We start from the raw sequence: 55893 nt of genomic DNA on the forward strand, positions 1-55893 counted from the left end.
CCTCAGGGACGCGGTGTTCGGCGCCGTCGACGGTGCCGTGACGACATTTGCAATCGTGGCCGGAGCTGCCGGCGCGGGCCTGGCCACCCACATCGTGGTGGTCATCGGCATTGTCAGCGTGCTTGCCGACGGAATTTCGATGGCGGCCGCCGATTGGTTGGGGGTGCGAACTGACGCCGACGACAAGCTCCATCGCGGAAGGGGCAGCCGAGCGGGCAACACTCAGGCGGTCAGGCGGACATTACTCGAGGCCGGAGTACCCCCCGAGCGACTGGAAACCTGCCTCCACCGGGTCGCCACGGACTTGGGAGCCACACAAGCCGTCACTTTGAAGAGCGCAGTTCACCCTGGGCGGGCAGCCCTTACGACCTTCCTTGCTTTCGTGACGGCAGGCATGATGCCCTTGTGGCCGTTCATCCTGAATCTTCCGAGGCCTTTCGCAACATCTGCCTTCGCTACCGCGGCGGCTTTCGTGATTATCGGATACCTTCGCGGCGTCTGGACGAGCCGAAAGAGCCTCCATACGATGGTGGAAACGACCCTGATTGGGGGAGGGGCTGCAATAGTGGCATATGCTGCCGGCATCGTGTTATCCGGCTGACGCATGACGAAAGGTCAAGGTTGTTTCAGCTGCATACGGATCAAAGTCCGTGCGATGCGGTCCAGTTCAAGAACCGCGTACAGAGCAACGGCCAGACCTGTAGCGATCAGCCATTCCTGCGTCCCTAGGCCCGCCGTTCCGAAGACCAGCTGCAGCGGAGATAAATATGTAAGCAGGAGCTGCGCAATCGCGGCGGTAAACAACCCGATTGCAACCGCCCAGGTAAGAGGAAGGACCTGCAAACCTCTTCCGGAGACGCGCCGGATGAACAGAAGGTATGCGCCCTCGATAAGTACGATGGTATTCACGGCGAGCGCTTGCGTCCGGCCAGTTTCGTATCCTTGCGAGTCCGACCATGCGACTGCCCAGAACACAGCAAGTGCTGCGTAGCCGGATACAAGGGCAATCCTCCAGATCATTTCCCGGTCAACCAAGGATGTCGCGGGATGTCGCGGGGGTCTGCTCAGGACGTCTGCCTGCGGCGGGTCAAAGGCCAAGCTCAGTCCCAGTGCGGTTGAGGTAACCATGTTTATCCAGAGAATCTGGGTAGGACTTATCGGCAGCGTCACACCGAAGAGAATCGCGATGATGACGATGAGTGCTTCGGCCCCGTTCGTGGGCAGGGTCCAGGCAATCACCTTGCGGATATTATCGTAAGCGACCCTGCCTTCCCGGATGGCAGCTACAATCGTCGAGAAGTTATCATCGGTGAGGACGATATCGGATGCGGCCTTCGCCACATCGGTACCCCGCCGCCCCATCGCTACCCCGATATCGGCGCGCTTGAGGGCAGGGGCATCGTTCACCCCATCCCCCGTCATGGCAACGATCTTGCCCCTTGCCTTCAGCGCCTCGACCAAGCGGAACTTGTGTTCCGGTGTGGCACGGGCAAACACGTCGACCGAACCGATCCGATCCTGAAGTTCATCGTCCGTCAGCTGGTCGATATCCGCTCCTGTAAGAACCTCCGCGCCGGGCCGTATCCCGACCATCTCGGCGATGGCTGCCGCGGTAGCGGCGTAATCCCCGGTAATCATCTTTACTCGCACCCCGGCATCCTGACAGGCCGCGACCGCGTGTTGCGCCTGCTCTGACGGAGGATCGAAAAACGCGACGACGCCAAGAAGCGTAAGCTCGCGGATGTCTTCAACTTCCAGCCGGTCGACGGAGTTTGCCTCTTTACGGGCAAAGGCCAGAAGTCTTAATCCCTCGGCCGCCAACTCCTTGATCCTGTGCTCCCACTCCAGCGGCGAAAATGTCGCGACGCCGGTTGCTCCGATCATCTTCGAGCAACGCGCGAAAACAGCTTCTGGCGCTCCCTTCACATGGATTGTTCGACCGTCGCCCTCCTGTACAAGCACGGCCATGAACCTCGCAGAAGTGTCGAACGGGATCTCGCCCAGCCGCGAGCTATGCTCAATGAGGTGATCCGCGTCGAGCTCGATACGGCGCGCCAGGGACAACAGGGCGACATCAATCGGGTCCCCGAGGAAATCCGATGAGCCGTTGTCACCTTGTGCGCGGGCGTCGTTTGCCAAGGCGCCTGTTGCGCAGAGCTCCGCAAGCCCGGGCGGATAGCCTTCACTGGGTTCCTGCTCTTGTGCGTCCGGCAGAGCCAGTGCGGGTGAAGAGGCATCGAGCACGACATACCTGGCGACCATCTGGTTGATTGTCAGCGTGCCCGTCTTGTCGGTGCAGATGACAGACACCGCGCCAAGGGTTTCGACCGCCGGCAGCTGGCGCACGATTGCACCCCGCGTGGACATTCTCTGCACCCCGATTGACAGGGCAATGGTAATGACGGCCGGGAGACCTTCCGGAACCGCGGAGACCGCCAGGCTGATCATCGCCAGGAAGGCGTAATCCACCGGCATCTTCGAGATCACCAACGCTGCGGCAAACAGGACGCCACAGGTCACGACAATCGTGACACTCAAGACGCGGGCAAATCGTTCGATCTGGTTCAGCAGAGGAGTTCGAACATCTTCGACCGAAGTAAGCGAGCTCCCGATCTTCCCGAGTTCAGTCGTCACTCCCGTGGCCACGACCACTCCCAGGCCCCGGCCGCCGGCCACCTGGGTGCCCGTATATGCCATTCCCTCCCGGTCGCCCAACATCGCTTCGGCGGGGACCGGCTCCACGCTCTTGGAGACGGCCACGGATTCACCGGTCAATGCTGCTTCCTGAACCGAAAGCCCCTCGGCCTCGATCAGGCGCATGTCCGCGGGAACCGCGTCGCCCGGCTCCAGGTGAACGATATCGCCAGGTACCAGGTCTCGTGTCTTTACCCGCAGGCTCTGTCCGCCCCTTCGGACGGAGGCCTGTGTTTGCAGCAAGTTGCGAACGGCGGCGAGGGCATTCGCCGCGCGCCCTTCCTGCATCAGGCCCACCACTGCGTTTATCGAGACCACGGCAAAGATCACCACGGCATCGAGCATATGCCCCAGCAGCAGGGTTACCCCGGTCGCCAATAGAAGAACCTGAATGAGGTGATTGGATAACTGGCCCCGAAGCCGCTCAAGTAGACCCGGCGGCTTCACCTCCGGAAGAGCATTGAAGCCAAATTGCTTTCGCCTTCTTTCCACTTCGTCTGTCGGGAGGCCCGTCCGCCCGGACGACCAGGCCTGCAACACGTCGTCGCTGGACATCGAATGCCACGAACCGTGGGTATCCCGCGCGGTCGGCTCTGCAGCCGGAACCTCCCCGGCCTTCGAGTGTATGCCCCTGGGCCGTGCGGCCTGGGTCACCATGACGCTGACCACGGCGGGATTAACCTCCGCATGCCCTCGCGCTTCCGGGGATCGGGGAGGAAGTAGCTCCCCAGGGCGGCATCGAGGCCCGATGCCTCCCCTCCGACTGGTCGGTCCTGCAGCTTCATCCGGGGCCCCCTTTTTTGTACCATCTCGCACAGGCAGGCCGGGCGCCTTGACGGAGATCAAGGCAGGGCCGGGATGGATGGCTTACCGCTGGGCGCGACTCCAATCTCACCCACTGAGGAGGGAAGCACATGACACGCGCAAAACAGGCAGGCACGACTGCCCCGGAAATCAGCCGTATGGCTCCCGACGACTACCCCTACTTCCAGTTCGTGGAACGCTGGAACGGACTCTTGTCCGAATGCTGCAGCTTTGCGGCAGACCGCGTGCGCGCAAACGTGGAGGCGCAGACAAGAATCCTTCACTGCACCAACCCGGGCGATGTACAGGTTGAACTCTTGCGCTACGCGCACCGAATGGTGAGCGAGTACCAGGAGGAGGCGGCCCGGATTTCCCGAGTGTTCGAAACCACGTCGGCGTTCACGGCACCGAATGCAGTGAAGGCCTCGGAGGGCAAATCTTCGACTGCCGTTTGACCCCGGTCGGCCACGTGACGGCCGACCGGCTGTACGGTGCAGGCGCTTGACGGGCCGACGGCGCAGTCCTGCGACAGCGCCTCTTCAAGAAATCAATCTTCGCGCCCGTGGCGGCCCTGCAGCTTCTTGAACCGCGCTTCGCGGTCGACGCCGCCGGCACGGCTGTGCTCAGCTCGATTGTCGCGACGACGCTCGCCCATGCCCGGCCGACCATTTTCAGAATGTTCGCGCCGGCGCTCGCCAAAAGCAGACTTCCGATCCTCGAGTCTGTCGGCCATCTCGCCATGACGCTCCTGCCACTCACCGTGCTTGGCCTGCATGTGCTCACGCCGCTCCCCGAAGCGAGCCTTCATGTCGTCGTGCCGCCCCTGGTGCTCGGAACGCTTGCCCCGGAACTGCTCGCGTCGGTCGTGGCCGGCGGACCGGCGCTCTTCCATCTTGGCCCTCATCTCTTCGTGCCGGCCCTGGAACTCGCTGCGTTTCTGGCCCATCGCGGCCTTGCGCTCCTCCATCTTCGCCCGGAACTCGGCCTCGCGCATGGCGCGGCGCTTCTGCATTTCGAGCATCTTCTCGCGCCGTTCAGCGTTCGCGTGCCCACCCTCGGCCATCCGGAACGACCGGTCGAAGGCTGGCCCGTCGGCTGCAGGTCCCTCGGCAAGGGCAGGGGAAGACGCCAGGGCCATGCCCAGCGCCACGATTAGAATACGCTTCATGAAATCTGTCCTTTGCTGATCTCGAAGATCATATAGGAAAGGCGAGATCCGAAATACAAATGCCCGCAGGCTACATCATGAACGCGGATGGCACCTGCTCACGGGCACGGTGGATTTCATGGAACGCTTCATCGAGGGCAAGCTCGGCCTCGAAGATCGAGCTCCCCTCCGCCACCAGCTCGTCGTCCTCGTCTCGAACCTCGAACTTGTAGACCTCGCCGGCGAGGTAGGTGTTCATCAGCATGATCTCGTCGCCGAGCCGCATCAGCGCCTCTTCGTACAGGGTCTCGCTGAGTTCCTCCCGCCGGAAGTAGCGCAGCACGGCACCATGGGATGCATGTATGAAGCCCACGAGGTAGCCCTGCTTCGCCCCGAGGAACGGGCGACTGTGGAGCTGGAAGTAGGGTTCCTGGCCATGCGGATTCACCGGGATCGCGTAGAGGGGCAGGGCGATGACATCTGTGGCCTCGGCCATGCGGTCCTTCAGCGTCTCCATGGTCGTCGTGTCAGAGGGGTCGTCGGAGGTCATCTTCCCGAACCGGCGGTCGGGGGCAATCACCATCCGGCCCAGGTTCTCGAACCCCTCATCGCGCGGGGAAACGGCATCGGGGTCCGGCTGCACGAGAACCGAGTAGCCGTCCTTCATGGCGGTGAATGATCTCTGTTTGCGCGGCATGGGCATTCGTCCTTTGCCGAAGCAGGTGCAGCCGGTCACGCAAGGGACGGCCGCACCAGACGTCAGGCGGAAGCCTTTCGCCCCGGCGTTGTTTCCCTGGCGGTAGTGCATTCCAGGAATTCCCCACCGTCAATCAGGGATCGCATCTCGGCCGCGGTGTCGAGAACTTCGTAGCTGCTGCTTTGCGCGTGGAAGCCATCCCGCGCCATGGTGGCGACCGGTTCCTGTGTCTCGCCGTCAACCAATATCCACGCCAGTTCCACCTGGTACTCTTCATCGGGGGTCCGCCTCGCCGCGATCAGGCTGCCGACTGTGTAGGTCTCCGTGAGGCTTCCACCCGCAATCGGCGCGTAGCTTCCATCCTCACGCCTCTCGACGCCCAGCATCTGGCGATCCCAGGCGTCCAAGCCGAGTTCCGCGGCATTTACAACCTCGACGATGAAGTCACGCAATGTATCGCTGACGAACATGCCGGCACTGAAGGTGACCATCGCACGGCTCTTCCCATCGACTTTCGCCTCATCCGGACCTCCAGCCCGGACCCGGGCGGAGCGCGACGTTCCAGCAGCCTCGATCCACCAATCGCGCTCGTCCGATCCGCCGGCTTCCTTGTTTCGCGACACCCAGAAGGTATCGTTCTTGAGCTCGGTCACTTGCGCATACCCCGCCTGGAGGACCGCGCCATTGGCGATGTAGAAGCCGTCCTCCTCCAGGGTCTCGGCGACGCCTCGCCCGAGGTTCGATGCCACGCGCCAGATCCGGTCCTCGAGCGTCCGGGCAAGATGGGCAGAGCCACCTGGAAGCAGGTTCTGAAGGGTGATCTCGCCGCGGGGGCGTTTGCCGGCCACCCAGGCCACCCGACCGCCCTCAAGGCTTCCATCCTCGCCGCGCTCTATCCCCACGTACCGGGTGGGGCCGTCCAGCTTGACGATGGGTGTTTCCTCCGTCCCGAGATTTTTCAGAGTTTTCGGCACGAGCCTTCCGCCGCGCACCATGTTCTGCGGGAAGATGTCGTTTTGGTACGAATCCGTGGCCTCCCTGAAAGGTTGGAAGCCCCCTCCATCGCGCATCCGGTCCAGCATCCGAAGTATCGGGAGGGATGCCGCAGCAGCCTGGAATTTACGCGGCATCTCGTTCACGTAGTCCACATCCGAAGCTTTCCGGAAGGTATCGAAGCCGTAGCTGACGTGTACCTCCTTTGGCTTGGCATTGCGGAGGGATGCGAGGATTACCAACTCGCCGTCGGGAAGACGCATCTGCACGAAGTTCCCGTCATAGCCTACTTCGCGGACGAGAAGCTCTGCCTGGGCCTCCTCGATTTCCGTCGAAGCCGACCTGAGCGCGATGTATTCTGAAAAGGAGCTGTCCTTGCTGACTACGTCGAAGCCCACCGGCGAGATGGGATCGTATCCCTGCATGGTGAGACTGGCCATCTCGCCGCTCGCGTCCAACCGCTCGAGTGATCTGAAGGTATCCAGATCGAGGCGCTCCCGGCTGCCGACCGCCCTGAGGGACGTCGGCTCCACGTCCGGGCAATCGATCAGGCGGCGCCATGCTGCCCGGGATACAGGGGCCTCGGGATCGCACTGGGAGGCGGCAGCGGTGATGCGCGCGGCCCCGTAGAGGACGTGCTCACCAGCGAGCTCCGCGCCCTCGATCCGGTGGTCCCTGACGAGAACGACACCGTCCTTCGAGATCGATATATCCACGTTCGCGTCGCCATCCTCGTGGACGAACGTGTCCATGAAGTTCCGGGCTTCGCCCTCGGGGGAGAAAATCATCAGCGAAGTGGGGTCGACGCGGACGGCTTCCGGGGGCTTTCGCACCATATCGCGGGCAGAGGGGCCGCCAAGGATGCGCGCCGTGGACCCGCTGAAGGTGCCTTCCTTGAGAACCTCCTTCATGCCTTCCACGAGGGCGGCGAGACGGTCGTAGATGACGCCCTCGGTGTTGGAGAACAGGCACACCGGGCTCACATCAAGCGCGATGTGCCCGGTCTCGAGGTTCTTGAACAGTGCCCCCGCCGGGGTGACTTCGGCCCGGCCTTTCTGTGCGGTCTTCGTCACGATCAGCGCCCAGCTGTCGACCTTCTGCGCATCGACCGCGTGCGGAATCTTCTCATCGGGCATCTTGGCGATGCGAACCGTGTACTCGCCCACGCGCACAAGCTCCCGGTGCGTGATTGTCAGGGTGTCCTCATGGAGCACCTGACGCCCGGAGCGTTGGACCTGCCGCGGCTCCAGACCCTTGGCATCGACCAGAGCGTCGAGATCGAGCCCGTATTCTGGCAAGGAACGATTTCCCGGCCCTTTGGCCTCCTTGATGGCCATTTTCTTGAGGTCGATCTGAGCCGCCATCAGGATGTCCCGCTGGGCGTCGAACTCCCCGTCCGGGACGTCGTTCACCAGGCACCACACCTCGCTGTGCCCGTTCTTCACCGAGTTCGCGTAGCCGCGGCCACCGAGGCAGTTGCGCAGCGCGACCGCAACGGTCTTCAGCCCCCGGGGGACGACTTGCCGCCATACCAGGTCGTCGGCTGCGGCCTCGATCCGGACGGGCTCTCCGTCCTCGCGGGAGACGGCAAAGACGCTGTTCCGGCTGGTGCCGGCGTGGCGGATGTTGTGCCGCGCCATGCTCTCGAAGAGGTCGTCCGCGAGTTCGTACGCTCCGCGGACATCGTAATGAGCAAGCGAATTCAGAATCTTTTGCGCGCTCTCTTTGCGGGCGCCCGATTGGGTGTCTTCTTCATCGAGAAGTGTGTCGAGCATGTCCCGGACATGGCTCAGCTGGTCCTCGGAGGCGTGACTGAGTGCGAACCTGAAGACCGGCTCGCCCGCTTCAAGTTTCCGCTCGGCCCATTCTGGGAGCTCACGGGCAAGAGGTGATCCGGAGCGGACTTCCACCAGGTCGCTGAGGCGGGATTTCAGAAAGTTTCGCGCGTGCTTCTTCAGCCATTTCGCGATGCGGTCATCCTTCGTTTGACCGCGGAAAATGCGACCCAGCTCTTGGTTGATCCGGTTTTCGTTGATGACGTCGAACATGCCTGCACCTCTCTTCCGGGAGGAGATGCAGGCAGGGGTGAAAGGGAGGTGTGGGAGGCGACCGGAAGCCAGCCACCCCGTTGATCCACATCAATGATGGAAAGCCGCGTTCCCGGTACATTGGTGGAAAGGGAAGCGAGTATAAAAATGCGACAAGCAAAATTGACAATTATGGGCGCGGCCGACACGGTCACCGGTTCCCGGTATCTGCTGGAAGCCGAAGGACGGCGGGTCCTCATCGACTGCGGCCTCTTTCAAGGGTACAAGAAACTGCGGAGCCGTAACTGGCAGCCATTCCCGGCATCTCCCTCAACAATCCATGACGTGCTTTTGACGCATGCTCACCTGGATCATTGTGGATACATTCCTCGCCTGGTGGCGGAGGGATACTCGAGGCAGATACATTGTACACATGCAACGAGGGATTTGAGCGAGCTCATTCTCAAGGACAGCGCCTTTCTTAATGAACAGGACGCCGAGCGCAGCAATCGCTACGGGTACACGAAACACAAACCGGCCAAGCCTCTCTATACCGTACGCGAAGCAGAGGATTCCATCTCAATGTTTCATCCGACCACATTTGGTGACGTCCACAGGATGGGACCATTGGAGTTCCAGTTCATACGCGCGGGCCATATTCTGGGAGCCGCATCGCTGAAAATCTGGTACGGGGACCGCAGCATCGTCTTTTCCGGGGACATCGGACGGCGTGATGATTACACGCTTGCTGATCCGGAAACATTCGACAACGCCGATTACGTGGTGATCGAATCCACGTATGGGAACCGGCATCATGGACCACCAAACGCGCTGGAAACATTGGAGGCCGTCATTCAACGCACGACGGCTAGAGGAGGCAGCGTCATCATCCCTTCCTTCGCTGTGGGCAGAACGCAGCAGCTGTTGTACCTCCTGAGTGAGCTAGATCGAAAGGGCCGTTTGCCGCGGGTTCCAGTCTACCTCGACAGTCCGATGGCGATAAACGCCTCGGACATCTACTGTGCACATCCTGATGACCACCGTCTGGGGAAACACGGATGCAGAGAAGCGTTTGGCATCGCTCGGTACGTCCACACGACAACTGAGTCAAAAGGCATCACGGAAACCAAGTTCCCGAAGATAATTATCGCAGGGTCCGGCATGGCAACCGGCGGTCGGGTACTTCACCACCTAAAGGCTTGTTTGCCAGACCACAGGTGCACTGTGATCCTCGCCGGATTCCAGGCTGGAGGGACGCGTGGCGCCAAGCTGGCTGCGGGGGCCGACCAGATCAAAATTCACGGTATGAGCTTCGATGTGAATGCCGAGATCGTTCAATTGGATCAGTTGTCTGCACATGCCGACCAATTCGGTCTTCTCGATTGGTTCTCCCAATTCAAGGAACGCCCTCGAGAGGTCTTTGTAACCCACGGCGAGGCTGATGCCGCAGACGCGCTACGATTGGCCCTCGCTGAAAAATTCGACGTGAAGGCGACGGTATCTGACCACATGGAAACCCACAATATATGAAGCTTCCGTGCCTTCTAGGAAGTTTCGAGGATTCCATCATCCGAACTCCAGCCTCCCGCCGGATTGTAGAGGCGGGAATGCAGGGATGGTTTCGGTTTGCAAAAAATTCCGGTCCCATTGTCTTCTTCCGAGTTTGACCTCGATCAATGTACCCATCATGCAAATCTGCCAAAATGACTGCATCGCATTGGGAGAAAGCAGATGAGCCTTAGAACACTGGTGGCAGTCTTTACCAAGGACAACCCTAACGTTTTGGTCCGGCAGGCGGCGACGATTGCGCGGCAATGCGATGCCCACCTTATCGGCCTATACGTCATAGAAGACCCGTCATACTACCCGATGATTTCCGGCTACATGACCGAAGAGTTCGTCGCTGAGATCGCATCGCGACAACAGAAAGAGGCCGGTACCGTAAAGAACGTCTTCGACCGGATCACCGCGGCGGAAGGCATTCGAGCCGAATGGCGCGGCATTCACCAAGGACCGAAGACGGTTCTCGAACACATTCATGACACTGGCAGGGGCGCTGACATGGTGCTGATGGCCCGTGGCTACGATACTTCGATGCGGGTAGAGACCATCCGTGAAGAGGTAGTTCGTACGCTTGGTCGGCCTGTGCTCCTGTGCCCTGAACGGGCCGATCTGCCCGCGCTCCCGAAACGCGCCCTGGTGGGCTGGAGTCCGACCCGGGAAGCCGCTCGGGCGGCTTTCGACGCCTTGCTCTTGCTTGCCCCCAAAGCTGAAATCACCCTGCTGCACGTGGGCCCCCTGAACTCGCACGAACTGGCGGATGGAGCGATGAATGACCTGGCCGCGGCGCTGTCGCGACACGGGGTATCTGTAACGGTCTCGCATCGGGAGGCAAAACGAGCATCGGTTGCAGAAATCCTGGAAGATGAAGCTCGCGAAGTAGGCGCGGGGTTCATTGCTACCGGCGCATTCGGCCACTCAAAGGCATACGACTTCGTCATCGGAGCCGTTTCGCATGAACTTCTCCAAACGTGCAAGCTTCCGGTCCTGATGTCGAAGTAAAAATACGCTCGTTTTGAGCCAAGTACGACTGAATGGAGAAAAGAAAATGAGACTTCTCATCACCTTTTTGGCACTCGCAGCCACCGCCGCAAGTGCCACGGAAACGAATGCCCCGCCGAACGCAAGCGACGGCGGGGAGGTATACCAAAGGCTCTGCAGCGCATGCCACGGTGCATCCGCCAAGGGTGACGGGTACTTTGCTGAGCTGCTGACAAAACGCCCTCCCGACCTCACTGCGATTTCAGAAAGAAACGGCGGAGCCTTTCCGACATTTGAGGTCATGCGAAAAATAGATGGCCGATCTCTCGTTCTCGCGCACGGGCTCCTCATGCCTGCTTTTGGTCCCGAACTGGATGCAGAGCCCGCTTTCGGCCGAACCTGGACCGGCCAAACGGTTCTCACTTCGAGGGGAATTGCGGATGTGACAGCATACCTGGAGAGTATTCAGAACCAAAGGTAGAGGCGCTACCGCTCAGTTCTTGTCGCAGGAGCCGTTCTCTGCCCTGCTACTTCAATGAATGCTCCGGCGAGAGCCGCCTCAGGGAGAACGTACCAAACGCTGATGCCGGCAAACGGGGAGGGGACGCTGAGTTCCCACAAGGCTTCCAACGCGCTTCCACACAGCAACAGAAGCATGACGCCCATCCAAAGACCAATCCAGCCTCCGAGTGCGCCCGCCGGCAAGCTTTTCAGGATCGGAACAGGCTGCGCCAACAAAGCCAGGCCGATGGTTGCCCCAAGAATGACCCCCCAAAGAACGATCCCCCACACCAGCAAAGCGTTGGTGACGTTTGCCGGGCTCGGCGTCAGCGGTGCGATCAAGCCGACGAGAAGCCCGATTGTCTTGCACACCGCCAGCGTTTTCAGCCGTGGGTTCAGAGTCACCGGCTTCCTCCCTGTTGGATAGAAGCCAGGTATTCCGAGATGGCTACCAAGGGCCGCGGCGTCGGTGTTTTGATGCCGTCTCCACTGTCGTAGTAGATTGTCGGTCCATCCAGAACCTCCGCGAACTCGGGCATCGAGGGGTGCGTTGTGTTTCTGCGGAAGTACCCGTGGACCTGGGACCTCACCTGCGCATGCGGGAACTTGTCGTCTGGTCCGGAGATGCGGGTGAGGTCGGCGGGCCTGGGACGGAAATTTCCCGCCATTGGCCCATCCCCAAGTCCGGTTGATCCGTGACAAACGGAGCAATGCTCTGCGTACAACTCAGCTCCCGTCATCTCGGCATTACCTCGCGCGACGGTATCCTCGCTGCCTGTTACGGTGCACGCCCCGAGTACCAGCGCCCCTGCCATACATACGAATTTTCTGCTCATCTGCTTGCCTCATGTCTTCACACATGACTTTACGAACATGACCGATGCCAGACATTGACTTGGATCAAATCGGGTGGGCGTGTAAGGTTCCGTTGCTTTGGGGGGCGATGACGATGGCCGTTGAACTCTTGCGCAGCACGAAGTGTATGGACTGCCCCATACGGCATCGAGCGGTGTGTGCGCGTTGCGACACGGAGGAGTTCGCGCGCCTCGAGGCAATGAAGTACTACCGGACCTTCGAACCCGGGCAGATGATCGTTTGGCGCGGTGATCGTCTCAAAAGCGTGGCATCCGTCGTCCAGGGTGTCGCTTCGGTCAGCCAGACGCTCGAGGATGGCAGGACCCAAACTGTCGGTCTGCTGCTCCCTTCCGACTTTATTGGGCGGCCGGGCAGGGACATCGCAGTGTTCGATGTCACCTCAGTGACCCAGGTTACGCTCTGCTGCTTCGCCAAGGACCCTTTCGAAAAACTGGTGGAAACCTCGCCGCACATCAGCGGAAGGCTTCTGGAGATGACACTGGATGAACTTGATGCGGCGCGCGAATGGATGGTGCTGTTGGGCCGCAAAACTGCAGGCGAAAAGATCGCGACATTCATTACCATGCTCGCGCGCCGCAGTATGGTCAGTGGTATCGAGGATGGTGGGGCCATTCTGGAGCTGCCCCTGTCGCTGGGCGCCATCGCGAACTTCATTGGGCTTACGTTGGAGACCGCCAGCCGACAGATGTCGCTGCTCAAGAGGCACGGTATCATCCGTTTGCATGGAAGCAAAACAATCGAAATTTTAGACTACCAGCGCTTGGCTGCTGCGGCGGGCGAAGACGCGCTTTCGGCCTGATCTCCGGGTGTGTGCTGCGTCCGTCGAGCCGGCTAGAGCACTTCGGACTACCGGCACATTGACCGAGATCAATGATGAGCGTGATCTCATCGGGCATCCTGAGTAAGAAATCAGGAGGAACGCCCAAATGGCACATCATGGAACGGTAGCTGTCCTTGTCAGTGACGTGGACGTCGATAGAGCGGCATTACAGGCCGCTTTGGGCATGACGGAAGCAGATGACGCTCATCTTGACGTCTACTGCTTGGGCATAGAAACGACATCGGCGGAAAGCTACTTGGCCGGCACGGCCGTTCTGGTTGCTCTTCCGGACCGGCGAGCGGCGCAAGAAAAGGCGCTCCAGCTCGCCGACGACGTTCGGGAGGTAATTCCCGATTGGCGTGGGGATGTTCAAGTTCACAGAGAAACGGTTCCAGGCGGCCAGTTGCGCCGGCGGATCGGTCGGCTGGTGGGCTTCGCCGACAAGATCGTCATCGCCACGCCGTACGACAGCAATCAACGTGAGCGGCCGTTGGCTCTCGCTGCCCTCGATGCCGCACTCTACGAAAGCGGGGTTCCTGTAATCGTGGTCCCCGATGCGGGGGCAACGATACCCGTCGCACCGAAGTTGGTATCGGTTGCCTGGGATGGGAGTAGAGCGGCGATGGTCGCGGTCAGAAACTCATTGCCATTCCTCCGCAGAGCCGGGCAGGTCGATATCATCGTTGTTGGCCCCGAGATGGATTGGGAGCACCGGTCCGATCCCGGCGGGGAACTTGCACTTTTTCTGGCCCGGCACAACATCAATGCTCAGGTCACGGTCCTGGCGAACAACCGCCCGCGCGTCGCGGAAACCCTGATCCGGCGGTTGCGGGAAAGCGGCACGGAAGCCGCGATCATGGGGGCTTACGGGCATTCTCGCATCATTGAATCCCTCTTTGGTGGTACGACGCGAGACATGCTTGAAGCGGTTCCTGTGCCTCTGATCCTGTCGCGATGACACGCTTCGCTGCTTGTGGCTGATCGCTGTCCCACCAGAAGCTTTTTCCAGTAGTTCCCCCCGGTTGGCGACATACGCTCCGCATCCTGGGGGAACTTCAGTGCGTGGTTCGACCCGCCGCGCAGAATGTCTCATAGAGGGCGGCCATCATCGCCTCCACCTCTGCATCTGCGAGCCGGTAGTAGATGGTCTGTGCCTCCCTGCGGGTGGCAACCATTTCGGCATTCCGGAGCCGGGCGAGGTGCTGACTGAGCAGCGACTGGCTGATCCCGATGCGCGGTTGCAGGTTGCCAACCGAGATTTCCCCCTCAGCCAGCACACACATGATGAGAAGACGGCTCGGGTGCGCCATCGCCGCAAGCCGTTTCGAGACGTATTCAGCTTTTTCTCGCAGCTCCGGGAACCCGTCCGGGTGCTCGTGCCTTGCCATATGAGAACGCCGTAATAAACCTTTGTCGCATATAGGGCGACACTCAGGGTTTGCAAAGACAACCGAAGGTGCCTCATGGAGCTTGATACCGCAACCGCCTACACACCATGGGCCTCGCTCTTCGGGGGCATCCTGATCGGGCTCAGTTCGGTGATGGTGATGGTCCTTCTCGGCAAGATCGCCGGCATTTCGGGGATCACCAAGGGACTTATCGCCGCCGTCGTACCGCAAGCCGGAGGACCGAAGGATCAAGGGTGGCGCATTGCCTTCATTTGCGGGCTGCTGGGCGCGCCCTTGGTATACGCGGTTTTCGCCGGACAGCTGCCCCAGCAAACCGTTTCCGACAACTTGCTCGGTATGATGGTAGCCGGTCTTCTGGTCGGCCTCGGGACCGCAATCGGTTCTGGCTGTACGTCCGGCCACGGCGTCTCGGGTCTTGCGCGGCTGTCGAAGCGTTCGCTGGCAGCTGTTCTGACCTTCGTAGCGGCCGCGGCGCTGGCGGTCTTCGTTCTGCGCCACGTGATCTGAGGGGAGTGCCATGCGTCTTGTTGCAGGATTCATCTCGGGCTTGGTCTTCGGTCTCGGCCTCATCATTTCGGGTATGTCTAACCCGGCGAAGGTGCTGAACTTCCTCGACGTCTTCGGAACCTGGGATCCGAGCCTCGCCTTCGTCATGGGCGGTGCATCTCTGACCGCCTTCCTGGGTTACCGATGGGCCTGGAAGCGCCCGGCGCCGATCTATGGAGACAAGTTCGACGTACCGACCAACAACAAGATCGACGGCAAGCTACTCACGGGTGCGGCGATCTTCGGTCTCGGCTGGGGCATCGGCGGGTTCTGCCCAGGCCCGGCATGGACTGCTCAGCCGATGCTTGCCCCGGGCGCCCTTGTCTTCATGCCCGCCATGCTGATCGGGCTGTGGCTCGGGCAGGGCGGTGCCAAACCCCTGATGCAACCGAAAGGAGCCTAAAATGGCCAAGGACTACAGCGACGGCGACAAAAAGGTCCGCTTCTCGCCTTCCACCGGAGCAGGTAGCCCCGAGGTCTGGGGCATCTACGAGCCGGATACCGGATCAATTCAGTATATCTGCGTCGACCCCGCGACCCGAAAGGCAGCGCTTATCGATGTCGTGCTGAACTACGACCCGGGCGAGTCCATGACGTCCGAGGAAAGCCTCGAGCAGGTCATGCAGATTGTCGATGGCGAGGGGCTCGAGGTCGAGTGGGTGCTCGACACGCATCCCCATGCCGACCACGTCATGGCTTCGGCCCGGCTCAAGAAGCGCACCGGCGCGCCCAACGCCATCGGTGGCATGGTGCCCGAGATCGCCGACATCTGGCGCGACATCTACAACATGCCAGAGGCCTTCGATCCGGAGAAGGATTTCGACCGTCTGTTCGCCGCCGGCGACACGTTCAAGATCGGCGAACTCGAGGTGCAGGTCATGTTGTCGCCTGGGCATACGCTGGGCTCGATTTCCTACCTTTGCGGAGATGCTGCGTTCGTGCACGACACGTTCATGCATGTCGATGTCGGCACGTCGCGCGCCGATTTCCCGGGCGGCACCACCGAAGAATTGTGGGACTCGATCCAAGATATTCTCTCGCTGCCTGAGAACACCCGCCTCTTCGTGGGCCACGACTACGGGACCGAAGAGCGTAAGGAGCCTGCTTGGGAGGCCACTGTGGCAGAGCACAAGGCGCGCAACCCGCACGTCAAGGAAGGCACCCATAAGGAGGATTTCATCAAACTTCGCGACGAGCGCGATGCCACCTTACCGCTGCCGGACCGGATGCTCGCCGCTCTGCAAATCAACCTTCGCGGCGGGCGCTTGCCTGAGCCTGAGGGTGATGGCCATTCCTACCTGAAGATCCCGGTCGACAAAAAACTCTGAAATCACGGAGAGGAGAACAGCCATGCCGATGACCATGAAAGACCTGGTTGCGGAAGCGAAAGCGAACATCACGTCGATCAGCCCGGAAGAAGCCCAGAAGGCGCAAGAAGCCGGAGACCTGATCCTTGACGTCCGTGAGCCCGCCGAACTGGACAGCGACGGCCGCATCGATGGAGCGCTGCACGTGCCACGCGGGGTGATGGAAGCGAAGGCAGATCCCGAGAGCGGGGCGACCGAGACGCGGCTGGCAGAAACCCGTGAAAAGGGGAAAGTGCACGTTCTGTGCGCCTCCGGCGCCCGGGCTGCCGTGGCAGCCCATACCCTGACCCGCATGGGATACCGCGCCAGTGTGATCGAGGGCGGGTTGAAGGGTTGGAAAGAGGCCGGACTGCCCGTCTCCTGATACGCACCCGGCGAGGGGTCCGTCATGCTGAAACGGTATCTTCCCATCCTCGATTGGGGCCGACGCTACGACCGCGCTTGCCTCTTCGGCGACCTCCTTGCCGCGGGGATCGTGACGATCATGCTGGTGCCGCAATCGCTGGCATACGCGATGCTGGCGGGCCTGCCGCCGGAGGCGGGGATCTACGCCTCCATCCTGCCAATAATCCTCTATGCCGTTTTCGGCACCAGCCGCAGCCTCGCGGTCGGGCCGGTGGCAGTTCTGTCCCTGATGACCGCGGCGGCCATCGGCAAGCTGGGTGGCGAGGGGATCGATCCGGTAACCGCCGCACTATCGCTGGCGCTTCTCTCGGGCGCGATCCTCTTGGCGCTTGGATTGCTCAAACTCGGCTTCCTTGCCAATTTCCTGTCTCACCCGGTGATCGCGGGCTTCATCGCCGCGTCCGGCATCCTGATCGCAGCCAGCCAGCTGCGCCACATTCTGGGCATAGAGGGCGGCGGGCACGACTTAATCGAGATCGGCGCGAGCCTTACTGAGGGGCTGGGCGACATCCACCTCATCACCGTCGTAATCGGCGTCGCTGCCCTGGCCTTCCTGTTTTGGGTGCGTCGTGGCATGAAGCACGCGTTGCGTCGGATCGGGCTCGGGGAGCGCGCGGCCGATGCCGGTGCGAAGGCCGGGCCGATTGCCGCCGTGGTCGTCACGACGATGGCGGTCTGGGCTTTGGGCCTGGACGCCAAGGGCGTGGCCATCGTCGGCTCGGTGCCAGGCCAGCTGCCACCCCTGACCATGCCGGATCTCTCGCCCTCGACGCTGGGGGCGCTGGCCCTCCCGGCGTTCCTGATCTCGATCATCGGCTTCGTCGAGTCGATCTCGGTGGCACAAACGCTGGCCGCCAAAAAGCGCCAGCGCATCGACCCTGATCAGGAGCTGATCGGTCTCGGTACCGCCAATCTCGGGGCTGCCTTCACCGGGGGTTTCCCGGTCACCGGCGGGTTCGCACGATCAGTGGTGAACCACGATGCCGGGGCGGAGACCCAAGCGGCGGGCGCATTCACCGCAGTTGGACTTGCGCTCGCGCTGTTCCTCACGCCACTGCTTTATTTCCTACCCACCGCCACGCTGGCGGCGACAATCATCGTCGCAGTGCTTAGCCTCGTCGACCTGTCGGTGCTGCACCATGCGTGGCGGATCTCGCGCACCGATTTCGCCGCGGTCAGCCTCACCATTTTGCTGACGCTCCTGATCGGCGTGGAGGCCGGAGTGGCCGCCGGCGTCGCGACCTCGATCCTGCTGCATCTATACAAGACCTCCCGCCCGCACATCGCGGTGGTGGGCCGGGTGCCCGGGACCGAGCACTTTCGCAACGTGCTGCGCCACCGCGTCGAAACCCAGCCCCACATGCTGATGCTGCGGATGGATGAAAGCCTCTACTTCCCCAATGCCCGGTATCTCGAGGACCAGCTTTCCGAGTACATCGCCGACCGGCCCGAGCTCAGCGAGGTGGTGCTGCAATTCTCCGCGGTCAACGAGATCGACCTCTCGGCGCTGCATTCGCTGGAGGCGGTAAACGCGCGGCTCAAAGATGCCGGCATCCGCCTTCATCTAAGCGAGGTGAAAGGCCCGGTTATGGACCGACTGCGGCGCAGCCACATTCTTGAGAACCTCACCGGACGGGTCTTCCTGTCGCAGCAAGAAGCTTGGGAAGCGCTGCGCGACGGTGACCGGGTGAACTTCTCGACGCCAACCGTGGGACCGCATGCCGATCCCGACAAGGGAGCTGCCCCGGAAGAGACATCGGATACACGCCGGAGCAGCGGCGCCTGATCACTACGTGCCCTCAAAAAGGAGACCCACATGACCCTCCGCTTTGAACAGATCCTCGCCGACGGGGTGGCGGAATGCTCCTACTTGGTCGGAGACGACTCCGCCCATGTCTGCGCAATCATCGACCCGCGGCCCGATGTCGACATCTATATCGACCTCGCCCGGCGTTACGGGCTGGCGATCACCCATGTCTTCGAGACCCATATTCACGCCGATTTCCTTTCCGGCGCGCGCGAGCTGGTGGCCCGGCTTGGCGGCCGTCCCAAGCTCTCTGTCAGTGTCGAGGGTGGTGCGGAATACGGCTTCGACCACGTCCCGGTCCGGGACGGCGACGAATACCGCTTCGGCGGCATGCGGATGCGCGCGGTCTTCACACCGGGTCATACGCCCGAGCACATTTCCTACATGCTCTACGACGGCGATACGGAGACGCCCTGGGGCGTCTTGTCGGGCGATGCCTTTTTCGTGGATTCGGTCGGCCGGCCCGACCTTCTCGGCGAGGACGAAACCGAGGAACTGGCGGAAAAGCTCTTCCACACCGTGCGGGACGTCTTCATGGCGCTCGACGACGACGTCATCATCTATCCTTGCCACGGCGCGGGCTCGGCCTGCGGCCCGGATATCGGAGACCGCATGGCCTCAACTATCGGTTACGAGCGTCGCTTCAATCAGTATGCCCGCATCACGGAACTTGATGAATTCAAGGAAGCGATCCTCGGCGATGCGCCGCCGGTGCCGACGCATTATCCGCGGATGAAGAAGGTCAACGCCGCCGGTCCCGAGGTCCAGGGCAACCTGCCGCGCATCCCGCCGCTGAAGGTTGAAGAGTTCGCCGAATGCGCTGAGGCTGGGGCGCAGATCCTCGATACCCGCGACATGATGGCCTTCGGTGCCGGCCACGTTCCTGGTAGTCTCAATATCGGCGCCCGGCCGGAGCTTTCGGTCTGGGCCGGTTGGCTGCTCGATCCGGAGAGGCCGATCTACATCGTCGCCGAGGACGACCGCGAAATCGACGGCATACTGCGGCTGCTGTGGCGCACTGGTTTTACTAAGTTCGGTGGCTACCTCGCCGGTGGCATGGAGGCCTGGCGCGAGACTGGCCGCAGCTTTGCCCAAATTCCCCAAATCTCGGTGCATGACCTTTCCAGCTCCGACACCGTCACCCCGCTCGACGTGCGCAAGCCGGACGAGTGGGACCAGGGCCACGTTCCTGGGGCTGTCCATGCCTTCCTGGGGGAGCTGCGCGACAAATTGAGCGAGCTCGACAAGGACAAGACTTACGCCACTTATTGCGCCAGCGGTTTCCGCGCCAGCATCGCTTCAAGCATCCTGCTGCGCCACGGCTTTCAGAATCTTCGCAACGTCCCCGGTAGCTGGAAAGCCTGGACCGCCGCCGATCTTCCGGTGGAAGGCGGTGAGTAGGGCGTCATCGGCCTCGTCACCTCCGTTGTGGGCGTCGGCTTCCTGTTTCTCGCCGTCGGGGGCATCTGGGTGCTCATTGATGCGTTCCTGATCCCGGGCATGATCCGCCAGGACAAGGACGCGATCCGTGCGCGGTTGACCGAGGCCGCCTGATCCTGCCTGCCCGAACTGCAATCAGCCTGCATCAATTCCGGCCGCTGGATGTCACCCCTTCGGCCGGAATCCGTGGCCTTTAAACGCCCTCTAACTCTGTCGTGTTCTTTTCCGGTTTGGACGTCAGCGCGCCAGCGCCCTGGCTGAAGAACATCGCAGGAGAAGACATGAAGTTCATCACGAAGACCGCCCTGGTTCTGGCCTTGCTGGGAACCTCGGCATGCGGCGCCCTGGATTTCGGCGCCGGCGGCCGCAATCACCCCGATGCGGATGGCAAGTGGGATTCCAAGGCCGCGAAGCAGATCGACGAGACCCTGGCCAAGGCCGCAGAGCGCTCGGCGAACGCCAACGAGACCCTGGCGCAGATCGAACGCACTCGCACGGCCCCGACCGAGCCGTCCCTCGCGGGTGCAGACCTCGAGAACCTGCCGCCGGAGCTGCGCCGCCCGACCACCATCGAGTGGGTCGGCCCGGGCGTCGACCTGGTGGGCGAGCTGGCCCGCAACATCGGCTACACCTATGCCGTCGCCGGCCAAGAGCCCGCGGTCGACATCATGGTCTCTGTCTCGGCAGTCGACGAGCCGGCCATCAAGGTGTTCGAGGACATCGGCTACCAGGTTGCCCAGTACGCCGAGGTGTTCGTCGACCCGAACGCCAAACGCATCGAGTTCCGCTACCACAGCGACCAGGTGGCCGAGGCGTCCGCTCCGCGGATGTCGGCGCCGTCCTTCAACGCGCCGGGCAAGGCCCCGACCGCGGTGCGCAAGCACAAAGAGAAGCTCGGCAAGTAAGGGGCTTCGCATGACACCGACCAGAATGGCGGCATTTGTGGTAGGGGGTCTCCTCCTGTCCGGATGCGCGCAAACCACTCCCTTCGAGACGGCACCGATGATCTCGTCGGCCCACCACATGGGTCGCGACAGCACGGCGCCGATGCCGGGGCCGCGGGCGGACGTCAATGAAGGGCTCCGGCATCTCGAGGACATTACCAAGGTGGAAACCCGGTCCCTGTCCGAGCTCCAGGCCCTGGAGCCCGTGGGCGACGAGCTCGACGAGGACGCCTCTGAGGAGGACAAGCTTCGACGCCCTGCGCTGAAGGAGACCGCACGTGCCTACGGCGCGCGTGGTGGCCTCGCACACGCCACTCGGCAGACGAACGTGATGCTGCGCGAGCGGGCCGACAAGCTCGATCAGATCTACGACTTCAAGAAGATCATGATCCGGGGGCCCGACAGTTCGGTGGTTCTGCCGCCGGTCATCTCGGAAGCGGAGGATACCTACGAGGTCGCCGACGCCGGGAAGACGATCCGCGTGGCGGACACGGTCTACGAGATCATCGCGCAGGCGCGGTTCTCGCCCGTCCCGCCGTTGTGGCACTCCTACCTGATCCGGGAATACGGGGCTCCGAACCGGCCGCCGGACGAAATCCTGCCGCGCACGCCGGCCGAAAGGGAGTTGTGGGAGCACCACGTTGCCGAGGGCTGGGAGGCTGGCCTGAAGCAGGCCAACGACATCTTCCAGACCGACCTCAATCGTCTGGACCGCGACTACGGCGGCATGCTGAAGTTCAAGGAGCTCCTCGCGGAGGGCAAGGTCAGCGCACCGGTGGTGTCGAAGGCACCGATGGGTGTGACGGGCTCGGGATCGGGGATGCGGGTGAACGACCGCGCCATCCGCATCACGCGCGACCCGCAGCTGCAGACCGACACGTCTCTCTGGACGCCGACGATCACGAACGGCTCTCCCGGCGAGTATGCCCGGCCACGCAACGAAGAGGCCGGCATTCACGACTACCCGAGCGCCGCGGATCGGCAGTACTGATCGTTCCAGCGACATCCCGAGATCATTAAGGGCGCCCGGATCACGGGCGCCCTTCCCGTTTTCGTGACTGGGTCGTCACAGCGTGGAATCCAGTTGCAGGAAGCCGATACCGGGCATTACGAAAGCTCGTTTGCCATCGTGGCAGGCGGTAACTGGCGGTCGTTGGTGATGCTGTTCGATCTCGGTACGTTCGCGCCTTTTGGAGCGATGGCGCTTGTGCTCCTCGTATTCGTGCTGTTCCTCACAGAGCGACTGGCAGCGGAAGTCGTCGCTCTTTGCGGAGTGGCCGTGGCACTTCTGTTTGGAATGGTCGGGGTGGATGACGTTCTCAAAGCCCTGAGCAACCCCGCGCCGGCGACCATCGGCGCCATGTTCATTATCAGCGCGGCCCTCGTGCGGACTGGGGTAGTGGATTCCGTTGCCGACCGGGTGAGCCGGGGGATGACAACTCGACCGGCAACGACAATTCTCGGCTTCTTCCTGGTAGCGGGCATCGCCTCAGCCTTCATGAACAACACGCCGGTTGTAATGGTGCTGATACCGGTGGTCTTTGGCATCGCTCGAGACCTCGGCGCGAGTGCGTCCCGCTTCCTCATACCCCTGAGCTACATCGTAATTCTGGGCGGGACGACAACCCTGATCGGCACGTCGACGAACCTGCTCGTGGACGGGGTGGCCCGGGACATCGGACTGGAACCCTTCGCATTATTTGAAATCGCTCCCCTCGGGCTCGCGCTGGCCATAATCGGGGGTCTGTTCCTTGGCTATGCGGCTCCCCGATGGCTGCCTCATCGGCAGGCGCTCTCCGCGGCGTCCGCGCTGGGCAACAGGAAGTCCTGGACGGTCGAACTTTTCGTTCCTCAGTCCTCCTCCCTGGTGGGTCGAACGCCAACACAGATTCCCGAATTCCGGCGCCGCGCTACACGTGTGATCGACCTCATTCGCGCCGATGTCTCGCTACGGCACGCGCTTGAAAGCACTGCGCTCGAAGCGGGCGACAGGATTGTGCTGCGGACATCGGACGCCGAGGTCATGGGCTTTCGACAGCAGACGGGGGAGACGCTCGCGATCTCGGGCGCGGAGGTCGCGGGGGCTCAAAAGCACCAGGTGGTCGAGGCGCTTGTCCATGCGGACAAAGGGCCGATCACGAAGCTGGGTTGGAGACGAAGCTACGGTGTGTATCCCATAGCTGTCCACCGTCGCGGCCAGGCCGTCGATCTGCATGACGAGGCGCTCCACCTTCAACCTGGAGACACCGTTCTCTTGGACGGGCCGGCCGAGAGCATCTCTCGCCTCGCTCGGGAAGAAAGCCTTACTCTTCTTGCGCCGACGTCCGCGCGCGCCTTCCTCAGGCGCCGCGCCCCAATTGCCATCCTGGTACTCGCCGCGGTGGTAGTCGGTGCAGCCTTCAATGTTGCTCCGATCCTTCCCCTCGCGATCATCGGGGCAGCAATCGTACTCGCTACTCGATGCGTCGAACCTGACGAGGGGCTCGGCGCAATCGACGGTCGCTTGCTGCTGCTCATCGTGGGCATGATCGTGATCGGGACGTCACTGGAAAAAACCGGCGCCATGGCAATGATTGTCGACTTTGCCGCGGCTCCCCTCGTCGGTGCGCATCCCCTGGTGGCCCTGGCCCTCATCTACGTCATCACCTCGATCCTGACGGAGGTCGTCACAAACAATGCGGTCGCCGTGATCATGACGCCCCTTGCGGCCGGCGTCGCCGCCACGCTCGGTCTTGATCCCCGGGCGTTCGTGGTAGCCGTCATGTTTGCAGCCAGCGCCAGCTTCGCGACACCCATCGGCTACCAAACCAATACGATGGTTTACAATGCCGGTGGGTACCGCTTCATGGATTTCCTGCGCCTTGGCCTTCCGATGAACATTCTCGCCGGCATCGTGACAATTCTGCTCGCCCCGGTGTTCTGGCCCCTGCAGCATTGAGCTAGTTAGAGAATGCCTAGACTTTCTGGCTGGCACGCCTCCTTCGCCCGAGTGGCCGGACTTACCCTTGTCAGCCGAGCCACCGGCTTTACCCGTGACGTTCTACTTGCCGCGGTACTGGGGGCGACGCCCGTGGCCGTGGCATTCGTCTTGGCCCTTCGCTTGACGAGCCAGATGCGCAGCCTCCTGGCCGAGGGGGCCTTCACTGTAGCTTTCCAACCTCTGGAAGCGGGGTTCACCGAGGGCGACCCTGCGGGAGACAGATTTCGGTCCGAGATCCTGGGGTGGCTCATATTTGCTAACGCCTTCCTTCTCGCCATCGTTCTTCTTTTCCCCGAAGCCGTACTCTCAACCCTGGCTCCGGGCTACGAAGCCGGCGGTCCGATCTACCCCGTCGCCCGCGATCTTCTGCGAGTGACGTTTCCCTTCCTTTTCTGCGTATCGCTGATGGCCTACCTCGCCGCCCGGCTGGGGGCACAGGGCCGCTTCACTGCATTCGCGATCACGCCGGTACTGATGAACATTTCGATCATCGCCGGACTTGGGATGGAGAACTCGACCGGGCCGACCGGGTTTCCTTCCGCGTGGGCGGTAACCTTGGGAGGTGCCGGCCAGGTGGCGTTCATGATGTGGGCAAGCAAGCGGGCCGGGCTTCGGTTCGCCCGACCTCGGCTTGGCCTTACCAAGCCAACGGTGAAGTTTTTCCGCCGTCTCGGCCCCGCCATTCTGTCGGCCGGGGCCCTGCAAGTATCCGTGCTGATCGACACCATTCTGGTCTCGATGCTTGCGACCAATGCGCTGGCTCACCTCTACTTCGCAGATCGTTTGTACCAATTGCCAGTGGGCCTTGTTTCCGTGGCGCTCGGGACCGTCCTGCTACCGGAGATTTCACGGCGTTTACGCCCGGGTGGGGAAGGTGGCTGGGGTTGGCCTCTCCTTCAAGCTCTAGGCGTATGTTTCGCAGTCGGGCTTCCTCTGGCAGTCATTCTGGGCATGTACGGCAACGGACTCGTGCGGCTACTGTTCGAACACGGAACGTTCACCCCTCAGGACACCGTGATGACGGCCCATCTACTGACAGCTTATGCCGTCGGGCTCGTTCCCGCGCTTATGTCCAGGCCCCTCGCGGTGGTGTTCCAGGCCAGGGGAGACACCCTCACTCCGCTCAAGGCCCTCGTTGCTTCCTTGATCGTCAACCTTGCTTGCAAGTTCGCCCTCGTGGACCCTTTTGGCGCACCAGCCTTGGCGTTCGGAACATCTGCCGGGATGATCGTATATGCCGGCACCTTGGGGTGGGCGAACATCAAGGCTGCGCGCAAGGATACTTCGGCAACTTGATGCGTTTCCGGACGCTTAATCCCTGAAGGTCACATCGTCGAAAAAGCAAAAGGCTGACGATGACCGAAGAATCCACCTTCTCCCGCGGCTTCGAGGGCGGCACGTTCGACTACGACGGGCGCCTGGGTGAGGACGAGTTCGACGACCTGCTTTTGTGGTGCGTCTCCAAGAAAGCGTCGGACATCACGTTTCAGTCGAACCTGCCGGTCATCGCGGAGATCGGCGGCAAGAACGCCAAGGTCACGGAGCGCCCCCTGAGCCACCCCGAAGTGGAGGGCATCGTCCGCTACATCTACGGCGAGAACGGGCCTGCGGAAATCAAGTCGGGCTTCGACTTGGACCCGTCCCACGAGATTAAGGTCCCCGGCAAAGGGCGGCGCCGTTTCCGGGTCAACATCACCGGTGGGCGCACCATCGGCACCGACGGCATTCAGGTGACGATCCGGACGCTGCCCGAGATCCCCATCGACATTCGGGAACTGGGCATCGAGCAGGACATCATCGACAACTTCCGTCCGGCGCAGGGCATGGTCCTGATCACCGGGCCCACCGGTTCGGGCAAGTCCACGCTCCTGTCATCGGGTATCCGCATGATCCTCGAGCAGGATGACGCCAACGAGAAGCTCCTCGAGTACTCGAAGCCCGTGGAATACGTCTACGACAAGGTCGAGATGCCGAGCTCCCTGGTCTTCCAGACCGAGGTGGGAACGCATCTGCGCCCCAAGGGCGGGAAGGGCGCCAGCGAGGAGGGCATGTTCGCGCATTGCGTCCGGAACGCCCTTCGCCGGAAGCCCAAAATGATCCTGATCGGTGAAAGCCGCGACAAGGCGACCATCCAGGCGTCGGTCGAGGCCGCGCTGACGGGCCATGTCCTCTACTCGACGATGCACACCATCGGGGTCGCCGAGACGCTGCGCCGCGCGGTGATGCCGTTCCCGGGCGACGAGCGCCGCGCCATGGCCATCGACATCCTGGAAACCCTACGCATGATCGTGACCCAGCTCCTGCTCCCGCGCGTCGGGGGCGGCATGGTCGGCTGCCGGGAATTCATGATCTTCGACGATTACGTGCGGGCGCGACTGCTGGACACGGACGTCGACGACTGGCCCCAGGAGAGCCGGGCAATCCTGCGCGAAGGCAAGTGCACGGGCCGCAGCATGAAGGACTCCGCCCAGCGCCTCCTCGACGAGGGCGCCATCACGGAGGAGACCTTCCGCCACATCGCCGCACGCAGCTCGGAGGACTGACCCATGGCTCACTGGAGAAACACGTTCAAGGCACCCCGCTTTTTCTTCTTCGACGCCCGCCTCGCGGTCTTCCTCGTAGGCTTCCTCCTGCATATTCGGCTGTGGACGCTCCTCCTGCTGATCGCCGTGTTCGCGGCGTTCTACTGGGTCGAGAGGTACGGCTACGACTTTGCCTCTGCGCTGAGGGCCATCCGCCTCTATTTCGCGGGCCCGGTGCGGAATCCCGTTCCGGACGAGCGGATGCCCCAGCCGCGGGACTATGACCGCCGGCCGCTCTTCTGAGTGCAACACGGCCTTAAGAGTTCGCCTCTACTTGCCGCCCAAAGGCAGGTGGAACGATGACCGACAGCTCCAAGAAAGCACACATCCTGAACGTGGCCGTCGATGACGGCTATGCCCAGACCAAGCTCGTGGGCGAACATCCTGAAACCGGCGAGATCGTGAAGAAGCTGATCCGGTCCTCAGTCCGGCAGGGGCGCTCGGGCCTCAGCTCGTTCAACGGCGGGGGTATCGACCAGTACGAGACGGAGGAGGGCGACTTCTTCACCGTCTCGAACGAGATCGAGTCCGAGAACACCCAGTTCGACGGCTTCCATACCTCGCAGTTGAACCGGGTGCTGGTGCACCACGCGATGATGAAGAGCGGCTACGGCGGCCGGAAGGTCAATTTGGTGACCGGCCTGCCGGTGGCGGATTACTTCCTCGACGACGAGCGGGACCTCGAGCACATCGAGGCGAAGACCACGAACCTGAAGCTCGGGGTGTCGGGCCCGGACGGTCGCCCCATGCCGATGGTGGAGAACGTCCGCGTCGGGTGCCAGGCCGTGGCAGCGTGGTTCGACTACGTGCTCGACGACAACCTCGACCAGCGGAACGACACCGAAGGGGCCATCGCCATCGTCGACATCGGCGGGCGGACCACTGACGTCGCCGTCGTCGTGGGCGGCCGGGCCATCGATCACTCCCGGTCGGGGACCGAGAACATCGGCGTGCTGGACGTCTACACGGAGGTCCGGAAGGCGATCCGCCGGGAGTTCAAGATCAAGGAGAAGTTCCCGCTCGAGCAGCTGGACGCGGCCGTGCGCACAGGCGAAATCCGTCTCTGGAACAAGCAACACGACGTCTCTCGCCTGGTCGAGAACGTCGTCGGCGAGCACGAGCGCAAGATCGCCCGTGAAGTGGAACGCCGGCTGGGGTCCGCCGCAAGCCTGAGCGCCGTCGTCTTCGTCGGCGGGGGATCGGCCCTCTTCAGCACGATTGCCGGGCACTTCCCGAACGGGCACATGCCCGAGGATCCTGAATTCGCCAACGCGATGGGCCTCTACAAGTTCATCCGGGCGAAGGGCTGAGCGGTGACGCATGCCGCGTGCCAGGGGTGTCCAGATATACCTGAAACCGGGTCTCGAGGAGGATGACCGCCTCCTCGCGTTCTGGCACGCCTGCCAGCGCCATGGCCGGCCCCAGGAGGCGTTCCGGAGGCTCCTTCAGGTCGGTCTCGACGAACTGATGGCCCGGGGCGAGATCGGCGCCCGCATCCTGCAGGAGATGTCGGACGAGATCGCGTTGCGGCCGCCGACGGTGGAGGAGTTGAAGGATACTTCCAAGCCACGGCGCAAGCCTGCCGCTTCGCCTTCGCCGGAACCCGATGCCCCGGCCACCGGCGAGATCGAAGACTCTGAAAATGGGGATGACTGGCAGTCCGACGACGACGAGCCGGAGGCAATCGAGGAGGAACGGGAGAGCGGAAACCTCGACCCGGATCGGGGCTCACAGCTGTGGGAAGCCGAGGCCTCTGAAAATGAGGCGCCGGAGGTGATGTCCACGCATCCTTCGGAAAACCCTGAAAACGCCACCGACGCGGAAGAGGGCGACCAGGACGCTTCGTCGACCCTGCCACCGGAACCCGAGCCAAAACCAGACACCCCGCCGCGGAAGTTCGACTTCATCGGCGACATCATGTGAGGCCCATGAAAGCGAACGAACTCAGAAAGCTTGCCGTCGACTGGCTCGCGAAAAGCCATCCAGACTCTGTCATCGTGACGGAGCTCAGCGTCGCGGACTGGGGCGGGGCCTCGCTCGATGTGGCGGCAATCACTCCGAGCCACATCGTCGGGGTTGAGATCAAGGGCGATGGCGATAGCCCGGCGCGCCTGGAACGGCAGGCCCTGACGTACCCCATGGCGGCGCGGGAGATGTGGCTGCTCTGCGCTCCATCCATCAAGGAGAAGTGCTTCGCCAAGCGCCCCGCGGGATGGGGTCGCCTCGAGCTTTGGGACGGGGCCGTCCGTCCCGACAACCGGGCCACGAAGCTTGGCGCCGAGATCCGCACCGCCCGGGGCCGGCGCTGTCCGCGCGTACGGGACGACTCCCGGTATGTGCCCGACCGTGCGCGCCTGCTCCTGCAGTTGGCGCCGCACGCGCTCTGCGGGGCCCTCTGGCGTGACGAACTCATCGCCATCGCGAGGAAGTACGACCTCCTGCCACCGCGCCAGAAGCCGTATGTCCACGTCTTGACCGAGCTGATCTGCGAGAGCCTCCCGGTCATCGCGATCCACGACGAGATGATCGCCGCCCTGCGCGCGCGCCAGTGGAAGAAGACGGTCCTCGATCTGCGCCCCGTGAGCGGGGGCGCCTGATCCATGCTGTCCCTGGTCACCGCTGCGTGCATCAGCCAGGCTGCCCTGGCGTATGACATCAACCCGGTGATCATCGCGGCGATCATGCGCACCGAGGGCGGCCGTGTCGGACAGTACACCACGAACACGAACGGGACGCGGGATCTCGGTCCGATGCAGATCAATGACGGCGTCTGGCTGGGAGAAGTGGCAGACCAGTTCTTCCGCGGCGACGAGACCCCCGCCAAGCGGAAACTCCTGAACAACGGCTGCTTCAACGTCCCGGAGGGGGCCTGGATTCTTCGCCAGAACATCGACCTCTCGGATGGTGATACCCCTGGAAGAACAAATCCAGCGACACATCGCGGTAGAACTCAACATCCGGTGCAGACAGTCCGCGCCCATCCGGCATAAGATTACCTGTTCTTAATGCCGACACCCCTATTCTTGAGTGTTTACAATGAGGTTAATGGATAGTCTGCGCGCACCTTCTCTCGATCATGGAGATGGCGACTAGGGCCGTCACGCAGTCAGAAAGCTTCGCGCCTGTGCAGCGGCCGACCCGGCTAGGCTGGCGACCTCGCCGTTACGGCCCCAAAGCGGTAACGGCTAACTAGATGCCTAGCTGAGCAGGCAAACGAATGCGGACAGTTCAGGAGGCAAAGGGCACGTTCAACGCGGTCAATGATGCGGCGCTCGCGTCCGGCCGTGGCTTGTGGCACCCTGTCGCAAACTAGGAACGAGGCCCGCTTTGACGACCAAGTTACTTCGGCCCGGCGAGACTTGCTGGCGCATAGAAACTGCCGACAAGATGGCGGTCATCATCGACGCGGCTGAGTACTTCAAGGTTGTCCGGCAGGCGGTCCTCGGCGCCAGGCACAGCGTGATCCTGATTGCATGGGATTTCGACACAAGAATCCTGCTCGACCCGCGTGAAGACGAGGATCGGGACGTTCCCAACGAGCTGGGCGAACTCATGAAGCATGTCGTGCAGTCGCGCCCGGACATACACGTGCACATTCTGAAATGGAACCTGGGTGCCTTACAGAGCCTCGCGCGAGGGGACACGTCCTGGTTCATGATGAAGTGGGTGATGAGTTCGCGCGTGCATTTCCGTCTCGACCACGCGCATCCGGCGGGCTCGGCGCATCATCAGAAGATCGTGGTCATCGACGATGCGGTGGCCTTCTGCGGCGGCATCGACATCACCGCGGACCGCTGGGACACCCGGGAGCACAAAGATCATGACCCCCACCGCATCCGGCCCTGGTCAAAGACGTCCTATGGCCCATGGCACGATGCCACCACCGCGGTCAGCGGCCCGGCTGCAAAGGCATTGGCCAACCTTGCCAGGGATCGCTGGTACCGCGCGACAGGGCAGGAACTGGCTCCGCCGCCGTCCGTCACTCCTGCATGGCCGGACAACCTCGAGCCTCTGTTCGAGGGCGTCCCCGTGGCGATTGCCCGGACCTTGCCGAAGTACAACGACTGGGATGCCGCGTACGAGATCGAGGCGCTTTACCTGGAGATCATCGCGGCTGCTCGGCGCACGCTCTACATCGAAAGCCAGTACTTTGCGTCACCAAAACTCGGGGCGGCGATTGCCGAGCGCCTCCAAGAGCCCGAGGGCCCGGAAATCGTGATCGTGAACCCGATGAGCGCGGACGGTTGGCTCGAGGAGGAGGTGATGGGATCGGCGCGCGCGAAGCTCCTGCGGATGGTCCACCGTGCTGACACATACGACCGCTTTCGCCTCTACACGCCCGTCTCGGAGGGCGGGACGGACATCTACGTTCACGCGAAGGTCCTTGTGCTCGACGACAAGCTCCTTCGGGTCGGGTCATCGAACTTGAACAACCGCTCTCTTGGCTACGACACAGAATGCGACCTGGCGATTGAAGCGGGTGAGGACGACAGCGATCTCAAGGCGCGGATCGCGCGTGTTCGCGACGATCTTCTCGCCGAGCATCTGAACGCGAAGCGCGAGGAGGTGGAGCAGGCCTTCCTACGCACGGGGGGATCGCTCATCCAGACCATCGAAAGCCTCACACGGCCGGGGAGAAGCCTGAAGCGCTTCAGTCCACCCGACCTAAACCAAGTTGAGGAGGAGGTCCTCGCGGACAACGAGCTTCTCGATCCCGAGCGGCCGCGGAAGGGGCCGAACTTCAGGGGCCTGGTGCACCGTATCACCGGAGCGCTGCAGAACAGGTGAACGGGCTTGGAACTCGAAGCCCTGCCGTGTCATCTGTCATGGAAGAACGAGGTGATCAGCATGGACTACCTGGCAGCTCTGGCTACCGACCCGACGGCATGGGCAGCACTTCTGACGCTCATCACGATGGAAGTTGTTCTTGGCATCGACAACTTGATCTTCATCTCGATCCTCACGAACAAGCTTCCTGAAAACCAACGTGAGCGGGCCCGCAGGATCGGGATCGCGGGGGCCATGCTTCTTCGGCTCGGCCTCCTCGGCCTGGTAGCCGTCATCGTCCAGCTGACTCAGCCGGTCTTCACGGCTTTCGGGCACGGATTTTCCTGGCGCGACTTGATCCTCATCGCAGGCGGCCTGTTCCTCGTCTGGAAGGCGACGAAAGAGATTCACCATCACGTCGACCCCGACCATGCGCCGGACATGTTTGAAGGCAAAGCCGCCATTGCCAGCGTCGGAGCAGTCATCGGGCAGATCTTGCTGCTCGACCTAGTGTTCTCCATCGACAGCATCATCACTGCGGTGGGTATGACCGACGACATTCCCATCATGGTCGTCGCTGTGCTCGTGACTGTGGCCGCGATGTTGATCGCTGCGAACCCTCTGGCAAACTTTATCCAAGCGAACCCGACGGTCGTCATGCTAGCGCTGGGTTTCCTACTTCTCATCGGGACTACGCTCATCGCCGAAGGGTTCGGAGCCCATGTACCGAAGGGCTACATCTATGCTGCCATGGCGTTCTCGGCTCTGGTCGAAGGCTTGAATCTAATGGCGCGCCGCGCAGCCAGGAGACGCCGACAGAGTTTACGTTCGGCTCTCGCCCTCAAAACGGGAGCCACCCCGGCAGAGTATCCATCAAGGGCGACGGGGGCGACCTCGTCGCGGATGCCTAGTGCAGCGAACTGATTGCGCCCGTCAGAAACTGAACGCGTAGGAGAGGTTGAAAAAAGCCTGAACGTCCTCGCCGGCGGGAACGGTCGTGAGGCGCAGCTCGTGCCCTCCGGTCCGGTCGCTTGCCGAGAGCCCGGCGATGGGGATGAAGCCACCGATCTGCGGGATAAGGTACTTGACGTTCAGCTGCTCGCCCAGGGCTTCGTAACACCCAAGACCAGCGAAGGCACCGAGCCGGAACTCTCCGGCTAAGGCGGGGGCAACCCTGGCGGAGTATCCGCCGACAACGATAGGGGCGACCTCTACGTAGCTGCTGTAGAAGCCGCCGCCCTTGAGGAAGGCCTCGCCGCCCGGGGCTTCGAGCTAGACCGCCGCCCGAACGTGAAGCCAGCCGCACCAATTTCTCGCAGGATGGCCTGATCTCCGGGGGCAGGGACATCGTGTCCTCGGCCTCCAAGGTCTCCGTGTCCCGGGCAAATGCCTTCGGCCTGGACGACACGCTCACCGCCTCCATCGGAATGCCCCTGCAGGTCGACGGCGGTCGCATCTCGGTGGACATGCCCGTGGCCCGCGCCGCGGCTGCCGGCGGCGAACGGAGCGACAGCGTGATCTGGGCAACCGACGAGATCGAACTCGACGGCGCTGCACGGTCCTACGAGCTGGGAAGCTCTTACGCGTTCAGCGATCCCGGTGAGGCGGCCAGCTTTGTCGCCGAGGGAGGCCTGACCACCGGGCCCCGCCAGGAGGCCTTCATCGGGCTGAACCTGGTGAAGCGGTTCTCAGAACCCGAAATGCGCTTTCGCGGGGCAGGGACCGCCTGCCCCGCGTGATCTCGCCGAAAACCATTCAAATGCTCGGCCGGATCACGCCACGTCAGCCTTTAGTCTCGCTCGCAACGAAGGTATGCGCGCCGTCCACTTTCACCGGGTGCCGAAGGGACCTAAGTAACAGGTCCAATGGTTGAACCCTGGCTTCTTTATACATCGAAAGCGTGATTTTATGTTCTACAACTCCGACCGCCTGGCGCTCCTGATCGACGGGAAGTCCCTCTACACAGCAACGAAGTCTCTTGGCATTGCCGTCGACTACGCGCGCCTAAAGAGTGAATTCGCCAAGCGCGGCAAGCTGATCCACGCTTACTTCTACACCGCTGTCGACGTGGAGGCTGAATTCGATGCCACACGGAAAACCGTCGACTGGCTCGATTACAACGGTTTCGTTACGCGCACGAAGCCGATAAAGCGGCGTCACAGCGACGATGGCTCGGTCAAGCTTAAGACGAACATGAACGTCGAAATGGCAACCGATGCATTCGAGCTCGCAGAACGGGTCGATCATGTCGTCCTATTCACGGGTGATGGCGACATGAAGCCCGTAGTCGAGCTTCTCAAGCGCCGCGGCGTCCGCGTCACTGTCGTGGCCACTCTGAAAGGTGTATCGCAGACGATCTCGGACGAACTGCGCCGTGCAGCAGACAGCTTCATCGACCTGAGCGACCTAGCTCCGCTACTCGCGCGCGAACCAAGGGCTCATGGCAACGACGCGCGGCAGGATAGCGAGAGGGCAGCGTGAAACGCCAGATTTGATACCGACGCTGAGTCCGCTTTTCCGCGCCATTTAGGGCACTTGCCTTCGCTTTAGTTGCCTGAAAGGCTCCGCCCGCCAGAACGAGGTGGTGGGAATGAGCATCCTGAGACATGTCACGCCCGCTGTCGCCCAGTCCTCGGTGGCCGAAGCCGGACGGGCCGGGATCGGCGCCTTCGTGGGTCTTGGCATCGCCGGGCTCTTCGTGCTGTCGCCGGCCGTCGACCGCGATCTCGGGCTCTATCTCGTCGCACCGTTCGGGGCGAGTTCCGTGCTGCTTTTCGCGCTGCCGAACTCGCCCTTGGCACAGCCCTGGTCCGCTGTCGTCGGCAATGTTCTCGCAGCACTAATCGGCGTCCTTTGCGCGATGTTCATCGAGCACGGGGTCGCGCGCGTGGCCTTGGCCGTCGGCGCGACGATCACCGCGACGATCCTTGCCAAGGCTCTGCACCCTCCGGCCGGCGCGGTGGCGATGACCGCGGCGCTGGCGCCGGAGAATGTCGACGCGCTGGGGTTCTGGTTCGTTCTGTCGCCTGTCGCGCTGGGAACGGTACTGCTCGTCATCCTCGCGATGGGATATGCCAAATTGACCGGCCGGCACTACCCGTTCCGCCGTGTCGAGGAAGCCGACAGTGATGGTACGAACGACGCCGGGTCTTCCGGGCGTCTCGGGTTGTCCGAGAGCGAACTCACCAACATTCTCGAACAGTACAAGCAGTCATTCAACCTAGGGGCCGAGGATCTGGCCCGGTTGATCGGGGCGGCCGAACTGCAGGCGGCGGCGCACCATACCGGCCCGCTGTGCGCCGGCGACATCATGTCGAGCCATCTTGTCAGCGTCAGCCGAACGACCCCATTGAACGAGATCGCCGACCAATTTGCCCGCCACCGGTTCACGTCTTTGCCGGTGGTCCAGGAGGATGGCCGGTATCTCGGCATCATATTCCAGATCCACCTGATCACCCGCGCGCGGGAAGATGCGCTGCGCCTGAACCGGGGCTTTGCCTCGGCCTTCCGGCGTCTTGTCGAACGCGGTCGGCTGAAGCCAGTCGAGGCGCAAGACATCATGAGCGTCGCTGCCCCGCGGGCTCAGGCAACAACGCCCCTGAGCGTTCTGCTGTCGCTCGTGGCCGAGGCGGAGATCGACGCGGTGCCAGTTCTTGATGGACCGAACCTCATCGGGATCGTCACCCGGACCGACCTCGTCCGTGCCCTGTCCCGGCAGGCGATCCGGTCTTCGAAGTGAAGGGGTGTCTCCGGCGCGGCCGGGACGGAACGGCGGCAACTGGATCACGTGCCGAAACCGGCCCGGCCCGGCGGGGCGGGCCGGGCCGGTTAACTTATGGGTGCACCCGGATCAGTTCGAGACCGTTTCGGAGATCGCCGAATTCATGATCTGGGTGGCTTCCTCGACCCATTCGGCGCCGCCGATATCATCGGAGAAGCTGGGCCAGAGGGCCTTCGCCGCTTCCTGCCAGGCGGCCTCGTCCTCGGGCGCGCCGGTAAGGGTCATCCCGAGATCCACGAGCTCCTTCTTGGCGGCTTCGGTTTCTTCCGCCGACACCTCGCGTTCGTATTGGGCGGCCTCTTCCCCGGCGCGGTTCAGCACGTCCTGCAGGTCCTCCGGAAGCCCTTGGTAGAAGCGCTCCGAGACGATGATCGGTCCGGACCAGATGAGGTAATGGATTTCCGTGATGTAATCCTGCACCTCGTAGAACTTCGAGGAGATGGCCGTGGTGTAAGGGTTCTCCTGGCCGTCGATCACGCCTTGCTGAAGTGCCGGAAACACTTCCGCCCAGGCCATCGGGATCGGATCGAGGCCCCAGGATTTGAAGGTCTCGATGGCGATGTTGTTCTTCGAGACGCGGATCTTCAGGCCCTGCAGATCCTCGAGGTTGCGGACCTCGCGCTCGCCGTTGGTGAGCACCCGAAAGCCCTTTTCGAAATAGCCGAGGATGCGCACCCCGGCTTCCTTGGGAAGGCGCTCGTTGAGCGGACCCTTGAGCGCGTCCATCGCGGCATGCGCCTCTTCGTTGGACGTGAAGGCGTAGGGCAGCATCATCACGCCTACCGACGGAGCCAGCGGCACAAGGTTTCCAGTATAGAGAATCTCACTTTCGATGGAGCCGGTGCGAAGTGCCTGTGCAACTTCCTGCTCGGAACCAAGCTGGTTCGAGGGGAAGATCTGAACGTCAATTCGGCCGTCGGAGTATTCTTCGACGAGTTCCTCGAATTTCAGAGCGCCCTTATGCGTCGGGTTATTCTCATTGTCGCCGTGGCTCAAGCGCATGGTGTATTCCTGCGCGGAAGCGAGGCCAGCGGAAAGGGTAAAGGCAAGCGCCGTGCCGAGGGTCATAAGCGATTTCATGGGGGTCTCCTCCTTTAGAAGTCTCAGGTCGTGGGGTCGTGGGTATGGGCGGCGTCAAGGAATGAAGCCGAGCAGGCGGGGCAGCCACAGCGTCAGGCCGGGTACGAAGGCAACAAGGACCATCACCGAGATCTCGGCCGCAAGGAACGGCACCGAGGCGCGGCTGACCCGCTCTACCGAGGTGCGGCCGATCTCGCTGGCGACGAAGAGGTTCACCCCGAGCGGCGGCGTCGAGTATCCGATCTCGCAGGCGATGACGAAGATGATGCCGAACTGGATCGGGTCGATGCCGACATTGGTGACCACCGGCAGCAGCAGCGGCGTCAGGATGATGATCTGGGTCAGGGTCTCCATCCACATGCCGATGAAGATCAGCAGCAGCAGCACCATCAGGATCAGAACCGCCGGGTTCGACACCGCGTCGATCAGGAAGCCCGAAACTAACTGCGGGATCTGAAGAATTGACAGCAGCCGTCCGATGATCCGCCCGGTGACCAGCACCAGCATCACCGTGCCGGTGATCCGGGTGGCGTAGATTACCCCGTCTGTGAAATTCGACAGGTCGATTTCGCGGTAGATGAAGACGCCGACGAGGAGGGCGTAGAGCACCGCTACCACCGAGGCCTCGGTCACCGTGAAGATGCCGCCATAGATTCCACCGAGGATCAGCACCGGGGCGAACAGCGCCCACTTGGCCTCCCAGGCGGCAGAGCCGATGGCGCGCAGCGAGCGGCGGCCCGCGGCTTCCGAGCTATAGCCACGGCGGCGGCTGATCAGCGCGCTGGTAACGAAGAGCGCTGCCGCCAGCAGAAGGCCGGGGATCACGCCGGCGACGAACAGCGCGCTGATCGAGGTTTCCGAGGTGATGCCGTAGATGATCATCGGGATCGACGGTGGGATGACCACGCCGATGCCGCCGGCCGAGGAGGTGATGGCAGCGGAGAAACCGCGGTCGTAGCCATCCTTGATCATTGCAGGGATCATGATCGACCCGATAGCCGCAGTGGTCGCCGGGCCGGAACCCGAGATCGCGGCGAAAAAAGTACAGGCGACGATGGTCACGGTGGCAAGTCCGCCGGGTGCCGGGCCCACGATGGCGCGCGAGAAGCCGATTAGCCGCTCAGTCAGGCCGCCCTTCTCCATCAGTGTGCCGGCGAGGATGAACATCGGCACGGCGATGATGGTGAACTCGTCGACGGCGCTGTAGGCGGTCTGCACGAGGTACGACATCGGCAGGCTGACCATGGTCATCGAGATGACCGCGGCGAGACCGATGGAGATGCCAACCGGCACGCCGATCAGCAGGAAGACCACGAAGGAGAGGGTGAGGGCGAGGGTGGGATCCATGGTCATTCACCCATCCGGCTGTCGTCCGGCATCTCGCCGGTACGCCAGCGCCGGACCATGACCTGGGCCACCCGCAGCGACAGCAGCAGGAAGCCGAGCGGCACAATCATCTGGATCCAAACGAGGTTGATGCCGGTGGTCTGCGAGATGTAGGGGAACTCGAACATCGAGACGGTGAAGTGGTAGCCGTGCCAGATCACCACCGCATTGAAGACCAGCCACAGGATGTCAGCGAGGGTCAGCATCACGAGCCGGGCGCGCTTTGGCAGCAGGTCGAGATGCACCGCTACGCGGATGTGGCGGTCGCCCTCGGCGGCCATGATGAATCCGAAATAGACCGCCCAGACGAAGGCGAAGCGGCTGACCTCCTCGAGCCAGCTGAACGACCGGTCGAAGCCGAAGCGGGCGATCACTTGGAAGCCCAGCAGCGCCACCACGGTGGTCATCAGCGCGGCCCCGATCCATTCCTCGGGCGTGCGCCCGGCGTACCGCCTAGGCATCGGCAGAGCTCCTTGTGGTGTCAGCCAGCCGGTGGCGGAGAACCTCCGGCCCGGAAGCCTGCTGGAAAGTTGTTAGCCACGCCGCGACCTTCCCCCGGAAGCCCGGATCGGCGGCGAGCCCGGCGGGGAACATCGGCAGGCGCAGCACCGCCGCGGCCACCGCGTCGGGTGGGCCTGCGGCGTCGCGCAGCGCGGCGAGCGCCGCAAGACCTGGATCGCGCACCGTCAGCCCGAAACGGTCGGCCGGCCGCCGCCCGGCAAGGTGGATCCAGGCCGCGACCACAGCGGCATGAGGCCCGGCGTCAAGGCCGCGCGCGCGGCGCTCGGCTGCCGGGGCGAGGATGCGCTGCGGCAGCTTGAAGCTGGCATCGCTGGCGATCTGGCTTAGCGGGTGCTGGATCATCGGATTGGTGAGACGCGCCAGCGCGGTGCCGGCATAGCGTTGCAGATCCTCTCCCGGGGGGCAGGTCAACGTTTCAGCCTGCTGCGCGAGAAAGGCGCGCGACCATGCCGCCAGGGCGGGGTCGCAGGAGGCCTCGTGCGAGGTCTGGTGGCCAAGCAGCCGGCCAAGTTCGGCCAGCGCCGATTGCAGGCCGTTCAGCAGGCGGTGCTTCATGTGCTCGAAGACCGCTACGTCGGGGACGATCTGGACGCCGACCCGCTCCAGTTCGGGCCGCGCTCCGGCGGTGCGATCTTCCAGCACCCATTGCCGGAACGGTTCACCGACGACCCCCAACGGGTCGTCGGCGCCCAGTTCCTCGCGCAGCCGGGCAAAGGCGCTCTCGGTCATCGCCGGCACGATGCGGTCAACCATGGATACGGGAAACGCGACATGGTCCTGCATCCAGCCCAAGAGGTCGGGCCAGGCGACGCGGGCATAATCCTCCATGACGCCGCGCAAGAGCGTACCGTTCGCGGCGACGTTGTCGCAGCTCGCCAGCGTCAGAGAACCGCCGCCGCGGCGCATGCGGCGCTCCAGCATGCGGCAGAGCAGGCCCGGTGCGGTGCGCGGGTGTTCGGGGTCGGCAAGGTCGGCGGTGATGGCGCTTTCGGGGTCGAGCTCGGTGGTGCCGGAGCGGTGGCAGTAGCCCTTCTCGGTGATCGTCAGGGTGACGAAGGACAGCTCGTCCCAGACCGGGTCCAGCGGGTCGGGCCGCGCCTCGATTGCAGTGAGGGTGCCGATGCGGCGCAGGCTGCGGCCGGTCTGGTCCTCCGTCATGGCGTGGTAGACGCCGCCCTGCGCGGCGTGCTGCGCGGCGATGTCCGGCGGCGCGAGGTTGAAGCCGCGCACCTGCCAGCCGTGACCGGCGCGGGCAAGGTCGTCGTAATAGCTCTGCTGGTGCGCACGGTGGAAGGCTCCGGTGCCGATATGGGCGGCACCAGAGCGCAGCGCGGCGGGATCGTAGGACAGCGCCTGCATCAGAACTGCACCATCACCTTGAGGTTGCGAACCTTGTCCTGCGCCGCCGCGAACACGGCCGCCGGGTCGTCGAGCCCGAGATCGGCCGAAATCAGGGGCCGCAGATCGACAGCGCCGTCGACGATCTGACGTACCGCCTCAGCGAATTCGTCGGTGAAGCGGTAGGTGCCCACGACGCGCAGCTCCCGGGTCAGCAGCTTGGCCAGGGTCAGCGGCGCCTGCGGCGGCAGGAAGCCGACCTGAAGCAGAGTGCCGCCCGGACGCAGCGCCGCGATGCACAGATCGAAGGCCGCCGGCGCGCCCGATGCCTCGAGCGCAGTGTCGCAGGCTGGAGTATCGGTGAGATCGGCCGCGGCGGTCGCGTCGGCCGAATTGATAACGCGGTCGGCGCCCAGCTGCCGCGCCCGTTCGAGCGCCTCCGGCACCACGTCGGCCATCACGATCTCGGCGGCGCCGGCTCGGCGCGCGGCGATGGCGAGAAGCTGGCCGATCACGCCGGCACCGGTGACCAGGACGCGCTGGCCGGTCATGTCGCCCGCCAGCGCAACCGCGTGCAGCGCCACCGCGTAGGGTTCGGCCAGGGCGAGGTGGCGCAGATCGGTGTCGGCGGGGACCGGAATGCACTGCGCGGCGGCGACCACCGGGCGTTCCGCGAAGCCGCCGGATTGGTGCGGCCGCCGCGCGGCGCTCCCCATGAAGCACATGTCGGTGCAGAGGTTGGAGCGGCCGTTCCGACAGAATTCGCATTTGCCGCAAGCCCGGGCAGGGTTCACGGCCACCCTGTCACCGACGGACAGGTTGCGGACGTCGGGATGGGCTTCGATGACGGTACCGGAGAATTCGTGACCCAGGACCATCGGGTCGAGGACCACGGAATCGCCCACCCGCCCGTGCGCGACGTAGTGGATGTCAGACCCGCACACCCCGCCATGCCCGAATGCCAGGCGGACCTCTCCGGCCTGCAGGGCCGGCTCTTCGACCGTTTCGAGTCGGACCTGTCCCGCTGCGTGGATGACGCAAGCCTTCATCTTCAACCCCTCCCAGCAGCTGATTATTCCGCTTGATGTCCCCTTCGCTAGAACATATGTTCCAAACCGAAGTCAAGATGAAAACTTCAGTCCAAAATGCGGCGCGAACAGTTCCCGGGGAGATGTCGGAATGCCACCTTCAGACAGCTACGACGACCTCTTGGGCGATGTCGCAAGGTCCTACGATAGCCTGAGCAAGAGACTGAAAGTCATCGCTGATTTTGTCCTGAAGGACCCTTCCGCATTGGCGCTGAAGACGTCGGGAAAGCTGGCTGCCGAACTCGACGTCGCTCCGTCGGCAATAGTACGATTTGCGCAGCATTTCGGATATTCTGGTTTTTCCGAAATGCAGTCGGTGTTCCGGAACCGCATGCAGACGGAAACCAGATCCTACAGGGAACGTATTGACGCCCTCCACCATACCAAGACCGGGGGCGGGACCGAGGAGCTCGTCGGCAGTTTCATCGACGCCGGAATTGCCTCCCTGCAGGAGTTGCACCGCAACATCGATGTGGCACAGATCGAAGAGGCCGCGGCGCTCATGGCAGAGGCCCGCATCGTGCATGTGCTGGCTCAGAAGCGAACCTTCACGGCCGCGACATATCTTGCATACAATCTTGCCCGGCTCGAAGTATCCGCCAATTTATTGGATGGGATCGGCGGAACGCTCGACCAGCAGCTTTCGCTTGTGGGACCGGACGACGCGGTCTTCGCGATCTCGTTTCAGCCGGGATCAGAGGAAACCGCGAAGGCCTTCGAGATCGCCCGTGCGCGGGGCGCAAGCAGCATCGCCATTGTCGATGTCCCGCGGGCTCCGTTCGTGGACGCGAATGTCTGTTTCCAGGTTTCCGAAGCCTCGGTCGAATCCTTCAGGTCGCTCAACGCGACAATCTCGCTCGCCCTGATACTGGCCATCCGGACGGGGACGCTCTGCGCGGCCCGGAAGTCCGACTGAATCAACCGGAGTCCGCAATGCTGGATAACAACACCCTGTACGACGCGATTACTATCGGGCGGTCGTGTGTCGACCTCTACTCCGATCAGGTCGGATGCCGCATGGAAGACGCAACCCGGTTCTCCAAATACGTTGGAGGCTGCCCGACCAACATCGCCGTGGGCGGAGCGCGTCTCGGGCTCAGGATGGCACTCCTGTCGCGCGTTGGCAGCGACCAGCACGGAAACTTCATCCGGGAAACACTGGAAGGTGAGGGGGTCGACACGTCGGCTCTCAAGGCCGACCCGGATCGGCTCACGGCTATGGCGTTCCTCGGGCTCGAAGACGACCGCACGTTTCCGCTTCTGTTCGCGCGGAGCGATTGCGCGGATGCTGCCTTGAGCGAGCAGGATGTGGATCCCGATTTTATCGCTCAGGCCAAGGCCGTGGTGGTGACCGGAACGCATTTCTCGAAGCCCCACCTCGAGGCGGCCAGCCGGAAGGCGATGGCAGCGGCGAAAGCAGCTGGCAGGCGCGTGGTGTTCGACATCGACTACCGTCCCAATCTCTGGGGGATCGGCGGTGCGGGCGAGGGCGACGTGCGCTTCGTGGCCAATGCCGAGGTGACGGCCAGGGTGCAAGCCATCCTGCCGGATTGCGACCTGATCGTCGGAACTGACGAAGAGCTCCACATCGCCGGCGGCTCCACCGACACCCGCGCCGCGTTGCGCGCGATCCGGGCCCTGACGGATGCCCTGATCGTGTTCAAGACCGGCCCAAAGGGGTGCATCGTCTTCGACGGCCCGATTCCGGAGGATCTCGAAACGGGGATTTCCTCGCCAGGATTTCCCGTCGAAGTCTTCAACGTTCTGGGCGCCGGGGACGGCTTCATGGCCGGCTTCCTGCGAGGGTACCTGCGCGACCTTCCCCTGAGCGAATGCTGCCGGATCGCCAATGCGTGCGGTGCGCTGGCGGTATCGCGTCATGGCTGCGCGCCCTCATACCCGACCTGGGAGGAGCTCGATTTCTTCCTGGAGCGTGGCATCCGCGTACCTCGGCTGCGGGACGACGCATTGTTGGAGCATGTCCATTGGGCGACCACACGGCGTCGACAGTGGGACAATATTTGCGCCCTCGCGCTCGACCATCGCGCACAGCTCGAACAGATGGCCGAGGACGCGGGCGCGGAACTCGGCAGGCTTTCAAGGTTCAAGGAGCTGGGGCTCGAGGCGATTTTGCGCGTGCGTGACCAGCAGGGCGTGCAGGTGGGCACGCTTCTTGATGGCAGGTATGGGCAGCAGGCCTTGTTTGAGGCCGAGCGCCACGCGATGTGGATCGCGCGACCCGTCGAAAAGCCTGGTTCGTGCCCGATCCAGTTCGAGGGCAAATCGTCCCTGGGCGTCGAGATCGGATCCTGGCCGCGCGACCACGTCGCAAAATGCCTGATCTTCTACAACACGTCCGATGATGAAGAGGTGAAGGCGCGGCAGATCGGCGAGATGCAGCGACTTGGCTCGGCGGCGCGGGAGACCGGTCACGAGTTTCTCCTGGAGATCATTTCGCGCGATCCAAACCGTGGTGAGACTGAGACCGCTGCCGCAATGGCGGAAATCTACGCTGCTGGCATTCGCCCCGACTGGTGGAAGCTCGGCGACCAAAGTCCGGAGGGATGGTCGGAAATCGCCAAGGTCATTGCCGACAATGACCAATGGTGTCGCGGGGTGCTTCTTCTGGGCCTCGACGCACCGATGGATGACCTGCGCGCCAGCCTGGCGCGTGCCGGGGCATCTCCGGTTGTCCGCGGGTTCGCGGTGGGGCGGACCATCTTCGGTGATGTGGCGCGGCGCTGGCTGGCACTGGAGACCGATGACGAAGGGGCGATACAGGAAATGTCCCGCCGTTTCGAAGAACTCTGTCGCGTTTGGACGGACGTCCGTCACAGGGATGTTCCCACTGCGAGGGTGAAAGTTTCGGGGTAAACCCGTTTTCAGCCGGCTCTTCCGGTGGGACGACGTCTACGCAAGAAGCAGCGAAACAAGCTGCTTCCTGCGACGGATCAAATGGACGCACGGCGGCACCGATTACTTTTGCCACAAGGATCTTGCTCGCCAAACTGGAGACGAACACGAACGTCGAAATGGCAACCGATGCATTCGAGCTCGCAGAACGGGTCGATCATGTCGTCCTATTCACGGGTGATGGCGACATGAAGCCCGTAGTCGAGCTTCTCAAGCGCCGCGGCGTCCGCATCACCAAGGTTGCCATCTCGAAAGGTGCATCACAGATGATCTCGGGTGAGCTTCGCCGTGCAGCAGACAACTTCATAGACCTGAGCGACCTCGCACGTTTGCTCGCGCGAGAGCAAAGGGCTCATGGCAACGACGCGCAACAGGATCGCCAGAGGGCAGCGAGACCGATTGCATTAATGGGCTGGAGGACGCTCGCACGGCCGAGAAGCGCACCGCGGCGTACCGGGAGCGCAGCTGGCGCTGAAGGCGCTGGCGTGTCCGGGTGCGGAAAACGGTAGCGGCGTCTGACGGGGGCGCTGAATCCATTCCGCCAAACGGATCTTACTTCACATAACAACACTTACGCGCCTCACGGCTTGGCGCAAAGCTGAAGTGACACCCCCGCCTGCGGCAGCCAGGGTGAAGAGTTCGGGCATACCGCGTTACGGCGTCGCCCGGTGGCGTGGAACCAAGACCCTGAACCCGAGGGTTAGCCCATGGCCCCTCAGTCAGGAGAAGACGATGTCCAAGGTACTCATGATCGTAACGAGTCACTCCGAGCTCGGCGACACCGGGAACAAGACCGGTGTTTGGCTCGAGGAATTCACTACGCCCTTCTACGCGCTTACCGATGCCGGCCACGACGTTACCGTCGCAACCCTGGGCGGCCGCCGCATTCCGATTGACCCGAACTCGGAGCCGAGCGGCGATGACGAACCGGACTCCGTCAAGCGCTTTAGGAACGACAGCACGGCTTCGGTGTGGATAGAGGGCCCCACCGATCTCGCTACCCACGATCCGAATGCCTACGACGGCATCTTCATCCCGGGCGGACACGGTGCGATGTGGGACCTCGCCTCGAGCGATGAACTCGCCAAGTTTCTCAGCACCGTATGGGCGAACGGCAAGATTCTAGCATCAGTTTGCCATGGGCCAGCAGCCCTCGTGAACGTCAAGGACGAGAACGGTAACCCGGTTGTCAAAGGCCGAAAGGTCTCGGCATTCACCGACAGCGAAGAGGAAAGCACGGGTCTGGTCGATGCCATGCCGTTCTTGCTGGAAAGTAAGCTGCGGGAGCTGGGAGCCGACTTTCAGGGTGCCCCGGACTGGCAGTCCCAAGCGGTTGAAGATGGCCGCCTGATCACGGGCCAGAACCCGATGTCGTCAGAGAAAGTTGCCGAACTGCTGACCCGCCAACTGGCGTGAAACAACGGTGCCCGTGGCGACGCGCAGCCAGGGGCACCGCCTACCCCTTCCTGCTTTCTCTACGCTCCACCCCTTAGACCTACCGCCGCCCCTCGACCACCGAGATCGCGCCGTTCCTCTCTATGCAGGCATGCCCGACTTCGTCGGGGCTCCGGTAGCCCTGCTGCCGGAGGTTCTGTTCAAGATCGCGCATCCCCATTTGTGCGGCCCGTAGTGCACCGTCGTTCACCCTACCCGCCTCGATGACAGTAAGCGGCCGGCCCTTGACCATGTACGAGAACGCCTCGCTGCGGACCGCCAGCCACGACATCGCGAACCAAAGTGCACTCAGGACCACGCAAGCCAGAAGCGTCGGCCCCAAAGGGGCGTTCCCGGTGAGCGCGCGGCTCAGGCTGGAGCCAATCAGGATGGTGATAAGGAAGTCGACAACGGAGGTGTTCGCGAGTGATTTCCTCGGCAAAACTCTGAAAAGCGCGACCGCGAAGACGAAGATGACGGTCGCCCGCGCGGCCAGCTGCAAGCCATCCATTCCGCCAGACGTAGCCCCGAAAACACCCTCTATACCCATGACATCCTCCTACTCCGCGTCCTGAAAACGTAGGCGACGTCCGCCGAGGGCAAACCTTTCGCCAGAGGCAGGGGCTGTCCCCGCCACCTGCGGGCGCCTACATCTCCCAGACAGGCGTTCAGAGGGACCATGGCGCACGAGCTCGAAACACCCCCCGCGTTGACCGGGCTAAGGCGGATCACCCACGTCGACATGGATGCCTTCTTCGCCTCGGTCGAGCAGCGCGACAACCCGGAGCTCCGCGGTGTTCCGGTTGCCGTCGGGCGGGCAAAGGCACGGGGTGTCGTCGCCGCGGCGAGCTACGAGGCACGAAAGTTCGGCGTGAAGTCCGCGATGCCATCCACGACCGCCCAGCGCGCTTGCCCTGACCTCGTGTTCGTCCCACCTCGGTTCGACGTTTATCGGACTGTATCCCGCCAGATTCACGAGGTCTTCCGCCGATACACCGAGGTGATCGAACCCCTTTCCCTCGACGAGGCGTACCTCGATGTGACGGATGCCTGTGCGGAGGGTGCGACCGCGACGAGTATCGCGGAAGAGATCCGCTCAGCGATCAGGGCGGAGACCGAACTCGCAGCTTCGGCAGGCGTCAGTTTCAACAAGTTCCTCGCCAAGCTCGCGTCCGACCAGAACAAGCCGGACGGCTTGACCGTCATCCGTCCGTCGCAGGCCCTGGACTTCGTCGCCGCGCTCCCGGTGGGACGGTTCCACGGCGTCGGGCCGGTCACCGAGGAGAAAATGCACCGGTTGGGCATCCGCACCGGCGACAATCTCAGGCGACGTGACATGCACTTCCTGCGCGAGCATTTCGGGTCATCGGCTGAGCACTACCACGCCATTGCGCGAGGCATCGACGAGCGCCCCGTGCGGCCGCACCGGGAGCGAAAATCGGTCGGCGCCGAGGAAACGTTCGAGAACAACCTCACCGAACTGGAGGCCGGTGTCTCAGAACTCTCGAAGGTGGCCCGGAAGGTCGAAACCCGGGCCCGCGAGAAAGGCGTGGTCGGCAGAACGGTCACCGTGAAGGTCAAGTACGCGGATTTCGAGCTCATCACGCGTCAGCGAACGCCGAGCACCCCGGTGCGCGATGCACAGGAGGTCTCGGAGATCGCGGCCGGCATCCTCGCCGAACTGTTCCCTTTCCCGAAGCCTGTCCGCTTGCTGGGCATCAGCCTGTCCTCCCTAGAGGCAGACACAATCGCCACCGCGCAGCCGTCCCTGTTCGACCTCATCGACGCGTAAGCGCCGCTTGTTCATCCCAGGGAAGGCGCCACCCTCTATGCTGGAAGCGAACCTTAGAGAAGACCGCCATGAATGACGCCCCACTCACGAAGCAGCAGCAGATTGAGCTCATGACGACGGTGACCGAACGCCGGGCAGCCCACGTCGCTCGGTGGACGACCAGCGTGAAGACGGAAGCCCAGGGAACCGACACTGAAGATGGAGATGGTCTTCCTCGAGCAGCGAATGGGCTGCGCCGAGGAGCTTTGCCCCGCCGCGCCGTCCGCCCAGCATTCCGGCCAGGACGTCGGCCCCGGAAACCGGGTCGAGCTTCAGGCTTGCCTCCACTGCAGCAGCCAGCAGGAACGCCTGTTCGTGATTCACGAAGACGTCGTCGCCATCAGGAATGCGGTGCTCGAAGAGGACCGCCTTCGATGTCGCATCGAAGTTCGTGACAACCCACCCAGTCCCAGGGACGGCGTCCGACCTGAGGAAGTAGTCGAAGCCGGCCACCCGCGTGACAGTGACCTCCTGCTTCGCCTCCGCCAGAAGCCGATGGTATCGCCGCAGCCCGGGCATGTCGTCGATCAGCCGGAAGCAGCGTTCACGGTACATCCGACCAGGCGTCACCTTTCGAGACAAGTCGGGCACCCTGCCCTCTGGAAGAACCGGTGGCCGCCCCCCCGAGCCACCGGGACGCTGCATGCGTCTGGGTCGGCGCTCCCTACGGCTCCCGGCGTCGGGCATCACGGCCCTACCATGGGAGTTGCCTCGAACTCCGGATCCACGAGGCTCTCGACGTCGTAGGAGAAGCCGAAGACCCGCTCGTGCAGACCGTCGGCAAACTGCCACCACAGGAGCTCGTCAGCCCCCTCCCCGAGGGCCTCGTAGCGATCCTCGTTCAACATCTCGAATGCGTGGAAGGCCGCATCCTTGGCCTCCGCCCCGCAGAGGTAGGTGGCCAGGAACTCCGCCCCGTCGGCCACGAAGCTCTTCCGGCTGGCTTCCACCGCGGCGGCCAACATGAAGGCCCTCTCCTGGTCGACGAAGCCGCCCTCATCCTCGGGGAGATGATGCTGGAACGAAACGCCGTGGGAGGCCTCGTCGTACACGGTCACCACGTAGCCTTCCGAGGGGACGGCGTCGCTCTCGCAGATGTCGGCGAACGACGAGATGTGGGCGACGGACAGCTCCTGGGCCACGTCCTCGAGCTGGCGGTCGTACTTCGCGAAGCCGGACTTCACGTCGGCAAGCCGGAAGCTCGCATTCTTGTACATCTTGCCTGGGGTCACCTTGCCGGCCAGGTCGGGGATCGCGCCGGCCGCCGGCGTCTGTTCACCTGCCCCCGAGGTCGGGTCAGCTCCGAGCCTGCGGCGCTGGGCGAACATATAGCGCTGGACGCGAGCGTAGTCGCGATGCGGCTCCGGGTCCTCGGACGGGAACTCGGGGTGCGCGAAATCGGAGTACGCCCCACCGAGGCGGCTTTGCAGAATGCTCACCGCCTTCACTGTCGTCCCCGCGGCGTGGGCTCGGAGGCAGGCAACGTGGTCGAGCATCTCGGAAACCAGATCCTTCGCCTCTCCCACGAAGACGTCTTCGCGATACTTTGGCCGCGCGTTCCGGGGGTCCTGCAGCCAGATGTTCAGGCCGGGCTCATTCTTCGGGAATGCCCGTGAGGTGACGTGCACGGAGATCTCGTCGTCGGGACCGATCTCCCTGCGGAAGAAGCGCCCCTCGGGCGTCGACAGCGCCGGTTCGAACCCCTCGCGCACCAGCGCATCGATTGCTTCCTGAAGATCGGACATCCGCCACCCCTGTATTGCCGTGTCGGCTTAGAGGTGGCGGGTTTCCGGCAAGTTAGCGGGATCAGTATGAGCGGGGAGACCCGCTCAGGAACGCCTGCACATCGAACTCGCTCTGAAACGCATCAGGGTTCGACCAGATGATCTCCCGCAAGTATGCCCGCCGCATTTCCTCCGTCTCGGGAGGAAAAGCCTCTCCTACGACGGGCCCTCGCTCCAGCTTCTCGAGAATTCGGTCAAGGAATGCCCATATACCGAGCGAACCGGTTCGTAGCATCGGAGCCTCCATCGGCAGCATGATGGCGAGCCTACCATCCATGAAACCTGTGCTGGTATTGGGCACGGCGTTGTGCTGCTCTGCGAAAATGATGAGCGACTTCGAGTGGTCCGATGCCCGCGTGTTTCTTGCCGTGCTGCGCAGCGGATCGACGCTCGCGGCCGGAAAGTCCCTGGGCATCGCTCAGCCAACCGTGGCGCGGCGGATCGAGGCGCTCGAACATGCCCTGAAACTCACGCTCTTCGAACGAGACACCCGCGGCTTTCACCCCACGCCGGCCGCAGACATGCTGCGCGAGGCGGCCGAGGCAATGGAACGGGCCGCAGAAACCCTGGTCGGCAGCGCAGCCGCAGCCAGTTCCATTGCCCTGAAACCGATCCTGATCACCGCCCCGCCGCAAAGTTTCTCCCCGGGCTTTGCCGCCATCCTTCAGGACTTCGAAGCCCAGCACCCCGGAGTGCGGTTCGAGTTCGTCTCGTCGAACCGCTTGCTCGATCTCGTGGCCGGTGAAGCCGACGTCGCGATCCGGATCTGCGAAAAGATCGACGACCAGCGCCTGGTGTGCCGAAAGCTCAGCGAGGCGAAAGCATCGCTATATGGCGCGCGCAAGTATGCTGAAGCCCACGGCCTGCCCGGATCGCTCGAGCAGCTGACTGGCCACCGAGTTGTTGTGATGGACCATGCGGCCCACACCGTGCGCCTGAACCGGTGGCTTATCGACAACTGCGCGCCAGGCCAGATTGTGGCCCGAAGTACTGACCTCGAAGGTCTCGTAACATCGGCTCGATCCGGCATCGGCCTCGCTGCGATACCCGTCTCCATCGCGGCAGATTACGCGGATCTGGTACAATGCTTCCCGCCGTCCGAAGAACCGGGCATGTCGGTATGGCTGGTTTTCTCACCCCGCGCCTGGGCGCGGCCCGAGGTGAAGTCGTTCGCGGCCTATTTCGCGCCGCGGTGGATCGCTCACATCCGGGGCGTGAAGAGCGGCGGCCCTAGATAACGCTCTGCCCCCGGTTTTCTCAGAAAACTGGCGAGTCGGGGCCACCTCGACCCGGCCGGAGGTCTTGCCACTTCCTAGGACGCCCTACGACTGAGTGGGATTTCAGTTGCCGATTGCGGTGTGACAGCCATTTGCGAAGCCAGCGAGAGGATTTCCAGAATGAGCTACATCGTCGCCGACGAACCGAACCTTTGGGACCACGTCTTCGAGGAAGACACCGGCGCCGTGAAGCGGGCGTGCAAGTTCGTCTTCGACCCGGATTCCCGCGAGCTGCTCGCGGCCCAAGTCCACTACAACGGCGCCTGGGTGGATGCCGGACGCAGCACGCTCACCGATCTCGAGGACTCCCTCTTCCAGGCGAATGCGGAGGCCCTCGAGAACCCCTCGAAGTACGGCCTGCTGGAGACCGACGTGCCGCCCGACTGGTCGGGTATCTCGGCAGCCCCCGCCCCGTGAGGCACGGCCGGAAGCGTCTCGAAATGATCGCTTAAGAAGACAGGGGCACCTCGCAGGAAAAGAGGTGCCCCCATGACCAGTTTCCGCGATTCCACCGAAGCCATGTTCCAGGCCACCGTCGACAAGCTCGACATGGACCCGGGGCTCGCGGAGAAGATCAGGGTCGCCAACGCCACCTACACTGTTCGCTTCGGCGTCAAGCTCAGGGGCCACATCCACACCTTCACCGGATACCGATCCGTCCATTCCGAGCACCGCGAGCCGGTAAAGGGCGGCATCCGCTACGCCCTCTCGGTCAACCAGGACGAGGTGGAAGCGCTCGCCGCGCTCATGACCTTCAAGTGCGCTCTCATCGACGTCCCCTTCGGGGGCGCCAAGGGCGGACTTTGCATCGACCCCTCGCGCTGGAACACCGACGAGCTCGAACACATCACCCGGCGGTTTGCCTACGAGCTGATCAAGCGCGACCTCATCCACCCGTCCCAGAACGTGCCCGCCCCCGACATGGGGACCGGCGAACGCGAGATGGCCTGGATCGCCGACCAGTACGCCCGCATGCACACCACCGACATCGACGCCGCCGCCTGCGTGACCGGCAAACCCGTGGGTCAGAACGGCATCCGCGGGCGCCGCGAAGCGACCGGCCGGGGCGTCCAGTTCGCCCTGAGGGAGTTGTTCCGCCACCGCGGGGACGTCGACCGCGCGCGCCTGGCCGGCAGCCTCGACGGTAAGAAGGTCATCGTCCAGGGCCTCGGCAACGTGGGCTACCACGCCGCAAAGTTCCTCTCCGAGGAGGATGGCTGCAAGGTGACCGCGGTGATCGAGCGTGACGGTGCCGTCGTCAACCAGAACGGCGTCGACATCGAGCATCTCCACGAGTTCATCGCCCAGCACGGCGGGATCAGGCACTACCCGTATGGCTTCGTTCTCGATGCCGACGATGCGATCCACGTGCTCGAGGAGGAGTGCGACATCCTGATCCCCGCGGCAGTGGAAGGCGTCATCAACGAGGGAAATGCTGCACGCATCCGCGCGAAGGTCATCATCGAGGCCGCGAACGGGCCCACCACAGCGGGAGCCGACAAGATCCTGCGGGACCGGGGCATCGTCGTCATCCCGGACCTCTACGCCAATGCCGGCGGCGTGACCGTCTCCTACTTCGAGTGGGTCAAGAACCTCAGCCACATGCGCTTCGGCCGCATGCAGCGCAGGCTCGAGGAATCCCGCAACATCATGCTCGTCGACGAGATCGACCGGGTCCTGGCGGCAAACGGTCTCGACGGCATCTCCGAAGCCTTCAAGGACAAGTACCTCCAGGGGGCCTGCGAGCTCGACCTCGTGCGCTCGGGCCTCGATGACACGATGCGGCAGGCCTACCAGGACATGCGGGAGCTCTGGCTCAGGGACAAGCGGTTCGCTGATCTCCGCTCTTCTGCCTTTGCTCTCAGCATCCAGAAGATCGTCGCCGCCTACGACAGCAAGGGACTCTGACCCACCGCAGGGCGCCGCTACCACTGAGTGGAATTTCAGAATGTCGTCGCAGCTCTCGCTGAGGTCTCGCGGACATTCTGAAATTTGGAAACATCACGGCGGGGCTGCATTCTACCACTGAGTGGATATTCAAAGCGGCCTTCCACCCCGGGCCTGGCAAGGCTACGAGACAGCAGGAAAGAAAGGACGACGAAAAATGAGCGTGGAAACGTTCGAGCCCAAGTCGAAGCGCGACGCGCCTTCAGCCAAAGCTGAAGCCCCCAAGCGGGGTGTCACCATCGTGCGGAACGGCCAGTACGCCCTCACCATGATGGGCAAGAGCATGAACCTCGCCATGACGCCCAAGGTCATCGAGCAGTTCCGGAACAGCGGCCTGCGCGGGGGAATCCAGGACGAGCGTGGGCTCCTGGCCCGGACGCTGGGGCTCGATGACGAGGCAGTCGACGCCATCGACAAGATTGCCCGCGAGCATGATCTCACTTTCGCGGAAGCCATTCGCTTCCAGCTCGCGATGTCTCTCTAACTGCCCATTATCGCGGTCGAAACCCGTTCTTCCATCTTGTTGGCGCCCCCTGCTGCCGCCGAGGCGCGGCCAAGATCGGAGATCACGGATGACCACACGCACCCTTCTGGGCGTCACCGCCCTGGCGATGCTGGCCGGCTGCATGAAAGCCGGTCCGGAGTATACACCCCCGCAGATCGAGGTTGCCCCAACCTTCGCGAACGGCATCGGTGACGCGCCACCGACCCCCTCGGACGCGCCGCTCGAGAACATCAGCGTGGACGCCTGGTGGGAGAGGTTCGATGACCCGGTCCTGAACGACCTCATTGCCGCCGCGCTCAAGGAAAACACCGACATCGCCACCGCCATGCAGCGGATCAAGGTGGCCGAGGCGCAACGACGGAAGACCGGCTACGGCTCCAGCCTCGCGGGCGCGGCCACCGCACAGGGCCAGGCCGCCGGAGCCGGTGCCAACACCAAGGTTACCACCTCCCACTCCTTCGACTTCGGGGCCAGCTACGCGCTCGATCTCTTTGGCGCGGCCCGCAGAACGGCCGAGAAGGCGGACGCCCAGTTCAGCGCAGCAGAATACGACGCCGGCGCCGTGCGGCTCGGGACCGTGAGCGAACTCGTCGCCGCCTACATCGACCTGCGGTACTACCAGGAAGCTCTGGAGCTCACGCGCCGCAACATCGCGAGCCGCAAGAAAACCCTCGAACAGGTCGGCATTCTGAAGGAAGTCGGCGCCGTCTCCGACCTTGATGTGGCGCAGGCGCAAGCTCAGCTCGACTCCGCGAAGGCGGCCTACCCGCCCCTCGGCGCGGCGTTTGATGACTACGTCTTCGCGATCTCCACGCTCACCGCCATTCCCGCAGAAGAGCTTCTGAAGCGCCTGCAGAAAGGGGCGCCCCAACCCGTTGGCGTCGAGGACTTCGCATCGGGCGTACCAGCAAACCTGCTCAGGAACCGCCCCGACATCCTGGCCGCGGAGCGCAGGCTGGCCGCAGCTGTCGCGCAGATCGGCGTCGCCGAGGCGCAGCTCTACCCGTCGCTCACGCTCCAGGGCGCCGTCCTCGAGGCTGACACGACGAGCTGGTCCTTCGGTCCCAAGCTCAGGCTTCCCATCCTCAATCGGGGCGCATTGAAAGCTGACCAGGACGCCGCGACGGCGGAGGCAGAGATCGCCCGCCTGGAATGGGAAGCCGCGGTCCGGAAGGCCGTGCAGGAAGTCCAGGCCGCGCAAGGCCGTCTGCTCAGGACCCGCCGCGAGGTGACGGCCCTGGAAGCCGCCAAGGCATCCAACGAGCGCGTTCTGTGGATTTCCAGGGAGCTACTTAGAATGGGCGATCTCAGCACCCTCGACATGCTGGAAGCCGAGCAGAATGCAGACTACGCACGCATGAACCTCGCCGCGGCCGTCCGTGACGAGGCCCAGGTCTGGGCGTCCCTCATGGCGGCCACCGGCCGGGGGTGGCGCGCCCCGGAATGAGCGCCATGGGCGCGTTTGGAGAACGGTCTGCTGCGCCGTATGATTTCCGCATTGAAGAGGAGACATTTCATGAGCCGCATTCTCGTTCACATTCACACCGGCGCCCACGACCGCAACAAGTGCACGCTCGGGTGCCTTGTTGCAGCGACGGCGGCGCAGGAAGGACACGACGTTGACGTTTTCTTTGCCGGCGACGGGGTTCACTGCCTGTCGACCCGGAGTTCCGATGTTGAAGGGCAGGGCACAGGCCGTATCGGCGATCATATCGAGGCCATCGCCTCGGCCGGTGCAGCGGTGTACGTTTCCGGTAAGTCTGCCAAGGCCCGCGGATACGGCGACGACCTTCTCGACAGGTGTCGAGGTTCCTTTGCAATGCCCGACAAACTTGTTTCCCTCGCGCTCCAGGCAGACACTGTCCTTTGCTACTAAGCAGCCCCCTGCAGCTACAAGTGAGGCGATTTTCGCGGGATAACCGCTACACCGCCATCCCGGGCAGATCCCCGAGCGAGCGGGTCCAGACGACCTGACGCGCCTGCTCGTGGATCGCGTATCCGGCTTCCGAGAAGCCCATGCCCTGCGAGGCACCGGGCATGTCTTCCGCCCAGGCGGCATCTTGGAAATGGTCCGCGTAGGCGAGCACCATCTCGACCCCGAGGCCCCGGCCCCGGCCCCGGTGGACAGGATCGATCCAGGCCATGAACTTGTAGTAGAAGCCGGCAACCTGGCCCTCCGGATCGCGGAGCACCACGGCTGGCTCATCACAGGTCTCGATGGCCTGGATCGCGTATCCGTCGTCGAAGGTCATGACCACGGGCCCGTCCCCCGGCCCGGCTTCGCGCAGGAAATCGTAATCTGCGCCATCACCGTCGAACGCGAATACCGGGGCGATAATCGCCATCTCAAGCACGCGTTCGTAGTCGTCGCCCAGCAATGCCGACATCTTCCGCCTCCATTCGGGGCGGATGTGAAAGCAGAGATGCAGGCTTCAATTGCAAAAGGACCCCACCCAAGCATGGCCAGGGTGGGGGCCTGAACATCAATTCTGCATTCTGGCTTTACGAGTTCTCATCATCATCGTCGCCGTCGTCATCATCGTCATCATCGTCGTCGTCGTCGTCGCCGTCGTCGCCGTCGTCATCATCATCGTCTCGGTCTTCCTCACGGTCGCGCTGCTCTTCGGCACGCTCCTGTTCGCGCTCTCGCGCTTCATCGTACTCGTCAAAGCTCGCGTCACATCCCGAAGCGTCGCAAGACCCATCGCTGCTGACATCGAAGCCCGGGCCGCTCGCGTCGAAGCTGAAGTCACAATCAGTGCCTTCGCAGGAACGGTCAAAGCTGATGTCGGACGGGTTCCGGCCGGCCAGTAGCTTGGCATAGGCCGCATCTCCGAGCACCCGGCGCACGACGTCGGGCGCATCGCTCACGCTGAAATCTTCCGACAGCCGCTGGCCTAGATTGGTGCCGTCATAGGCGTAGGTCTGCGTCAGACCGAGGTTGCCGCCTTCGGCCACGACCTTCACACGGTTGCCCTTCACCGTGTAGCCCATCCGGTCGAACCACGAGAGGTCGTACTGGGATTTGAGCTGCTCGCGAACGGCGTCTGTCAGAGCGTTCTGTGCGAATGCCGGGGCCCCCATCAGCGCTGCACCGAGGGAAAGGACGATGGTATTGCGCGTAACGTGTTTCACTTTCACTACCCATGGTCGTTTACATTGCACGCTCCGCTACGCTGCGGAGAACTGGAGCCCACATTGCGGCGGCATCAAGGCAGCGGAGCGCCACCGGCGGAAATGCGCCGTGCCTTCAACGCAGGCTTCAATTGCCGAAGAGGTCGCCGATGATCTTCGCCTGGTCCCGTTCGCTGGCCTCGAGGATGTTCTGGATCGTCTCGAGAGAGCGCAGACCGGTCATTTCCTGCACGTTCCGCAGGCTCATCCCCTCGGTCGAGGCATGGCGGCAGGCGTTGACGATGAACGTGGCCCGCGCGGTGAAGGCGGAGGCATTGGGTATCCCGGCCTTGGCCATCACCTTGTAGAACACGTAGCCGATGCTACTGCTGCGCATGGCGCGCAATGGCTTCAGACCCGGCTCCTTGGTAGCGCCGCCGCCGTCGACGGCGCGCTCAGAGATGATCAGCGGGTCGCCCGGCACCGCGGGCGCATTCTCCAGGAGATCGTGCAGCGCGTTCCAGAGTCGGCCGTGCCGGGCCATCG

Annotated in this window: 58 protein-coding genes (1 of these 58 only partly in view); 40 read left to right on the forward strand and 18 right to left on the reverse strand. The window is 63.1% G+C overall.

Annotation, left to right across the window (positions count from 1 at the left end):
• Positions 1 to 601 (forward strand): VIT1/CCC1 transporter family protein (locus ACXYMW_RS10270; RefSeq protein WP_459035228.1); only part of this gene is annotated, 601 nt, incomplete at its 5' end.
• Positions 602 to 615: 14 nt separating this feature from the next.
• Here ACXYMW_RS10270 and ACXYMW_RS10275 read toward each other — a convergent pair.
• Positions 616 to 3249: a cation-translocating P-type ATPase gene (locus ACXYMW_RS10275; protein WP_459035229.1), complete on the reverse strand. Its 2634-nt coding sequence runs from the start codon at positions 3247 to 3249 to the stop codon at positions 616 to 618.
• A 359-nt stretch (positions 3250 to 3608) separates the two neighbouring features.
• Here ACXYMW_RS10275 and ACXYMW_RS10280 point away from each other — a divergent pair, with 359 nt between their 5' ends.
• Positions 3609 to 3953, forward strand: coding sequence for a hypothetical protein (locus ACXYMW_RS10280; RefSeq protein WP_459035230.1), 345 nt, complete (start codon positions 3609 to 3611; stop codon positions 3951 to 3953).
• Positions 3954 to 4045: 92 nt separating this feature from the next.
• Here ACXYMW_RS10280 and ACXYMW_RS10285 read toward each other — a convergent pair whose 3' ends face one another.
• From ACXYMW_RS10285 to ACXYMW_RS10295, 3 genes are all read right to left on the reverse strand, one after another.
• The gene (locus ACXYMW_RS10285; protein ID WP_459035231.1) at positions 4046 to 4666 is read right to left on the reverse strand and encodes a hypothetical protein; all 621 of its coding nucleotides are present in this window, start codon (positions 4664 to 4666) and stop codon (positions 4046 to 4048) included.
• Positions 4667 to 4736: 70 nt separating this feature from the next.
• On the reverse strand, positions 4737 to 5312 hold the full coding sequence (locus ACXYMW_RS10290; RefSeq protein WP_459035232.1) for a hypothetical protein: 576 nt from the start codon (positions 5310 to 5312) through the stop codon (positions 4737 to 4739).
• 92 nt (positions 5313 to 5404) lie between these two features.
• Positions 5405 to 8383 carry a hypothetical protein gene (locus ACXYMW_RS10295; RefSeq protein WP_459035233.1) on the reverse strand — a complete coding sequence of 993 codons (2979 nt, stop codon included), beginning with the start codon at positions 8381 to 8383 and terminating at the stop codon, positions 5405 to 5407.
• 93 nt (positions 8384 to 8476) lie between these two features.
• Between ACXYMW_RS10295 and ACXYMW_RS10300 the strand changes: the two genes are divergently transcribed.
• The 3 genes from ACXYMW_RS10300 to ACXYMW_RS10310 all read left to right on the forward strand — a co-directional run bounded on the left by ACXYMW_RS10300 (position 8477) and on the right by ACXYMW_RS10310 (position 11384).
• Positions 8477 to 9892, forward strand: a complete 1416-nt coding sequence (locus ACXYMW_RS10300; protein ID WP_459035234.1) for an MBL fold metallo-hydrolase — start codon at positions 8477 to 8479, stop codon at positions 9890 to 9892.
• 201 nt (positions 9893 to 10093) lie between these two features.
• Positions 10094 to 10924 (forward strand): universal stress protein, encoded by an 831-nt coding sequence (locus tag ACXYMW_RS10305; RefSeq protein ID WP_459035235.1) that lies wholly within the window; start codon positions 10094 to 10096, stop codon positions 10922 to 10924.
• A gap of 46 nt (positions 10925 to 10970) precedes the next feature.
• Entirely contained in the window at positions 10971 to 11384 is a 414-nt protein-coding gene (locus tag ACXYMW_RS10310; RefSeq protein ID WP_459035236.1) for a c-type cytochrome, read from the forward strand.
• Between the two features lie 5 nt (positions 11385 to 11389).
• Here the strand turns inward: ACXYMW_RS10310 and ACXYMW_RS10315 are convergent, their stop codons facing one another.
• Both ACXYMW_RS10315 and ACXYMW_RS10320 read right to left on the reverse strand, forming a co-directional pair.
• The gene (locus ACXYMW_RS10315) at positions 11390 to 11809 is read right to left on the reverse strand and encodes a hypothetical protein (RefSeq protein WP_459035237.1); all 420 of its coding nucleotides are present in this window, start codon (positions 11807 to 11809) and stop codon (positions 11390 to 11392) included.
• A complete protein-coding gene (locus tag ACXYMW_RS10320) occupies positions 11806 to 12240 on the reverse strand; it encodes a c-type cytochrome (protein ID WP_459035238.1) in 435 nt (144 codons plus the stop codon). Before ACXYMW_RS10320 ends, ACXYMW_RS10315 begins: the two co-directional genes overlap by 4 nt.
• Positions 12241 to 12353: 113 nt before the next feature.
• On the opposite strand from ACXYMW_RS10320, the gene fnrL reads away from it, so the two are divergent.
• Together fnrL and ACXYMW_RS10330 are read left to right on the forward strand one after the other, a co-directional pair.
• Positions 12354 to 13079, forward strand: a complete 726-nt coding sequence (gene fnrL / locus ACXYMW_RS10325) for a transcriptional regulator FnrL (RefSeq protein ID WP_459035239.1) — start codon at positions 12354 to 12356, stop codon at positions 13077 to 13079.
• Between the two features lie 127 nt (positions 13080 to 13206).
• Entirely contained in the window at positions 13207 to 14058 is an 852-nt protein-coding gene (locus tag ACXYMW_RS10330; protein WP_459035240.1) for a universal stress protein, read from the forward strand.
• A gap of 97 nt (positions 14059 to 14155) precedes the next feature.
• On the opposite strand, the gene ACXYMW_RS10335 is transcribed toward ACXYMW_RS10330, so the two are convergent.
• Positions 14156 to 14488, reverse strand: coding sequence for a metalloregulator ArsR/SmtB family transcription factor (locus ACXYMW_RS10335; protein ID WP_459035241.1), 333 nt, complete (start codon positions 14486 to 14488; stop codon positions 14156 to 14158).
• A 75-nt stretch (positions 14489 to 14563) separates the two neighbouring features.
• Here ACXYMW_RS10335 and ACXYMW_RS10340 point away from each other — a divergent pair, with 75 nt between their 5' ends.
• The 22 genes from ACXYMW_RS10340 (at position 14564) to ACXYMW_RS10445 (ending at position 35086) form a co-directional block, all read left to right on the forward strand.
• Positions 14564 to 15016 carry a YeeE/YedE family protein gene (locus tag ACXYMW_RS10340; protein ID WP_459035242.1) on the forward strand — a complete coding sequence of 151 codons (453 nt, stop codon included), beginning with the start codon at positions 14564 to 14566 and terminating at the stop codon, positions 15014 to 15016.
• A gap of 10 nt (positions 15017 to 15026) precedes the next feature.
• Entirely contained in the window at positions 15027 to 15458 is a 432-nt protein-coding gene (locus ACXYMW_RS10345; RefSeq protein ID WP_459035243.1) for a DUF6691 family protein, read from the forward strand.
• A 1-nt stretch (position 15459) separates the two neighbouring features.
• Positions 15460 to 16383 carry an MBL fold metallo-hydrolase gene (locus tag ACXYMW_RS10350; protein WP_459035244.1) on the forward strand — a complete coding sequence of 308 codons (924 nt, stop codon included), beginning with the start codon at positions 15460 to 15462 and terminating at the stop codon, positions 16381 to 16383.
• Between the two features lie 22 nt (positions 16384 to 16405).
• Positions 16406 to 16786, forward strand: a complete 381-nt coding sequence (locus ACXYMW_RS10355; RefSeq protein WP_459035245.1) for a rhodanese-like domain-containing protein — start codon at positions 16406 to 16408, stop codon at positions 16784 to 16786.
• A 24-nt stretch (positions 16787 to 16810) separates the two neighbouring features.
• Positions 16811 to 18613: a SulP family inorganic anion transporter gene (locus ACXYMW_RS10360; protein WP_459035246.1), complete on the forward strand. Its 1803-nt coding sequence runs from the start codon at positions 16811 to 16813 to the stop codon at positions 18611 to 18613.
• A 30-nt stretch (positions 18614 to 18643) separates the two neighbouring features.
• Positions 18644 to 20035, forward strand: a complete 1392-nt coding sequence (locus ACXYMW_RS10365) for an MBL fold metallo-hydrolase (RefSeq protein ID WP_459035247.1) — start codon at positions 18644 to 18646, stop codon at positions 20033 to 20035.
• 27 nt (positions 20036 to 20062) lie between these two features.
• Entirely contained in the window at positions 20063 to 20188 is a 126-nt protein-coding gene (locus tag ACXYMW_RS10370; RefSeq protein WP_459035248.1) for a hypothetical protein, read from the forward strand.
• Between the two features lie 167 nt (positions 20189 to 20355).
• The gene (locus ACXYMW_RS10375; protein WP_459035249.1) at positions 20356 to 20979 is read left to right on the forward strand and encodes a DotD/TraH family lipoprotein; all 624 of its coding nucleotides are present in this window, start codon (positions 20356 to 20358) and stop codon (positions 20977 to 20979) included.
• A gap of 10 nt (positions 20980 to 20989) precedes the next feature.
• The gene (locus tag ACXYMW_RS10380) at positions 20990 to 22009 is read left to right on the forward strand and encodes a type IV secretory system conjugative DNA transfer family protein (protein ID WP_459035250.1); all 1020 of its coding nucleotides are present in this window, start codon (positions 20990 to 20992) and stop codon (positions 22007 to 22009) included.
• A 93-nt stretch (positions 22010 to 22102) separates the two neighbouring features.
• A complete protein-coding gene (locus tag ACXYMW_RS10385; protein WP_459035251.1) occupies positions 22103 to 23956 on the forward strand; it encodes an SLC13 family permease in 1854 nt (617 codons plus the stop codon).
• 12 nt (positions 23957 to 23968) lie between these two features.
• Positions 23969 to 25294, forward strand: coding sequence for a murein biosynthesis integral membrane protein MurJ (gene murJ, locus ACXYMW_RS10390; RefSeq protein WP_459035252.1), 1326 nt, complete (start codon positions 23969 to 23971; stop codon positions 25292 to 25294).
• A gap of 59 nt (positions 25295 to 25353) precedes the next feature.
• Complete coding sequence (locus ACXYMW_RS10395) at positions 25354 to 26541, forward strand: type IV pilus twitching motility protein PilT (protein WP_459035253.1); 1188 nt, start codon at positions 25354 to 25356, stop codon at positions 26539 to 26541.
• 3 nt (positions 26542 to 26544) lie between these two features.
• Positions 26545 to 26823 carry an IcmT/TraK family protein gene (gene icmT / locus ACXYMW_RS10400; protein ID WP_459035254.1) on the forward strand — a complete coding sequence of 93 codons (279 nt, stop codon included), beginning with the start codon at positions 26545 to 26547 and terminating at the stop codon, positions 26821 to 26823.
• A gap of 56 nt (positions 26824 to 26879) precedes the next feature.
• Positions 26880 to 27890 carry a plasmid segregation protein ParM domain-containing protein gene (parM, locus tag ACXYMW_RS10405; protein ID WP_459035255.1) on the forward strand — a complete coding sequence of 337 codons (1011 nt, stop codon included), beginning with the start codon at positions 26880 to 26882 and terminating at the stop codon, positions 27888 to 27890.
• Between the two features lie 10 nt (positions 27891 to 27900).
• A complete protein-coding gene (locus ACXYMW_RS10410; protein WP_459035256.1) occupies positions 27901 to 28503 on the forward strand; it encodes a hypothetical protein in 603 nt (200 codons plus the stop codon).
• A 5-nt stretch (positions 28504 to 28508) separates the two neighbouring features.
• Entirely contained in the window at positions 28509 to 29177 is a 669-nt protein-coding gene (locus ACXYMW_RS10415) for a hypothetical protein (protein WP_459035257.1), read from the forward strand.
• A gap of 3 nt (positions 29178 to 29180) precedes the next feature.
• Positions 29181 to 29570 (forward strand): lytic transglycosylase domain-containing protein, encoded by a 390-nt coding sequence (locus ACXYMW_RS10420; protein ID WP_459035258.1) that lies wholly within the window; start codon positions 29181 to 29183, stop codon positions 29568 to 29570.
• 397 nt (positions 29571 to 29967) lie between these two features.
• Complete coding sequence (locus ACXYMW_RS10425; protein ID WP_459035259.1) at positions 29968 to 31368, forward strand: phospholipase D-like domain-containing protein; 1401 nt, start codon at positions 29968 to 29970, stop codon at positions 31366 to 31368.
• A 6-nt stretch (positions 31369 to 31374) separates the two neighbouring features.
• Entirely contained in the window at positions 31375 to 32271 is an 897-nt protein-coding gene (locus ACXYMW_RS10430) for a TerC family protein (protein WP_459035260.1), read from the forward strand.
• A gap of 425 nt (positions 32272 to 32696) precedes the next feature.
• Entirely contained in the window at positions 32697 to 33086 is a 390-nt protein-coding gene (locus ACXYMW_RS10435) for a hypothetical protein (RefSeq protein ID WP_459035261.1), read from the forward strand.
• Positions 33087 to 33255: 169 nt separating this feature from the next.
• A complete protein-coding gene (locus ACXYMW_RS10440) occupies positions 33256 to 33828 on the forward strand; it encodes a LabA-like NYN domain-containing protein (protein WP_459035262.1) in 573 nt (190 codons plus the stop codon).
• A 109-nt stretch (positions 33829 to 33937) separates the two neighbouring features.
• Entirely contained in the window at positions 33938 to 35086 is a 1149-nt protein-coding gene (locus ACXYMW_RS10445; protein ID WP_459035263.1) for an HPP family protein, read from the forward strand.
• A gap of 111 nt (positions 35087 to 35197) precedes the next feature.
• Here the strand turns inward: ACXYMW_RS10445 and ACXYMW_RS10450 are convergent, their stop codons facing one another.
• From ACXYMW_RS10450 to ACXYMW_RS10470, 5 genes are read right to left on the reverse strand one after another with little or no spacing between them, the layout of a single operon-like run.
• The gene (locus ACXYMW_RS10450; RefSeq protein WP_459035264.1) at positions 35198 to 36208 is read right to left on the reverse strand and encodes a TRAP transporter substrate-binding protein; all 1011 of its coding nucleotides are present in this window, start codon (positions 36206 to 36208) and stop codon (positions 35198 to 35200) included.
• Between the two features lie 54 nt (positions 36209 to 36262).
• On the reverse strand, positions 36263 to 37561 hold the full coding sequence (locus ACXYMW_RS10455) for a TRAP transporter large permease (RefSeq protein ID WP_459035265.1): 1299 nt from the start codon (positions 37559 to 37561) through the stop codon (positions 36263 to 36265).
• Positions 37558 to 38055: a TRAP transporter small permease gene (locus ACXYMW_RS10460; protein ID WP_459035266.1), complete on the reverse strand. Its 498-nt coding sequence runs from the start codon at positions 38053 to 38055 to the stop codon at positions 37558 to 37560. Before ACXYMW_RS10460 ends, ACXYMW_RS10455 begins: the two co-directional genes overlap by 4 nt.
• Positions 38048 to 39475 carry a mannitol dehydrogenase family protein gene (locus ACXYMW_RS10465; protein ID WP_459035267.1) on the reverse strand — a complete coding sequence of 476 codons (1428 nt, stop codon included), beginning with the start codon at positions 39473 to 39475 and terminating at the stop codon, positions 38048 to 38050. Before ACXYMW_RS10465 ends, ACXYMW_RS10460 begins: the two co-directional genes overlap by 8 nt.
• Positions 39475 to 40503: an L-idonate 5-dehydrogenase gene (locus ACXYMW_RS10470; protein WP_459035268.1), complete on the reverse strand. Its 1029-nt coding sequence runs from the start codon at positions 40501 to 40503 to the stop codon at positions 39475 to 39477. Before ACXYMW_RS10470 ends, ACXYMW_RS10465 begins: the two co-directional genes overlap by 1 nt.
• 130 nt (positions 40504 to 40633) lie before the next feature.
• On the opposite strand from ACXYMW_RS10470, the gene ACXYMW_RS10475 reads away from it, so the two are divergent.
• From ACXYMW_RS10475 to ACXYMW_RS10490, 4 genes are all read left to right on the forward strand, one after another.
• Positions 40634 to 41458, forward strand: a complete 825-nt coding sequence (locus tag ACXYMW_RS10475) for a MurR/RpiR family transcriptional regulator (RefSeq protein WP_459035269.1) — start codon at positions 40634 to 40636, stop codon at positions 41456 to 41458.
• Positions 41459 to 41475: 17 nt separating this feature from the next.
• Positions 41476 to 43416, forward strand: coding sequence for a bifunctional 5-dehydro-2-deoxygluconokinase/5-dehydro-2-deoxyphosphogluconate aldolase (locus ACXYMW_RS10480; protein ID WP_459035270.1), 1941 nt, complete (start codon positions 41476 to 41478; stop codon positions 43414 to 43416).
• 122 nt (positions 43417 to 43538) lie between these two features.
• The gene (locus tag ACXYMW_RS10485; protein WP_459035271.1) at positions 43539 to 43964 is read left to right on the forward strand and encodes an NYN domain-containing protein; all 426 of its coding nucleotides are present in this window, start codon (positions 43539 to 43541) and stop codon (positions 43962 to 43964) included.
• 223 nt (positions 43965 to 44187) lie between these two features.
• Positions 44188 to 44871: a type 1 glutamine amidotransferase domain-containing protein gene (locus ACXYMW_RS10490; RefSeq protein ID WP_459035272.1), complete on the forward strand. Its 684-nt coding sequence runs from the start codon at positions 44188 to 44190 to the stop codon at positions 44869 to 44871.
• A gap of 79 nt (positions 44872 to 44950) precedes the next feature.
• Here the strand turns inward: ACXYMW_RS10490 and ACXYMW_RS10495 are convergent, their stop codons facing one another.
• Entirely contained in the window at positions 44951 to 45400 is a 450-nt protein-coding gene (locus tag ACXYMW_RS10495) for a DUF421 domain-containing protein (RefSeq protein ID WP_459035273.1), read from the reverse strand.
• Between the two features lie 168 nt (positions 45401 to 45568).
• Between ACXYMW_RS10495 and dinB the strand changes: the two genes are divergently transcribed.
• Entirely contained in the window at positions 45569 to 46681 is a 1113-nt protein-coding gene (gene dinB / locus ACXYMW_RS10500; RefSeq protein WP_459035274.1) for a DNA polymerase IV, read from the forward strand.
• A 108-nt stretch (positions 46682 to 46789) separates the two neighbouring features.
• Here dinB and ACXYMW_RS10505 read toward each other — a convergent pair whose 3' ends face one another.
• Together ACXYMW_RS10505 and ACXYMW_RS10510 are read right to left on the reverse strand one after the other, a co-directional pair.
• Entirely contained in the window at positions 46790 to 47275 is a 486-nt protein-coding gene (locus tag ACXYMW_RS10505) for a hypothetical protein (protein ID WP_459035275.1), read from the reverse strand.
• 131 nt (positions 47276 to 47406) lie between these two features.
• Positions 47407 to 48465, reverse strand: coding sequence for a hypothetical protein (locus tag ACXYMW_RS10510; protein WP_459035276.1), 1059 nt, complete (start codon positions 48463 to 48465; stop codon positions 47407 to 47409).
• A gap of 314 nt (positions 48466 to 48779) precedes the next feature.
• Here ACXYMW_RS10510 and ACXYMW_RS10515 point away from each other — a divergent pair, with 314 nt between their 5' ends.
• From ACXYMW_RS10515 to ACXYMW_RS10540, 6 genes are all read left to right on the forward strand, one after another.
• Complete coding sequence (locus tag ACXYMW_RS10515; RefSeq protein WP_459035277.1) at positions 48780 to 49742, forward strand: LysR family transcriptional regulator; 963 nt, start codon at positions 48780 to 48782, stop codon at positions 49740 to 49742.
• Positions 49743 to 49901: 159 nt separating this feature from the next.
• A complete protein-coding gene (locus ACXYMW_RS10520) occupies positions 49902 to 50198 on the forward strand; it encodes a hypothetical protein (protein ID WP_459035278.1) in 297 nt (98 codons plus the stop codon).
• 72 nt (positions 50199 to 50270) lie between these two features.
• On the forward strand, positions 50271 to 51689 hold the full coding sequence (locus tag ACXYMW_RS10525) for a Glu/Leu/Phe/Val family dehydrogenase (RefSeq protein WP_459035279.1): 1419 nt from the start codon (positions 50271 to 50273) through the stop codon (positions 51687 to 51689).
• A gap of 196 nt (positions 51690 to 51885) precedes the next feature.
• Positions 51886 to 52212, forward strand: a complete 327-nt coding sequence (locus ACXYMW_RS10530; RefSeq protein WP_459035280.1) for a hypothetical protein — start codon at positions 51886 to 51888, stop codon at positions 52210 to 52212.
• An 88-nt stretch (positions 52213 to 52300) separates the two neighbouring features.
• On the forward strand, positions 52301 to 53680 hold the full coding sequence (locus ACXYMW_RS10535; protein ID WP_459035281.1) for an efflux transporter outer membrane subunit: 1380 nt from the start codon (positions 52301 to 52303) through the stop codon (positions 53678 to 53680).
• A gap of 69 nt (positions 53681 to 53749) precedes the next feature.
• Entirely contained in the window at positions 53750 to 54109 is a 360-nt protein-coding gene (locus tag ACXYMW_RS10540) for a DsrE family protein (protein WP_459035282.1), read from the forward strand.
• A gap of 46 nt (positions 54110 to 54155) precedes the next feature.
• Here ACXYMW_RS10540 and ACXYMW_RS10545 read toward each other — a convergent pair whose 3' ends face one another.
• The 3 genes from ACXYMW_RS10545 to ACXYMW_RS10555 all read right to left on the reverse strand — a co-directional run.
• Positions 54156 to 54620 carry a hypothetical protein gene (locus ACXYMW_RS10545; protein WP_459035283.1) on the reverse strand — a complete coding sequence of 155 codons (465 nt, stop codon included), beginning with the start codon at positions 54618 to 54620 and terminating at the stop codon, positions 54156 to 54158.
• A 115-nt stretch (positions 54621 to 54735) separates the two neighbouring features.
• Positions 54736 to 55368, reverse strand: a complete 633-nt coding sequence (locus ACXYMW_RS10550) for a hypothetical protein (protein WP_459035284.1) — start codon at positions 55366 to 55368, stop codon at positions 54736 to 54738.
• Positions 55369 to 55495: 127 nt separating this feature from the next.
• A protein-coding gene (locus tag ACXYMW_RS10555) for a hypothetical protein (protein WP_459035285.1) crosses the window boundary here: on the reverse strand, positions 55496 to 55893 show its 3' portion. 253 nt of this gene lie beyond the right edge of the window; the window shows 398 of its 651 coding nt (coding positions 254-651); its start codon lies beyond the right edge, outside the window; the stop codon is at positions 55496 to 55498.

It is taken from the genome of Roseivivax sp. CAU 1761 (assembly GCF_054482755.1).

Excerpts from the sequence above, each read along its gene's own strand:
- ACXYMW_RS10275 (WP_459035229.1), bottom strand. The coding sequence starts at position 3,249 with ATGTCCAGCGACGACGTGTTGCAGGCCTGGTCGTCCGGGCGGACGGGC.
- ACXYMW_RS10280 (WP_459035230.1), top strand. The coding sequence starts at position 3,609 with ATGACACGCGCAAAACAGGCAGGCACGACTGCCCCGGAAATCAGCCGT.
- ACXYMW_RS10285 (WP_459035231.1), bottom strand. The coding sequence starts at position 4,666 with ATGAAGCGTATTCTAATCGTGGCGCTGGGCATGGCCCTGGCGTCTTCC.
- ACXYMW_RS10290 (WP_459035232.1), bottom strand. The coding sequence starts at position 5,312 with ATGAAGGACGGCTACTCGGTTCTCGTGCAGCCGGACCCCGATGCCGTT.
- ACXYMW_RS10295 (WP_459035233.1), bottom strand. The coding sequence starts at position 8,383 with ATGTTCGACGTCATCAACGAAAACCGGATCAACCAAGAGCTGGGTCGC.
- ACXYMW_RS10300 (WP_459035234.1), top strand. The coding sequence starts at position 8,477 with ATGATGGAAAGCCGCGTTCCCGGTACATTGGTGGAAAGGGAAGCGAGT.
- ACXYMW_RS10305 (WP_459035235.1), top strand. The coding sequence starts at position 10,094 with ATGAGCCTTAGAACACTGGTGGCAGTCTTTACCAAGGACAACCCTAAC.
- ACXYMW_RS10310 (WP_459035236.1), top strand. The coding sequence starts at position 10,971 with ATGAGACTTCTCATCACCTTTTTGGCACTCGCAGCCACCGCCGCAAGT.
- ACXYMW_RS10320 (WP_459035238.1), bottom strand. The coding sequence starts at position 12,240 with ATGAGCAGAAAATTCGTATGTATGGCAGGGGCGCTGGTACTCGGGGCG.
- fnrL (WP_459035239.1), top strand. The coding sequence starts at position 12,354 with ATGGCCGTTGAACTCTTGCGCAGCACGAAGTGTATGGACTGCCCCATA.
- ACXYMW_RS10330 (WP_459035240.1), top strand. The coding sequence starts at position 13,207 with ATGGCACATCATGGAACGGTAGCTGTCCTTGTCAGTGACGTGGACGTC.
- ACXYMW_RS10335 (WP_459035241.1), bottom strand. The coding sequence starts at position 14,488 with ATGGCAAGGCACGAGCACCCGGACGGGTTCCCGGAGCTGCGAGAAAAA.
- ACXYMW_RS10340 (WP_459035242.1), top strand. The coding sequence starts at position 14,564 with ATGGAGCTTGATACCGCAACCGCCTACACACCATGGGCCTCGCTCTTC.
- ACXYMW_RS10345 (WP_459035243.1), top strand. The coding sequence starts at position 15,027 with ATGCGTCTTGTTGCAGGATTCATCTCGGGCTTGGTCTTCGGTCTCGGC.
- ACXYMW_RS10350 (WP_459035244.1), top strand. The coding sequence starts at position 15,460 with ATGGCCAAGGACTACAGCGACGGCGACAAAAAGGTCCGCTTCTCGCCT.
- ACXYMW_RS10355 (WP_459035245.1), top strand. The coding sequence starts at position 16,406 with ATGCCGATGACCATGAAAGACCTGGTTGCGGAAGCGAAAGCGAACATC.
- ACXYMW_RS10360 (WP_459035246.1), top strand. The coding sequence starts at position 16,811 with ATGCTGAAACGGTATCTTCCCATCCTCGATTGGGGCCGACGCTACGAC.
- ACXYMW_RS10365 (WP_459035247.1), top strand. The coding sequence starts at position 18,644 with ATGACCCTCCGCTTTGAACAGATCCTCGCCGACGGGGTGGCGGAATGC.
- ACXYMW_RS10375 (WP_459035249.1), top strand. The coding sequence starts at position 20,356 with ATGAAGTTCATCACGAAGACCGCCCTGGTTCTGGCCTTGCTGGGAACC.
- ACXYMW_RS10380 (WP_459035250.1), top strand. The coding sequence starts at position 20,990 with ATGACACCGACCAGAATGGCGGCATTTGTGGTAGGGGGTCTCCTCCTG.
- murJ (WP_459035252.1), top strand. The coding sequence starts at position 23,969 with ATGCCTAGACTTTCTGGCTGGCACGCCTCCTTCGCCCGAGTGGCCGGA.
- ACXYMW_RS10395 (WP_459035253.1), top strand. The coding sequence starts at position 25,354 with ATGACCGAAGAATCCACCTTCTCCCGCGGCTTCGAGGGCGGCACGTTC.
- icmT (WP_459035254.1), top strand. The coding sequence starts at position 26,545 with ATGGCTCACTGGAGAAACACGTTCAAGGCACCCCGCTTTTTCTTCTTC.
- parM (WP_459035255.1), top strand. The coding sequence starts at position 26,880 with ATGACCGACAGCTCCAAGAAAGCACACATCCTGAACGTGGCCGTCGAT.
- ACXYMW_RS10410 (WP_459035256.1), top strand. The coding sequence starts at position 27,901 with ATGCCGCGTGCCAGGGGTGTCCAGATATACCTGAAACCGGGTCTCGAG.
- ACXYMW_RS10415 (WP_459035257.1), top strand. The coding sequence starts at position 28,509 with ATGAAAGCGAACGAACTCAGAAAGCTTGCCGTCGACTGGCTCGCGAAA.
- ACXYMW_RS10420 (WP_459035258.1), top strand. The coding sequence starts at position 29,181 with ATGCTGTCCCTGGTCACCGCTGCGTGCATCAGCCAGGCTGCCCTGGCG.
- ACXYMW_RS10425 (WP_459035259.1), top strand. The coding sequence starts at position 29,968 with ATGGCGGTCATCATCGACGCGGCTGAGTACTTCAAGGTTGTCCGGCAG.
- ACXYMW_RS10440 (WP_459035262.1), top strand. The coding sequence starts at position 33,256 with ATGTTCTACAACTCCGACCGCCTGGCGCTCCTGATCGACGGGAAGTCC.
- ACXYMW_RS10445 (WP_459035263.1), top strand. The coding sequence starts at position 33,938 with ATGAGCATCCTGAGACATGTCACGCCCGCTGTCGCCCAGTCCTCGGTG.
- ACXYMW_RS10450 (WP_459035264.1), bottom strand. The coding sequence starts at position 36,208 with ATGAAATCGCTTATGACCCTCGGCACGGCGCTTGCCTTTACCCTTTCC.
- ACXYMW_RS10455 (WP_459035265.1), bottom strand. The coding sequence starts at position 37,561 with ATGACCATGGATCCCACCCTCGCCCTCACCCTCTCCTTCGTGGTCTTC.
- ACXYMW_RS10460 (WP_459035266.1), bottom strand. The coding sequence starts at position 38,055 with ATGCCTAGGCGGTACGCCGGGCGCACGCCCGAGGAATGGATCGGGGCC.
- ACXYMW_RS10465 (WP_459035267.1), bottom strand. The coding sequence starts at position 39,475 with ATGCAGGCGCTGTCCTACGATCCCGCCGCGCTGCGCTCTGGTGCCGCC.
- ACXYMW_RS10470 (WP_459035268.1), bottom strand. The coding sequence starts at position 40,503 with ATGAAGGCTTGCGTCATCCACGCAGCGGGACAGGTCCGACTCGAAACG.
- ACXYMW_RS10475 (WP_459035269.1), top strand. The coding sequence starts at position 40,634 with ATGCCACCTTCAGACAGCTACGACGACCTCTTGGGCGATGTCGCAAGG.
- ACXYMW_RS10480 (WP_459035270.1), top strand. The coding sequence starts at position 41,476 with ATGCTGGATAACAACACCCTGTACGACGCGATTACTATCGGGCGGTCG.
- ACXYMW_RS10490 (WP_459035272.1), top strand. The coding sequence starts at position 44,188 with ATGTCCAAGGTACTCATGATCGTAACGAGTCACTCCGAGCTCGGCGAC.
- ACXYMW_RS10495 (WP_459035273.1), bottom strand. The coding sequence starts at position 45,400 with ATGGATGGCTTGCAGCTGGCCGCGCGGGCGACCGTCATCTTCGTCTTC.
- dinB (WP_459035274.1), top strand. The coding sequence starts at position 45,569 with ATGGCGCACGAGCTCGAAACACCCCCCGCGTTGACCGGGCTAAGGCGG.
- ACXYMW_RS10505 (WP_459035275.1), bottom strand. The coding sequence starts at position 47,275 with ATGTACCGTGAACGCTGCTTCCGGCTGATCGACGACATGCCCGGGCTG.
- ACXYMW_RS10510 (WP_459035276.1), bottom strand. The coding sequence starts at position 48,465 with ATGTCCGATCTTCAGGAAGCAATCGATGCGCTGGTGCGCGAGGGGTTC.
- ACXYMW_RS10515 (WP_459035277.1), top strand. The coding sequence starts at position 48,780 with ATGAAACCTGTGCTGGTATTGGGCACGGCGTTGTGCTGCTCTGCGAAA.
- ACXYMW_RS10520 (WP_459035278.1), top strand. The coding sequence starts at position 49,902 with ATGAGCTACATCGTCGCCGACGAACCGAACCTTTGGGACCACGTCTTC.
- ACXYMW_RS10525 (WP_459035279.1), top strand. The coding sequence starts at position 50,271 with ATGACCAGTTTCCGCGATTCCACCGAAGCCATGTTCCAGGCCACCGTC.
- ACXYMW_RS10530 (WP_459035280.1), top strand. The coding sequence starts at position 51,886 with ATGAGCGTGGAAACGTTCGAGCCCAAGTCGAAGCGCGACGCGCCTTCA.
- ACXYMW_RS10535 (WP_459035281.1), top strand. The coding sequence starts at position 52,301 with ATGACCACACGCACCCTTCTGGGCGTCACCGCCCTGGCGATGCTGGCC.
- ACXYMW_RS10540 (WP_459035282.1), top strand. The coding sequence starts at position 53,750 with ATGAGCCGCATTCTCGTTCACATTCACACCGGCGCCCACGACCGCAAC.
- ACXYMW_RS10545 (WP_459035283.1), bottom strand. The coding sequence starts at position 54,620 with ATGTCGGCATTGCTGGGCGACGACTACGAACGCGTGCTTGAGATGGCG.